We start from the raw sequence: 57,671 nt of genomic DNA, 5'->3' as shown, positions 1-57,671 counted from the left end.
TCGATCTGACTCCGTGACGAGGGATGTGTCACATCCGATTCGGGACCTTTGGCCGGGCTCTTGCCCAGGTCACGTGCCTAGGGTGGAAGTTGCCCCGGGCATCGAGGCGACCCGTCCGGGGTCGCCTGTCAGGAACCCAGCGACCAACGAGAGAAGGCGTGGCGAGGATCATGAAGGCAGCACGTTTCCACGGACGAGAAGACATCCGCATCGAGGACGTCCCGGCCCCCGAGCTGCGGCCGGGCGCGGTCGCGATCGACATCGCCTGGTGCGGGATCTGCGGTTCGGACCTGCACGAATACCTCGACGGCCCCATCTTCACGCCCGCCAAGGGCCGGCCGCACCCGCTGTCGCACGAGGAGATCCCCGTGACCATGGGCCACGAGTTCTCCGGGACCGTGACCGCGCTGGGCGAGGGCGTCGACGACCTGACGATCGGCGAGTCCGTCGTGGTCGAGCCCTACTTCGTGTGCGGCGAGTGCGCGCAGTGCGAGGCCGGCAACTACCACCTGTGCGTCAAGATGGGCTTCATCGGCCTGGCCGGTGGCGGCGGCGGACTCTCCGAGAAGGTCGTCGTCGACCGTCGTTGGGTTCACCCCGTGGGCGACATCCCCCTCGACCAGGCCGCGCTCATCGAGCCGCTCTCGGTCGGCCACCACGCGGTCGTCCGCTCGGGCGCCAAGGCCGGTGACGTCGCGCTCGTCGGCGGCGCGGGACCCATCGGGCTGCTCACGGCTGCGGTCCTCAAGGCCCAGGGCGTCACGGTCATCATGTCCGAGGTCTCCGAGGCCCGGAAGACCAAGGCCCGCGAGACGGGCGTCGCCGACCACGTGGTCGACCCCACGCAGGACAACCTCATCTCGCGCGTCCGCGAGATCACGGACGGCCGCGGCGTCGACGTGGCCTTCGAGTGCACGAGCGTCAACGCGGTCCTCGACCAGCTCTTCGACGCGGTCCGCCCCGCGGGCGTGATCGTGGTCGTGTCGATCTGGGGCAAGCCCGCCGCGGTCGACATGCAGAAGCTCGTCCTCAAGGAGATCGACCTCCGCGGGACCATCGCCTACGTGCGCGACCACGCCGAGACGATCAAGCTCGTCCAGGAGGGCAAGGTGAACCTGGCCCCGTTCATCACGGCGAAGATCCCGCTCGAGGACCTCGTGACCGAGGGCTTCGACACCCTGATCCACCGCAACGAGACCGCGGTGAAGATCCTCGTCCACCCGTGACGGGCTCCCGGCCCGACGGCGGAGCGCACCCTCGACGCGGAAGGTGCGCTCCGGCGTCGGGCCGGGTTCTTGTGCCGTCGAGTGCATGATCGCGCTGCGACACGCCCGGCGAGCCGCAGCCGAATCATGCACTCGACGGAAGCCGGGCGACCGGCTGCCGCTCAGCGGACCGTCGCGAAGAACTCCCGCACGTCCGCGACGAACGTCTCCGGCTCCTCCATCGCCGCGAAGTGGCCCCCGCGGCCCTCGACGTCGGTCCACCGCGTGATCCGGTGCTGGGCCTCGGCGTACCGGCGGATGCCGACGTCGTGCGCGAACACGACGACGGCCGTCGGGACCCCGGTCGGAGGCTTGGGGGCGTCCCACGCGCTCTCGCTCGCGTACGCCATGTACGCCGACGACCCGGCCGTGCCGGTCAGCCAGTAGATCATCACGTCGGTGAGCATCCGGTCCCAGCCGAGCACCTCGTGCGGCAGGGCGTCCGCGGGGAACGTCCACGCCTTGAGCTTGTCGAGGATCCACGCGAGCTGCCCGACGGGCGAGTCGGTGAGCGCCGCGCCGACCAGCCCGGGCCGCGTCCCCTGGATCGAGACGTAGCCGAGCTCCTCGGTCATGAAGCGCCCGATCCGGCCCAGGCGGTCGCGCTCGAGGTCCGTGAGGCTCGCGAGCTCGTCCTCCCCGATCTCGTGGAACGCCATGCCGATGTTGCCGTTGAGGTGCACGCCCACGACCGGCCCCGTGGTGCCGTCGCTCCCGGTCGCGCGCGCGACCTCGGGCGAGACCCCCGCGCCCACGTCGCCGCCCTGCACGCCGTAGCGCTCGTAGCCGAGCCGGCGCATGAGCTCGGCCCACGCGACCGCGATGCGTGCGCTGTTCCAGCCGGCCTCGGTGGGCCCCGAGAACCCGAAGCCCGGGAGCGAGGGGATCACGACGTGGAAGGCCTGTGCGGGATCGCCGCCGTGCGCGCGCGGGTCCGTGAGCGGCCCGATCACGTCGAGGAACTCGGCGAACGACCCCGGCCAGCCGTGCGTGAGGAGCAGCGGCAGGGCGTCGGCCTCGGGCGAGCGCACGTGCAGGAAGTGGACGCGCTGCCCGTCGATCTCGGTGAGGAACTGCGGGTGGGCGTTGATGGCTGCCTCCTGCGCGCGCCAGTCGTAGCGGGTGCGCCAGTGCTCGACGACCTCGCGCAGGTAGGAGACGGGCACGCCCGTGTCCCAACCGTCACCCGGCAGCGGGGCGGGGAACCGGGTGCGGTCGAGACGTGCGGCCAGGTCGTCCAGGTCGGCCTGCGGGATCTCGAGGCGGAAGGAGCGGATCGTGGAGCTCGTCGTCGTGTCCATGTCCTCGACGCTACGCGCGGTAGCGGTCAGCCTCTGTCCGCTATTGGGGACGGGGCCGGTCGTGCCGCCGGGGACGACCCGGGCGCTCCGTGACGTGACCACGACGGTGGGCTGCGCCGTCGGGCAGGTCAGCGACGGTCGCCCAGCGCGAAGCCGAGCGCGGCGACCGTGAGCCACAGCGGACCCACGAACCCTGCCATGTACTGCAGCGGCGAGACGCCCACGAGCAGCGTGAGCCCGCCCAGGAGCAGGCTCACGACCCCGATCCAGCGCGGTGCGGCGCCGTGCCGCAGCGAGGCCACGGCCACGGCGACCGCGGTCAGGCCCGCGCCGACCCACAGCCACGGGATGGTCGCGGTCCAGTCGGCGTAGAACGCGCCCGACTCGGGGACGATCTTGTCGAGCTCGGCGAACCCGAACATGAACTGGGTGTCGAGCCCCGAACCCATGAGCGCCGCGACCGACGTGAGCACGAGGCCCGAGCCTGCGACCGTCGGCAGGAGGCTGCCGGCCGGGGCCTGGACGTCGAGACGTCGCTTGAGCCCTGCCGCGAAGACCAGGAGGAGGATCGCGACGAGGACTGTCGCGGTGTGGAAGACGAGGAGCGTGGACGTCTTGCCCGCGAGGTCGGCGACGATCGCGTCGGCGTCCCCTGCGGTCTGCTCCCAGTTGGCGCCGAGTGCCATGGAGGCCTGGATCGAGACGATGCCCAGGACTCCGGCCGCGACGCCGGTCCACGCCCAGGCGCGGGACGTGCGGGCGGGATGCGCGTGGGCGAGGGCGGCGTCGGACGTGACGGGTGCTGTCGGTCGTGCGGTCATGGTGGACCCCTGCGTGTCGGAGGGCCGGCCCGGCGGGCGGCGGCCGTGGGTGGTTGACACGACGAGCGTGGGGCGGGAGGCGTCCCGGGCGGCAGGGGCGGACGTCCCGGGAGGCTGGGCGCTTCCGTGGTCGTCGAGTGCATGATTGCGCTGCGACACGCCGGGCGTGTCGCAGCGCAATCATGCACTCGACGAGAAAGGGGCCAGGCTCAGCCCGACGTGTGCTTCGCCAGGAACTCCAGGCTCCGGTCGAGCGCGACCTGCCCGGCCTCGGTCGAGAGGTCGAACTGGTACTCGTGGCCCAGGCCGGGCTCCTCGCCGTCGGGCTGGAAGATCGTGTCGACCTCGACGCCCACGTCCGCGAGCCGGGCCGCCATGGCCTTGCCCTGGGGCGTGAGCGGGTCGGCGTTCCCGCCCGTGAGGAACGCGGGCGGGAAGTCCGCGGTCACGTGCTGCGCGACCGACGCGGCGGCGAAGCGAGGATCGTCGGCGAAGTCCTTGGTGCCTGCGTACGCCCACAGGACCGTCTCGAGGAACCAGGCGCTCGCGCCTCCCGTCGAGGTGTCGACGAGCGACATGTCGTACGCCCCGCAGTGCAGCACAACGGCAGCGAGCTGGTCGGGCCCGATCGCGGGGTCGAGGCCCAGGTCCTGCGCGTAGGCGGGGCTCGTGACCGCGGCCGCGACCTGCGCGCTGATCTGGGACCCGGCCGAGTCGCCCGCGAGGACGATCCGCTCAGGGTCCACACCCAGCTCGTCGGCGTGCTCGGTCACGTACGCGAGCGCGTCGTTGAGCTCGAACAGGGGTGTGGGGTAGGTCGCGCCGGGCGCGATCGAGTAGTCGATCGCGACGACCGTGTACCCGTGGCTCGCGACGATCTTCGCGTAGCTCGCGACCTGCTCCTTGCTGCCCGAGACCCACCCGCCGCCGTGCGTCCACACGACCGTGGGCAGCGGCCCGGCGGCGTTCTCGGGGCGGTGCACGTCGAGCAGCGCGTCGGGGTCGTCGGCGCGGTAGGCGACGTCGGTGGTGCTCACGACTCCCGACGGGACGTACGCCGCGAGCTTCTTGTCGGTCTCGTGGCCGCCCTTGTCGAACGCGTACCGGATGAGGAGGGCCGAGGGCCAGGGGCTGACCTGGAACGCGACGAACGTCCCGACCGCGAGGAGCCCGAGCGAGGCCCCGACCCAGCCGAGGACCCGGGGCCAGCGGCGGCGCCCCACGGTCGGGAGGGAGGCGGGGGACGCCGGAGACGGGGAGACCATGCCCGGAGCCTAGCCAGGGGGACGCGCCGGAGCGCAGCAGCACGCGTGCTGCTCCGGGTGATCCGCGCGTCCGGCGCGGTGTGCAGCCGGGGCGGTCAGTCCTCGCTGCTGTCCGGTCCGTCCTGGCTGGGCGGTGGGAGCACGGGCAGCACGACCACGGGCCGGTGCTGCAGGTGCGAGAGCCGACCGGCGACCGAGCCGCCGAGCGCCTCGTTGCGCCACCCGTCGGCCCCCGCGCGATGCGCGCCGACCACGATGATCGCGGCGTCGTGCCCCACGGCGGCCTCGTCGAGCTGGCGGGCCACGTCGCCGTCGCCCGCGACCACGAGGCTCCAACCGACGCCGGTCCCGCGCAGCGCGCGGTCGAGCTCGGTCGTCAGCCGCCGCTCACCGGCCCCGTCGTCGGGAACGGGCCCGACGTCGACCCACACGCACACGAGCGTCGTCCCCAGGGCGTGGGCGAAGCCGGCGGCGCGCTGGACGATGTCCGGGTGCTGGCCCGGGTGTACTCCGACGAGCAGGGGTCGGATCATCTGTCCATCGTGCCACGGGCGCGCGTGCGGGGCGTGCCACGGGCGTGCGTGCCGGCGGGGCTGGGCGGTGCGGGGGTCGGCGGGCGCGAGCCCAGGCCCGACGGCGTCGCTCGCCTCGCGCAGGCAGGCGCCCCCGGAGGTTCAGCCGAGCGAGCGCTGGAGCAGCACGGTGTCGAGCCACCGGCCGTGCTTGAACCCGACCCGTTCGAGCCGTCCGACGTGGCGGAAGCCGAGCTTCTCGTGAAGGATCACCGACGCGGGGGAGTCGGCGTCGCTCACGACGGCGACGATCTCGCGGATCCCGGCCCGCTGGGCCTCGTCGAGCAGCGTGGTGAGCAGCGACCGGCCCAGGCCTTGCCCCTCGGCGCCCGGGGCGAGGTAGATCGTGTCCTCACCTGTGGCCGCGTAGGCGGGCCGCTCGCGCCAGGCACCCACGTACGCGAACCCGGCGACGTCGTCGGGCAGGCCGGGGCCGCTCGCGGCAGCGACGACCAGGAACGGGCGGCGTGCCGCGCGCAGCGACTCCCACCGTTCCTCCCAGCCGGTGAGCGGGAGCGGCTCGGTGTTGAACGTCGTGACCGTGTGCAGGACGTAGTGCGCCGCGATCTCCGTGATCGCGGGCAGGTCCTCACGTGTCGCGGGACGGACTGTCACGGCAGGTGCGTGGGTCATCCCGGCACGGTACAACGCCGGAATCGCCCGGGTGAACGTGCGACCAGAGGTCGCCGGACGCGTCGCCCGATGTCACTCTGAAGAGGGCCACGCCACAGACGTCGTGGCCCTCAGCGAGACATCTTGGCTTTCCGGCAAGGCTCTCTGCCACAAGGGGACGGCAATGCGACGTGCACTGACCACGAGCTCGACCACTTCCAGGACGCGACACGCGTTGTCAGGGATCACGGCCTCGGTGGCCGTCACGTCCTTGCTCGTGATCGGTGCCGTCGCTCCGGCGGTCGCGGAACCGGCGCCAGTGCCGGAGCCGAGCAGCGCGGCCACGGCAGCGGATCCCGCCCCGACATGGACGGAGTCGCCGACGGACCCGGTGGCCGACCTCGGTGCAGCCCCTGAGGGCGCCGACCCGGTCGCGACCGAGACTCCGTCGCCCGACGGTGGGACCGAGGCCCCGGCCGACCCCGGTCAGGACGGGACCACGGGCGAGTCCTCGGGCGACACCGGGGCGGGCACGCCGGAGGAAGCCGAGGTGCAGGGCCCGCCCATGCCGGCCGCGGCGGACGACGAGGCCGAGGTCGAGGGTCCCGGCGTGACGCCCTTCCTGGTCCCGCCGGCCACGGGGAACAACGCGGTCATCACGGTCAAGGTGGGCGGCGACCGCACAAGCCTCGTGGGTGTTGGGCCGCTCGCGGGAGTCACGCTCCAGCTCTACGACGGGACGGGCGCTGCTCCCACGGCACCGGTCGCCGACGCGTGGGCCACGTGCGTGTCGGACGCCGACGGCGACTGCTCGTTCGTCGTGCCGAACACCCAGGTCGGGGGAGCGAACCGCGACCGCCGGTTCTGGGTCGTCCAGACCGGGGTCCCGGCGGCCTGGTACACGAATCCGACCCTCGGGACAGGCAGCAGCGGGTCGACGATCACGGCGTACCAGTTCCGCACCGGGACACAGCTCCGCAACGGCACGACCTACACCTCCGAGGGCTCGTTCATGCTCGGTACCGGCAACACGAACAACGTGGCGTCCGGTGGTATCTGGCAGACCTCACGGGTGAACCCGACCTTCCCCGCGCAGTGCGGGATCGACGTGGCGCTCGTGCTCGACCTGTCGGGCTCGGTCGCGGGCGACCTGCCGGAGCTCAAGGCGGCCGCGAACCAGTTCGTCACCTCCCTGACCGGGACCCCGTCGAACGTCGGGCTCTTCACGTTCAGCTCGCTGGCGCCGGCAGCGAACAACCCGAACCTCGCTCTGACGCCGGTCTCGACCGCGGCGAGCGCTCAGCTGATCAAGGACCGCATCGACTCGTACACCGCGGTCGGTGGCACCAACTGGGACCGCGGCATCTACCAGGTCGCGACCGACTCGACCGACTACGACGTCGCGGTCGTCATCACCGACGGCAACCCGACCTTCTACGGCAACCAGGAGGGCCCCGGGAACTTCACCCGACTGCGCGAGGTCGAGAACGGCGTGTTCAGCGCCAACGCGGTCAAGGATCAGGGCACGCACATGGTCGCGTTCGGCGTCGGCGCGGGGATCGGCAGTGCGGGGAGCGGTCTGAACCTTCGCGCGATCTCGGGCACCGCGAGCGGCACGGACTACTTCCAGACTCCGGACTACGAAGAGGCCGGCAACCAGCTGCGCGCGCTCGCGCTCGGGAACTGCGAGGGGTCGGTCTCGGTCATCAAGCAGGTGGTCCCGTCCACGGCACCCGTCGGATCGATCGCGGGGGCCGAGCCCTCGGGCGGCTGGGAGCTCACTGCGGAGTCGCAGACCGGCGGGGTCACGGTCGATGCTCCGGCCACCGCGACCACCGCTGTCGGTACTGGCGCGGCGAACTTCGGGCTGACGTTCGCGGGTGGGACGACGAGCGGGACGGTCGGCGTGCTGGAGACGCAGCAGCCGGGCTTCACGCTCCAGCAGGTCGACGGCGCCAACGCGGTCTGCACCAACATCCTCACGGGCGACCCCGTCACCGTGACCAACGACGGGGCGAACGGGTTCGACGTGCCTGTGACGGCCACCGCGGCCGTGACCTGCACGATCTACAACAGGGCGCCGAGCCCCGTGGCGTCGCTGGTCGTCAACAAGACCTGGGTCGTCAACGGCACGTCCTACGCGGACGGGCAGCAGCCTGGTGCGCTGACCGCCGTGGCCCAGGTCGCAGGAACTCCGCAGGCCTGGGGAGTGCCGCGGACCGGTCTGCAGCAGGGCCAGTCGATCGCGGTCGCGGAGACGACGACGAACGGTCTCCAGGGCTGCACGTTCGACAGCCAGCGGGTCACGAACGTGAACGGCACGACGGTCGACCAAGCCTTGCCGTCGTCGGTCACGCTCGTCGCCGGCGCCAACTCGGCCATGGTCACGAACACCGTGACGTGCGAGAGCACGCTGACGCTCGCCAAGACGGTCCAGGGTGGTCCGGCGTCGCCGACCGCGTGGACCCTCGACGCGGTCGCCCCCGGCAGCGCGCTCGCCGGACCGAACGGCGTCACAGGCTCACCCGGGGCGACCGCGCTCGTGACCCCCGGCGTGGTATACCCCCTGGCGGAGTCGGGCGGTGACCCCAACTACGCCCAGGTCAGAGGGCCCAACGCGGTCATCATCCCCGGCTCCACAGGGACCTGGCTGTGCGTCGAGCTCGACGCTGACGGCTCGGTCATCCCCGGCTTCTCCGACGGTCTGAACGGCGGCGTCACGGTGCCGCTGGGCCGGTGGATCCGCTGCACAGCCGTGAACCAGGCGGCGACGATCGACGTCCGGAAGATCGTCGAGAACCGGTTCGGCGGTTCCGCGGTGCCCAGTGACTGGAAGCTCAACGTGACCCCGGTCGGCGGTGTTCCGGACGGTGTCGTGGTGCCCGCTCAGGCGGTCGAGGGGGCCGATGTCGCCACACCGATCACGGTCCGCCCGGGCGTGACGTACACGGTCAGCGAGTCGAGCACGCTGACGGGGTACGAGCAGGAGAGTGCCCAGTGCTTGTCCACGTCCGGGGCGTCCCTCGGGCTGACCTTCTCGCTCCTTGCGCTCGACACCGCGTCCTGCACGTTCGTGAACGCCGACGTCCCGGGGCGTCTGACCCTGGTGAAGGAGGTCGACAACGGGTCCACGGGATCTACCGCGGTCCCCGCCGACTGGACGCTCACCGCGACACCGGACGACATCACGGATCAGCCGACGGTCTCCGGCAACGGTGACCCGACGAGCGAGGGCGGCGTGTCCGCGGTCGAGGTCTTCGCCGGGAACTACGTGCTCTCCGAGACGGAGACCGCCGGGTACGCCGCGAGCACGTGGTCGTGCACGGGCGGGGAGCTCGAGGGCGACACCGTGACCGTCGCGCTCGACGCCGACGTGACGTGCACCATCACGAACACGGCCCAGCAGCCCACGCTGACCCTCGTCAAGGAGGTCGACAACGGGACGACCGGCGGGACGTACGAGCCGTCCGACTGGACGCTGACCGCGGCTGGACCGACGACGGGCATCTCGGGTGCGTCGGGGTCGGACGCGGTGACCTCTGTCCCCGTCGCGATCGGCGACTACGAGCTCTCGGAGGAGGGCCCGGCGGGATACACGGCCGGCGCGTGGACCTGCACGGGGGGGACGTTCGAGGGGTCGACGGTGAGCGTCGCACTGGGCGACGACGTCACCTGCACGATCCTCAACACTGCCCAGCAGCCGTCACTGACCCTCGTCAAGGAGGTCGTCAACGACGACGGGGGCTCGGCGGAACCCACCGACTGGACGCTCGAGGCCGACGGACCGACGCCGCTCAGCGGCGTGAGCGGTGACTCCGCGGTCACGGGCGCGGACGTCGAGGTCGGTGACTATGCGCTCTCCGAGACGGGCGGCCCGGCCGGATACGAGGCGTCGGACTGGACGTGCGAGATCCCCGGCATCGACGGCGGAGCCGCCACGCCCGTGACCGTGACGGACGGGACGGTCCAGGTCGGCGTCGGGCAGACGATCGTCTGCACGATCGTCAACGACGACGTCCCGGCACCGTTCACGGTCGTGAAGTCGAGCGACCCGGGCAGCGGCGCGACCGTCCTGCCGGGCGACGTCATCACCTACACGGTGACCGCGACCAAGGTGGGCGAGGGCATCGACCCGCAGGTCGTCGTCACGGACGACCTCTCGCAGGTGCTGAACAACGCGACCTTCGTCGAGGGAAGCATCGACGCGTCGTCCGGGGCGGCGTCGCTCGCCGGCACGACGTTGACCTGGACCATCGGGGACCTGGAAGACACCGAGACGATCACCTACCAGGTCAAGGTCGCCGACGGCGCATACGGTGTCACGCTCACCAACGTCGTCACGGCCCCCGGGGCCGAGCCGTGCGTCGAGCCCGAGCCCGAGCCGGAGCCCGAGCCGGAGGTGGCGCCGTCGGCGTCGGCCCTCGTCACGGACGCCACCGCCCTCGCGGCCGACGTCACGGCAGCCGCCGTGGCGGCCTCACCTACGGCGCTCGCGGCCGTGGACCCCGAGGTCGAGTGCCGCACGACGTCGCACGTCACGCCCGCGTGGACGCTCGCCAAGACGAGCGACCCGGTGACGGGCTCGACCGTCGAGGCGGGCAGCGTCATCACCTACACGCTGACCGTGACGAGCACGACCGACGCGCTGGTGAGCGGGGCCGTGGTCAGGGACGACCTGTCGAAGGTCCTGGCGTACGGGACCCTGGTCTCGCCGCCGCCGGGGACCACCCTCTCCGGGACGACGCTCACCTGGGCGGTGCCGGACCTCGCGACCGCGGGAGCGACGGTCGCGATCTCCTACCAGGTCAAGCTCTCGTCGAGCGCTCACGGCGTGACGGTGACCAACGTCGCGACGCCGGGCCCAGGTGGCGGGTGCGTCACGTGCACGACGACGCACAAGACCCCGCCCGTCTCCGCGACGCCGCCGTCGAGCCTGCCGGCCACCGGAGCCGACGTCGCCGGGATCCTCACGGGGGCGCTGCTCCTGGTCCTCCTCGGCGGGACGCTCGTGACGGTCCGCAGGCGCCGGGCGAACTCCTAGCCTGACAGCAGGACGGGCCGCTCCCCTCGGGGGGAGCGGCCCATCCTGTGCGGTGCTACTCGATGCCGTCGGCGTGGCGCTCGTCGACCGTGCGCGCGGCGTCGCGTGCGGCTTTCTTGTTGGCCCGACGGCGTCGCGCGACTCCGCTGTCGCCCTCTCCTTCGTCGTCGGTCGGCTTGTCCTTCCCGTGACCCGGGTCGTGCAGCATGTGCGAGTCGACGAGCTCGTGGCGCTGGAGGTAGGTGTTGGCGACGGCCTGGATGGTCGCGGCGATCGGCAGCGAGAGGAACGCGCCCAGGGCGCCGAACACGGCCCCGAACGCCAGGACGACGACGAACGACACCGCGGGGTTCATCTCGAGGGCGCGGGCCGAGACCTTGGGCGAGAAGTAGAGGTTCTCGAGCTGCTGGTAGGCCACGATGAAGATCAGGACGGCCACGGCCTGAGGCAGACCCTGCGAGGTCAGTGCGACGATCACGGGCAGCGCGCCGCCGATGTACGTCCCGATCGTCGGGACGAACTGGGACACGACGCCCACGAACACCGAGAGCGGCAGGGCGTAGTCGGTGCCGAGGATCAGCAGGAAGACGAACGTGAAGACGCTCGACAGCGCAGCGAGGACGATGCGCGAATTGATGAAGTCGGAGACCTTGACCTGCGTGATCTCCCAGAGCCGCAGGACCTCCTGCTGCCGGTTCGGCGTCAGCCACCGGCAGATCGCGGCGCGGAACTTGGGCCCTGCGGCCAGGAGGTAGTACGTGACGAGCATGATCGTGAGGAATGCGAAGATGCCTCCGACGATCGTCGTCCCGACCACGAGCGCACCGGACGCGACGTCCTCGCCGAACTCGTTGAACCCTTGCTTGAGCAGGTCGTCCGAGCTGGGCATGTCGATGTCGAACCGCTCCTGGACGAACTCCTGGATGTCCGTGTAGAGCGCCGGGATCGACTGGACGAGCTGGACGAGCTGCTGGACGAACAGGTTGCCGAAGAGCGCGAAGATGCCGGTCACGACGACCAGGCCGCCCAGCAGCGCGGTGGCCGCGGCTCCGCCGCGCTTCCACCCGTGGCGCACCAGCCAGACCACGATCGGCTCGAGCGCGAGCGCGATGAAGAACGCGATGAGGATGTTGACGCCCAGGCTCTTGAGGGTGCCGAGCGCGTACCAGACGAAGATGCCGACGAAGACCGTGACCACGATCATGAGCAGGGCCCGGGGGAGCCAGCGAGGGGGCTTGCGCGGGTCGTCGGGGGCGAGCGCGACGAAGTCGCGCGGGGCGGTGGCCGAGGGCGGCGGGGAGGGCGGACCGGTGGGTGCCGCCGGGGTGGTCGCGTCGCTCGTCATGGGCCGAACGTAGCGAACGCAGGGTCGCGCGACGCGAGCCCACGCCGTCGGGCAGGAAGGTGCGCGAGCGGAGGCCGTGCGTACCCCGCCCGGTCAGGTCACCCGCGGGCCTGGACCTGGGCGATCGGTACCCCGTCGTCGTCCAGGTGCTCGGGCCCCTCGGACCGAACACCCAGGCGCGCGGCGACCCACGGCCCCGTGAGCCCGTAGATCACCGCGGTCAGGAGGATGACGCCGAACACGACCGGCACGAGCTGCTCGAACGGCTGACCGTCCTGCTCGAACCGCAGCGCGAAGACGGACGCGGTCGAGGCGGCGACGATCCCGCGCGGCGCCATCCAGCCGACCATGACGCGTTCTCGGCTCGATAGGACGCTTCCCGTGGTCGCGATCGACGCGACGAGCGGGCGCAGCACCAGGACGAGCAGCGCCACGATCGCGAGCGTCGAGAGCGCGTACGTGGCGAGCGCGTCGAGGTCCACCCGGGCCGTGAGCAGGATGAAGAGCGTGCCGATGAGAAGGAGGCCGACGTGGCTGCCGAACTCGTGCAGGGGCTCGATCCGGGCCCACCGCTGGTTGGCCAGGGCGATACCGAGCGTGGTCGTCGCGAACAGCCCGGCCTCCTCGTGGAACGCCTCGGCGATCGCGTACGTGGCCAGCGCCGTGGCGAACGCGAGCGAGACCTCGGCCGCGGCGGGCACCCTGCCCCAGCGCACGGCCATGACGTAGACGGCCGCGGCGACGGCTCCCGTGAGGATCCCGGAGAAAGCCGTCGCCCCCAGGTGCTCGGGTGCGGCGTGGAGCGCGACGTTCGCCATGGCGAGCGCGACCGTCGCGCCGATCGGGTCGATGAAGATCCCTTCGAACGCGAGCACCGACTCGAGCGGCTGCTTGGGACGGATGATCGCGAGCAACGGCCCGACGACGGTCGGGCCCGACACGATGAGGATCGCCCCGATCACGGCGGCCCGCGACAGCGGCAGGTCGAGGACCCACCAGCAGATGGCCGTGGCGCCGATGCCGGTCAGGACCGCGCCGACCGTCACCAGGAGCGCGACCGGGCGCCGCGCCCCGCCCTTGAGCCGGGCCATGTCGAGCTTGAGCGACTCCTCGAACAGCAGGATGCCCACGGCCATCGAGACCAGGGGGAACAGGTCCTTGCCCAGCAGCGCGTCCGGGTCGACCAGACCCGTCACGGGCCCGGCGATCAGCCCCAGCGCGAGCAGCAGGAGGATCGACGGCACCTTGAGCGCCTTGGCCGCGACCTGGCCGACGACACCGAGCAGAACGACCAGGGCGATCCCACCCGTGAATCCCAGTTCCATGGACCCATAGTGGTGCGGCGAGGCCCTTTGCGCAGCGGATGCCGTGAACGGCCGTCGGTGCCACGATCAGGGGGCAGGACTTCCCCTGGGGGCTCCCGTCCGACGTCGTCGTCGCGCGGCGCCACCAGCACTCGCGCGCAAAGGAGACGACATGGCACGGTCCTCGCAGGTCACGGCATGGGTCGGTTGGGTGTGGTTCGCAGGCATCGTCCTGCTGGTGCTCGGGCTGTTCAACGCGATCAGCGGACTGGTCGCGGCGTTCTCCCCGGAGAAGCTCGTCGGGCTGGGAGAGCAGGGGATCGTCGTCCTCGACGTGTCGACCTGGGGATGGGTCCACCTCGTGGTCGGGATCCTGCTCGTGATCGTGGGCTTCTCGGTGCTCTCCGGCCGAGGGTGGGCGCGCCTCGTCGCGATCGTGCTGGTCGTGCTCAACGTCCTGACCCAGTTCGTCGCCCTGCCCGCCAGCCCGTGGTGGTCGATCGTCACGATCATCCTCGGGCTGTTCGTGCTGTGGGCGCTCGTCGTCCACGGCGACGAGGCCGAGCGCGCGTCCGCCTCGGCGTCCCACCTGCCCTGACCTCACCCACCAGCAAGGAGCGCCACATGCCCTCAACCACCTTCGGTCCGGTCGAGTTCGTCGCGATCGCCTTCCCCGAGGAGCGCGTCCCCGACGCGGTCAAGATCGCGATCGCGGACCTCTTGGGGTCCGACGTCGTGACGCTCCTCGACCTCACGGTCGTCCGCAAGGGCGTGGGCGGGGAGATCGACGTCGTCGAGGTCGAGGATCTCGGAGACGAGCTCGACATCACCGAGACCCAGCTCGGCAGCTCCGGTCTCGCCGGGCAGGAGGACATCGACGACGTCGCCGCGAACCTCGAGCCCGGGACGTCGGCACTCGTGCTGATCGTCGAGCACACCTGGGCCCGCGAGTTCGTCGGTGCGGTGCGCGGCGCGGGCGCCGCGGTGATCGCCCAGGAGCGGATCCCGGCCGAGGTCGTCAACGAGATCGTCGAGCTCGCGGAGCTCGTCTGAGCCGACGCGAGCCACGTCGCACCGCACCTCTCAGCACAGCACCTTCACGGACCGCACGACGAACGGAGAGCACCATGCCACTACGACGCGTAGGACGCCCTGGACTCCTGGGGACGATGGCACGCACCGCGGTCATCGCCGGGACGGCCTCAGCCACAGCGGGTGCCGTCCAGCGGCACCAGCAGGGCAAGGCCGAGCAGCAGGCCGAGGCCCAGCAGTACCAGGCGCAGCAGCAGGCCGAGCAGCAGCAGATGTACGCGGCGCAGGCCGCGCAGGCGCAAGCCGCTCAGCAGGCCCCGGCCGCTCCGGCGCCCGCGGGCGGCGAGAACGACCTCCTGGCCCAGCTCGAGAAGCTCGGCCAGCTCAAGGCGGCCGGCGTCCTCGACGACGCCGAGTTCGCCGCCGCCAAGGCCAAGCTGCTCGCCTGAGAGGAGAAGATCATGGCAACCTTCACCGTCTGGTCGTTCGACACCCCCGGAGGCGCCGAGGTGGCGTCCGGTGTCCTGCGGGACGCGGCCTCCGAGGGCCTGATCAAGATCGTGGACCGCGCGATCGTGACCTGGCCCGAGGGCGCCAAGAAGCCCACCACGCGACACACGCACGAGGACGAGTGGCGCGGCACGGGCTGGGGCGCGTTCTGGGGGCTCCTGTTCGGGGCGCTCTTCTTCGTGCCGGTGATCGGGGTCGCTGCGGGCGCCGCGCTCGGCGCGATCCACAAGTCCATGGAGGCCGTGGGGCTCAACAAGGATCAGCTCGATCGCATCCGTGCGCAGGTCACCGAGGGCACCTCGGCGCTGTTCGCCGTGACCGAGGACGGCAACCTGGACCGCGTCGGTGAGCGGTTCCACGGTCTGCACGGCGAGCTCATCGCCACGAACCTGACCGACGCGGAGCGCCGGCTCCTCCTCGAGACGTTCGACTGACGACGGGTGCTCGACAGGTGCGGGAGGGGCGGCCGCCGGCCGGCCCTCCCGCGGTCCGTGCGGGCTACGCGTCGAGGTGGAGCGGCAGCCCGAACAGCGGGTACCACGCCTCGACGTCGAGGAACGCGTTGATGCCCGTGACCTTGCCGTCCACGGTGTCGATCACCTGCAGCGCCCACGCGTCGTACCCGCCCCCCGGTGACACCCGGTACTGTCCGAACCCGAACGTCCCGTTGACCTGTACGGGCACCATGCGCGAGCCGCGGCACTCCGCACCGGGACCGACCATCCACCTCTCGATCTCGACGGGTCCCTGCATCCACAGCGCGTAGGGCGGCATGGACAACGTGGCCTCGTCGTGGAGCAGCGCCACGAGCGCGGGCATGTCGTAGCGCTCGAACGCGTCGAGGTACTTCTCGAGGAGCTCGTTCTTCTCGTCGTCGACGGAGACGGACGGAAGGTTGGCGCCGTCGGCCCCGGGCCCCGAGCCGTAGTGGGCCTGCGCGGAGAGCGTCGCCCGTGCACGCTGGAGAGCGCTGTTGACCGACGGGACCGACGTCTCCAGGAGCTCGGCCACCTCGGACGCCTGCCAGCGCAGGACCTCACGGAGGATGAGGACCGCGCGCTGCTTGGGCGGCAGGTACTGCAGGGCCGCGACGAACGCGAGCCGGATGGACTCGCGCCCCACCGCGACGTCCGCCGGGTCGCCGTCGCGCGGCAGCACCCGGTCGTCCGGCATGGGCTCGACCCACGTCTCCTCCGAGAGCTGTCCGCCCAGGTTCCGCTCCTCGGCCGACTGCGCGGCGCCGAGCCCCATGGGCCGCTCGCGGCGCCTGCGCTGGGCGAGGTGGTCGAAGCAGACGTTGGTCGCGATCCGGTAGAGCCAGGAGCGCAGCGCGGAACGCCCCTCGAAACGGTCGTAGGAGCGCCAGGCGCGGACCATGGTGTCCTGGACCGCGTCGTCGGCCTCGAAGGACGAGCCGAGCAGTCGGTAGCAGTAGCCAGTGAGCTGCGACCGGTACTGGTCGAGCAGCTCCCCGAGGTCCTCGTCCGCGACGGTCGCTGTGCGTTCGGTCATGGTGTCCTCTCGTGGCACGCGGCTGTGCGCGCCGTGTTCCACGTTAGCGCGACCCGCCGACACGTTCAGGGGTGAGGGCGTCGTCGCGCGCGAGCTCGAACCAGACGGTCTTGCCCGGTCCGTCCGCCGCACGGTGCTCGACGAACCAGCGGTCCGCGAACCGGTCGAGGAACTGGACGCCCCGGCCGCCCGTCTCGTGCGGTGCGGGGTCGTGGAGCGTCGGCTCGTCGGGCGACCCGTCCCGGACCCCGACCCGGACGAGCGCGTTGCTGACCTCGACGATCGCCTCGAGCGGGCCCACCGCGTGCTGGACCGCGTTGGTGAGCGTCTCGCTCGCGAGCAGCATGATGGTCCGGCGCTGGTCGCGGCTGATGCCGCAGCTCTCGAGGATGTCGTCGACCCAGCGGCGGGTGGGCGAGATCGCCGCGGTCGTGTGCTCGACGCTCCGGGAGACCCGGGTGGGGCACGCGGGCGTGGGGTGCGAGTCCACCGCGGCGCGGACCCGCACCGCCAGGACCGCGATGTCGTCGCGCTGGTCGCTGCCGACCAGACGCTGGACCAGGGCGTTGGGCAGGGCGAGCGTCGACCCGTGCCGCAGCGAGACGAGCGCCTGGGCGAGGCCCGCGAGCCGCGTGCTCTGGGCGACGCCGTGACGCTCGATGAGACCGTCGGTGTAGAGCAGCAGGGTGTCGCCGGGCCCCAGGTGGGTCAGGTGGTCGCTGCGAGGAGCGTTCGGCACGAAGCCGAGCATCATGTCCGGCCTGGCGTCGAGCATCTCGACGCTCCCGTCTGACCGGAGGACCAGGGGCGGTGGGTGCCCGGCGTTCGACCAGGACAGGTCGAAGAAGTCCCCGCGGCGGTCGAGCCGGGCCACGACCGCGGTCCCGCTCGCGTGCAGCGCGAGCCCGGAGTTGGCGCGGTCGAGGAGGCGCAGCAGCGCGGACGGGGACTCGTCGTGGCTCCAGGCGAACGTGCGCAGCATCGAGCGGAGCTGGCCCATCTCGGCCGCTGCCCGCATGTCGTGACCGGTCACGTCGCCGATCATGAGGACCGAGGCGTCCTCGTCGTGCACCACGGCGTCGTACCAGTCCCCGCCGACCTGGTCCGTGAGCGTCGCGGGCGAGTAGGTCGAGGCCAGCTCGAGGTGCGGGATGTCGGGCAGCTCGGTGAGCATCGCGGCCTGGAGCGTGGTCGCCGCGTCGCGCCGTTCCTCGAGCAGCCGGACGCGTTCGAGCGCGTGCGCGACGAAGCCCGCGAGCCCGGCGCGGGACAACGACTCGTCGTCGGCGACCTTGCCCTGCTCCCACGCGAGGAAGACGACCGCGAGCAGCGAGGTGCCCGAGACCACGGGCAGGAGCGCTCGGGAGCCGACCGTGTCGTCGATCGCGTCCGAGACCGACGGGAAGGCCGCGAGGACCTCGGCCTGGTCGCGGAAGAAGAGCGCCTCCTGGGTGCGCGCCACGAACGACACGATCCGGTCCTGGTCGTCGATGCGCGCGTAGCGGTAGGAGGGGACGAGCCCGGGCTCGAGGTGGTCCATGCTCGTGTACGTCAGGCTCTTGCGCGACGGGTCGACGACCGCGAGCCCCGCGTACCGGGCACCGATCGCCGACGACGCGACGTAGGCGAGCGTCTCCCCGACGTCCTGGACCGACGTCGCGTCGGCGAACGCCTCGCTGAGCATGAGGAGCAGGCGGTTGCGGCGCGTCGCCTGGATGGCGAGGTTCTGCATCCGCGTCGCACGCTCGTGCGCGATGCGCAGCCTGAGCTCGGACGTGCACGCGGCCGTGAGGTCGGCGAGCGTCGCGAGGTCCGACTCGGTCCAGTCGTGCGGTTCGTCGTCCATGGCGCACAGCGTCCCGACGACGCGTCCGCGCTGGTCGAGGATGGGGAAGCCCGCGTAGGCCAGGACACCGAAGTCGGGGATCGCGGGGTTGTCCCAGACCCGGCTGTCCTTGCGGGTGTCGGGGACGACGAGCGGCTCGCGGTCGTTCGTCACGTGCTGGCAGAACGAGTGGGTCAGGGGCATCCGCCGGCTCGCCTGGATGTCCTCCGGGAGGCCGTGGGCGCCGGGGTAGACCTGCTCGTCGGCGAGGACGAGCGACACCGCGGCGGTCGGGACGCCGAGCTGGCGCATGGCGAGCCGGGCGAAGCGGTCGAAGGACTCGTCGGCGGTCGGGGAGCCGAGCCCTGCCTCGACCAGCTCGAAGATCGCCTGGGCCTCGGTCACGCCTCAGTATTACCCGCGACCGGCTCCGCGTCGCGGCCTGGATGGGGTGAATCGGGCACCGCGGGCAACTCGCCCAGGTCGCTGGGTGCGGGGCGGACCCCGCCTGGGGACGACGACGGCGCGCCGCCCGGGGTGGGTGGCGCGCCGTGGTCGGTGGGTGGGGTGGGTCAGCAGGTGGTGGTGGGGTGGTCGATCTGCTGGGTGTGGGTGGTGCCGTCGGTGCGGGTGGCGGTGATGGTGGTGGTGCCTGCGGTCAGGGTCTGGGTGCGGGCGGAGAAGGTCTGGCTGGCGGACTTTCCGGGGGCTACGTCGTGGAAGGTCTTGGTGCCGAGCGGGGTGGTGAGGACGATGTCGAGGGGGACGTCGCTGGTGTTGAGGGCTCGGACGGACAGGGTCGCGGTGCGTCCGGTGCACTGGGCGCGCACGCTCGCCTCGACCCCCAGGTCGACCTCGGGGGCGACCGGTTCCTGCGAGACCATGACCCAGCTGACCTGGATGTCAGGAGAGCGGGTCGGGGTGATGCGCAGCTCGGCACGGCCGTCCGCGCCGACCTCGACCGTGTACTGCCCCGCTGCGGGGTCCGCCGTGAACAGCCGCTCCTGCTCGACGACCGTGCCGTTCAGGCTGACCCGGGCGGCCCGGTTCGCGTGCGGCCACGGATCGTAGAAGCCCGCACGGACGGTTGCCGTGCCGGGCTCGAGGCCCTCGAACACGTACACCAGGTCCTGGTGGTTCTTGCCGTACCGCAGGCTCTGGTAGATGTCGCCGCCCGAGCGCAGAGCGCTGTCTGCGGGCGAGCTGCTGAGCCCCCACCGGACCCCGGTCGACGGGTCTGCGGCGAGCTGCTGCTCGGGGACCGACCCGAGGAGCGGGAGGCCGTGCTCGGCCTCGGCGACCGCCCGGATCGCGGTCCAGTCGGAGGTCGTCTCCCCGCCAGCGTTGACCACGTACCGCAGGTCGTGCGGCACGGCCAGGACGTCACGCGAGAAGGTCCTCCCGTCCGCCAGGGTGCCCCGGAGAGCGACCTGACCCGGACGAGAGATCGAGGCGGCGTCCCAGGTGACGGCGACCGCCGTCGTCGTCCCGGCCTGCGTGACCTCGACGGTCGAGGGGAGCGTGGTCGTGTCGCCCAGCCACACGTGGCCCGGGAGGTCGGCCCGGACGCTCCAGCTGCCCGAGGGAACCAGGTCGTCCAGCGTCCAGGTGCCCGGGTTCGTGAGCGAGAGGGTGCCGTTCTCGCCGAACGTGATCGGCAGCCACACGTAGGGGGCGTTCTTCAGGTCGCTGGGCGTCCAGCGGTCGCCCATGTAGACGAACTTCCCGTTCTCGGGGTCGACCGGGATGACCGAGGTGCTCTGCGAGCCGAACGTCGTCGACGCGCCGCTGCCCGAGACCGGGTTGCCGTGGTCCGTCCACTCCCCGAGGATGTCGGTCGCGGTGGCGTACTGGGCAGGGTTCGGGTCCCACCCGGTCGCACCCGAGGTGATCAGGTAGTACGTGCCGCCCTGCTTGAAGAGAGCGGGGGCCTCGCGGTGCGCGCCGATGTACGGGCGCGTGAAGTCGACACCCTTGACGGCCTCCGCCGGCGGCGTCGCGAGCTGCGTGTACGTCTCGTCGAGGCGTGAGATGAACAGCGAGTAGTTCTCCTCGGACGAGTAGATGATGTAGCCCGTGCCGTCGTCGTCGACGAAGAGATTCATGTCGCGCGCCATGCCGGGGCTCGACGGCATGTGGTTCGGCTCGCCCTCGGGAGCGACGTGCAGCCGGTAGGAGTCGATGTACCGGAAGGGGCCGGTGGGCGAGTCGGAGACCGCGACGCCCGCGTTGGCCTTGGCGTACTGGGCGTTCGACGTCTCGGACGGTCCGTCGGCGTGCACCCACAGGACCCACTGTCCGGTCGACTCGTTGTAGATCACCTTGGGGCGTTCCAGGATCGCGGCGTTGACCGCGGGATCGGTCTGGACCGTGCCGAGGTCGCGATACACCGCGGCGCGCTCCTCGGCGGTGTAGTCGGCGTAGAGCTCGGCGAAGTAGGGGTCGGACTCGAACTGGTCGGCCGAGGACATGGCCCGGAGCGCGAGGCCCCTGTCGGTCCAGTTGTAGAGGTCGTACGACGAGTAGACGTGCACGCCCGGGCTCGAGCCGTACCCGTTGCTGCGGTCCTCCCCGTACCAGTAGTAGATGCGCTCGCCCGCGTCGTCGGTGGCCGGGACGACCTGTCCGCCGTGCGCCTGGATGACGCGCCCCTGGTCGTCCGTCCAGGGTTCGCCCGGACGGAACGAGTCGTAGGTCTCGACCGGGCGCAGGGCGTCGTGCGCGGCCTCGATCGCCTCGAACGCCGCCCGGATCGCGGCCTCGTCCTGGCTCGCTGCGTCGACCAGGGCCTGCGCGGCGTCGAGTGCCGCGTCGAGTGCGACGACGGTCTCCGACGCGAAGCCGTGGGCCTCCTCGGGGGAGAGGGTGGACGCGGCGATCTTCGCCCCGAGCGTCTCGACCGTCCAGGACGGCAGTGCGCGGACCAGCAGGTAGCTGACCGCCGGGTCGGCCCAGGCGCCGTTCCGGTCGGCGGGGCTCGCGACCGAGGTGTTGAGCGTGCCGTCGGTGACGTGCACGGTGTAGCTCTTCTCGAGCGCGGAGGTGCCCGTGTCGAACGTCTCGAGCGCCGTCCCCTCGGCGCGGGTCACGACCTTGCGTCCTCCCCATCCGGACGGGATCTGGAAGCCGAACGTGAGCTCGTAGGTGCCGTCGGGGACGTCGAAGTCGTACGCGACCTCACGGCTGGGCAGGTGGGCGCCGGTGGGCTCGGCGTCGTAGCGCAGCGACGCGCTCCTGACGTTGCCCGTGCTGTCGTTGGCGACGGGGTTCGAGGTGGAGCTCACGACGTAGCCCCACGATCGGCCTGTCGCGACGTCCGGTCCCAGCTTCTGGTCGGTGCGGCTCTGGTAGAGACCCAGGTGGTCGCCCGCGGCGACCGTGTCGGTCACGGTCGAGCCGGCGTTGGCGAAGTACAGCGTGAAGTCGTTCTCGACGAGCTGCTGAACGGACGGCTGGGGCCAGCCGTCAGCCACGGTGGCCCGCGCAGGAGGCGCGGCGGCACCGGCTGCCGAGGCCGGGAGGACGAGCGCGCAGCTCGTCAGGAGGGCGGTCACCGTGGCGGCCGAGCGCCACGTTGCTCTCGGTTCGTGGGATCTCACTGGAGGGACCTTTCGGATGGTCGGGGGGTGTTCGAAGGTGCGCAGGTGCGCCCACGGCGCGCCGCCCGGGGTGGGTGGCGCGCCGTGGTCGGTGGGTGGGGTGGGTCAGCAGGTGGTGGTGGGGTGGTCGATCTGCTGGGTGTGGGTGGTGCCGTCGGTGCGGGTGGCGGTGATGGTGGTGGTGCCTGCGGTCAGGGTCTGGGTGCGGGCGGAGAAGGTCTGGCTGGCGGACTTTCCGGGGGCTACGTCGTGGAAGGTCTTGGTGCCGAGCGGGGTGGTGAGGACGATGTCGAGGGGGACGTCGCTGGTGTTGAGGGCTCGGACGGACAGGGTTGCGGTGCGTCCGGTGCACTGGGCGCGCACGCTCGCCTCGACCCCCAGGTCCACCTGGGTCACGAACGTGATCGTCGAGGTCGACGTCGTCCCGTCCTCGGCCGTCACGTCGACCGTGGCGGTCGCGGTCGATCCGGCCGCGACCTCGCCGGGCTGCCTCACGGCGACCGTGGCGTACGGGTCGGCCGCGACCGCGGCCACGACGGGCGTCGCGCCCGCCTCGGTCAGCACCTGGTAGGTCGTCGTCGCGGGGTCGAACCCGGCGACGGCCTCGCCGTCGACCGTGAGGCCGGCGAGCGCCGCGTCGGAGGACGTGCCCGGGGCCTTGGCGAGCACCTGCACCTCGCTCACGACCATGTGCGTGTTGGGGCGTGCGGTCATGACGACCCGCACGGCCGAGGTGCGCACGTCCACGGGGACGTCGACCACAGGGGCGCGGCTCGTGTCGTTGCTGACCGCGACCGACGCGCTCACGTCCTTCCACGCGCCGTCGACCAGGGCCTGGACCCGAAGGTTCTGGGCCCAGCTCGCGGTCGAGCCGTCACGGTAGAACGTCGTGACGACGTGCGTCACGTCGCGGGACGCGGGGAGCGTGACCGTGAGGGTGTCGGTGGCGTTCTTGTCGGAGGACTTCCAGTTGGACCATGCCTTGTCCGTGGTGTTGCCGTTGACGATCCCCGAGGCCGAGTAGCCCGGCTCGGTGAAGGTCGCCGAGGCGGTCGTCCCGGGAGCGGACGTCGCACCTTCGTCGACGGCTGCCGTGACCTGGACGCGGACCGTGGCGGGCAGGACCTCGCCCAGCCCGGAGTCGGCCGTCCCGGCGAGCTCGACGACGCCGACCTCGGCGAACGCACCCGCGGGGGCGGTCTCCCAGGTCACGGGGCGCTCGACCTGGCGGCCGCCCGCGGTGAGCGCGGGGACCGTGGCGGGCAGGACGGGCGTGCCGCCCGCGTAGGCCTTGGCACGAGCAGGCAGCGTCGTGGTCAGGGTGTCGACCACGACCTCGGCCGTGGCGCTCACGGGGCCACCGGGAGTCGTGACCGTGCCCTGGACCTCGACGGTCCCGGCTGCGGCCCAGGCCGACTCGGCCGGGAGGTCCCACGTCACGGGCAGGGTGCCGCGCGCGCCGTCACGGTAGACGGGGACGACCGTGGTCGGCAGCGTCGGGACGGTGCCGGGCACGGTGAACGCCTCGACCGGGGTCGTGCCGAGCACGGTCTCGTCGGTCAGGCGCCAGCGCTGGTTCTGGCCCGAGTTCGCGGTGTACGTGGACACGGGAGCGCCGTCGGTCGAGGACTGGCCGCCGACCTCGAGCACGCGCCCGCTCGCGGCGTTGACGAGCGTGTACGTCTGGTCGCCCGTCGTCGACAGGATCCACTGAGCGGTCGTGGCGGGCTGCTCCGATGCGTCGACCAGGACGGCCGTGCCGTCGGGGACGACCGCGAGCTGCTTGCCGTTCGCCGCGGACGTCACGGCGTAGCGCGTCGTGTGCGACCCGGAGCCCTCGGGGGCGCCGAGCGGCGTGAGCTCCCACACCTGTGCCGAGGCTGCCGCGTCGTTCGTGCGGATCACGACGCCCGAGCCGCTCGCCGCGGGGGCGAGGGACTTGCCGGACTGGACGCCCTGGAGGCGGTAGACGTGGCCCTCCTGGACCAGGGAGGCGTCCTGCGCGACCCCTGCGACGCCGTCGACCACGAACGTCGTGACCGACTCCGCCGGGACGGTGAGCGTGGCAGCGCCCGACGCCACCGCGACCGGGGTGCCCTCGACGAGGGTCCCCGCGGTGCTCGTGACGAACGGTGTGACGGTCGCGCCCGCCTCGATGCTGCCGAAGCCCGACAGGTCGAGCGTCACGGCGCGCTCCGCCGTCGTGCTGTTGACGTGGACCACGGTGGCCGCATCGCCCGAGGCAGCCACGGCCGCCGTGCTGTTGCTGTCGTCGACGCCGACCAGGTGGTCACCAGGGGCGATGAAGTGCGTGAAGTTCTGCGTCGTCTGGTACTTGGTGTTGGTGTAGATGGGGCACGTCTCGAGCGTGTCCTCGGCGGTGCAGTCGAAGGGGATCTGGATCTCGCCCCAGTTCGCGCCCTCGGCGCTCTCGCCGCCCGGTGCCATGTTGGTGTAGTCCTCGACGGGCTGCCAGAACACCCACGCCGAGGGCTCGAGCTCGCGCAGGTCGTCCGCGATGTGCTGGGCGCTGCCCAGGCCGGACTCCATGCTCACGAAGTCCTGCCCCGTGCTGCTCCAGGACCCGCCGACCTCGCTCATCCACAGGCGCTTGCCCTCGCCCTTGGCGATGTCGCGCACCGCGGTGCGCTGACCCGTGCCGTACGTGTGGACGTTGAGCTGGTCGACCTTGGCCTTGACGTCGGCAGGGTACGAGTTCCAGTTGGTCGTGAACGTCCCGGGGTTGGTCTCGTCCATGGCCGCGATGCCGGCCGAGGTGTCGGCGCCCTCGAGCGCGGCGTCGAGCGCGGTGATGACCTTCTGCTGGAGCGCGGGGCCCATGTGGGCGCCCTCCTGGCGCCCGCCCGTGGGCTCGCCCGCGGAGTTCAGCGTGGTCCGCCAGTAGTTGGTGTTGGGCTCGTTGAACGGGTCGATCGTGCCGACCTCGATGCCGTGCGCCTTCTCGAGGCGCTCGGTCACGCCCACCATGTACGCGGCGAAGTCGTCGATGCTCTCGGTCTTGAGCTGGTCGTCGGTCGCGTTGAAGCTGCCCGAGACGTAGCCGTTGGGCGTCATGAAGTAGGGCGGGGAGTTGCTGAACGTCTCCCACGTGTCGACGTCGTCCTTGATGCGGTCGACCCACCAGCGCTGGGTCGCGTCGGCGTCCTCGTTCCAGTCGGCCGGGTCCTCGGGGTCCCACCAGTCGACGTCGGTGCGGGTCGTGCCCTCGGGGGCGTTCCACCACCCCTCGACGGCGCCGCCCGCGCGCAGGTAGTCCGTGACGTCGGGTGCGTGCCCGCCGCCCACGTTGTAGCGCGCGATGTTGAGGTTGAGCCCCTCGTCACCGAACACCATGTCCGCGAGCTTGTCGCGCACCTCGTCGGGGTAGTCGCCCGTCGCGTTGGCGAACCAGACGAGGCTCGTCCCCCAGCCCTCGAACGCCTTGCCGGCATAGCTCGGGTCGGGGCGCACGGTCACGCCGGGTACGGCGCCTGTGTCCGCGGCCGCGGCCACGCCCGTGGCGAGCACACCGCCCGACGGCGCAGCCTGGGCCGTGGCGCTCAGCGCACCACAGCTCAGGGTCACGGCGGCGACGCTCAGTGCGGCGAGCCACCTCCTCGATGCTCCTGCGTTCATCCTTGAACTGCCTTTCTCTCGCTTCTCTGCGAACCTGGCGTCGTGCACGCCACGGGCCGGCGCCTGCCGTCGTGCGGCGGGCGCCGGTCCGTGGACGCTGGGGGTCGTGCTGGTCGTGCTGGTCGTGCTGGTCGTGCGGTCGTGCGGTCGTGCTGGTCGGTGAGGTGCCCTCAGTCCTTCGGACGGCGCAGGACGGCTACGCCGCGCGGGGCCAGGACGACGGTCGCGTCCGGTGCACCGCCCGAGCGCCGGCCGACGAGCACGTCCCCCGTGACGCCGTCGACGTCCACCTGCTCGGCCGTGCGGTTGATGAGGAACCAGAACTCGTGCTCGGCCGTGCCGCGCACCGCGAGCTCGACCTTGCCGCGGACCGTGGCCGGCAGGTCGCCCGGGAGGTGCGCGTCGTCGAGGAGCGAGCGCACGAGCGGCTCGAGGCCCGTGCCCAGGCGCGTCGAGACGTAGGTCGCCGAGCCCGAGCCCACGGGCCGGCGTGTGATGGCCGGGCGCCCGCCCTGTTCACCCGTCTTGTACCAGGCGAGGACCTCGACCGAGGAGTCCGTGACCGTGATCGGCTCGGACCACAGCGAGCCCTCGTTGCCGTCGTCGAGCAGGACCGTCTCGCCCTCGAGCAGCGGGGCGAACTCCTCGACCCGGATGCCCAGCAGGTCGGAGAACGCGCCCGGGTAGCCGCCCAGGTGGATGTGGTCGTTCTGGTCCACGATGCCCGAGAAGTAGGTCGTCACCAGGTGGCCGCCGGCCTCGACGAAGGCCTGGAGCCGCTCGGCGAGCGCGCCCGGGACCACGTGCAGGACGGGGGCGACGACGACGTCGTACCCGGAGAAGTCCGAGCGTGCCGGGACGACGTCGGCGCGCACGCCCGCCGCGAGGAACGCCGAGTACCAGTCGAGGGCTTCCTGGCGGTAGCGCAGCGAGTTGTTGGGGTGCGAGTCGAGCTCGCTCGTCCACCAGGACTCCCAGTCGAACAGGATCGCGGCACGCGCGGGGACCTGCTCCGAGCCCGCGATCTCGGCCAGCGCGCCGAGCGTCGCGCCGAGCTCGCGCACCGTGCGGTGCACCTCGCTGTCCTCGCCGGCGTGCGGGACCATGCCCGAGTGGTACTTCTCCGCGCCCGCGCGGGACTGGCGCCACTGGAAGAAGCAGACGGCGTCGGCGCCGTGGGCCACGTGGGTCAGCGAGTCACGGACCAGGTCGCCGGGCTTCTTGGCGACGTTGATCGGCTGCCAGTTCACGGCGCTCGTCGAGTGCTCCATGAGGAACCAGGGCAGACCGCCCGCGATGTGGCCCGTGAGGTTCGCGGAGAAGGACAGCTCGTCGTGGGCCTGGACACCCGGCAGGACGTAGTGGTCGTTGGACACGAAGTCGATCTCGTCGGCCCAGTCGACGTAGTCCATGCCCTTGGTCTCGCCCATGACCATGAAGTTCGTGGTGACCGGGACGTCGGGGGTCAGCTCGCGCAGGACGTCGCGCTCGGCGCGCAGGTACGACTTGAGGGCGTCGGACGAGAAGCGCTTGAAGTCGAGCTGCTGCGTGGGGTTGGGGTGCGAGGCCGCGAGGCGCGGCGGCAGGATCTGGTCCCACGCGCTGTAGCGCTGCGACCAGAACGCGGTACCCCAGGCGTGGTTGAGCTCGTCGAGCGTGCTGTAGCGCTCGCGCAGCCAGTCGCGGAACGCGCCGGCCGCGTCGTCGCTGAAGTCGTAGACGTTGTGGCAGCCGAGCTCGTTCGACACGTGCCACGCGGTGAGCGCCGGGTGGTCGGCGTAGCGCTCGGCCATGGTGCGCACGAGGCGCAGCGCGTGCTCGCGGAACACGGGCGACGTGGGGCGCCAGTGCTGGCGTGCACCGGGCCACAGGGTCTCGCCGTTCGCGGTCACGGGCAGGATCTCCGGGTGGGCCGTCGTGAGCCACGGGGGAGGGGACGCGGTCGCGGTCGCGAGGTCCACCGCGATGCCGTTCGCGTGCAGCAGGTCCATGATCTCGTCGAGCCAGGCGAAGTCCCAGGTGTCGGCCGTCGGCTGGAGCCGGGCCCACGAGAAGATCGCGACCGAGACGATGTTGACCCCGGCGGCCCGCATGAGCCGCACGTCCTCGGCCCACACCTCGCGGGGCCACTGCTCCGGGTTGTAGTCCGCTCCGAAGCCGAGGCGCGGCGTCGCGCGGTCCTCGGGCCACCGCAACCAACGGTGCGGTGTGGGGGTCGATGACATGGGATGCTCCTCGATCTCTCGTCGACCGGGGCGGCGTCTCTCGCGCCCCGGAAGGGGACGCCGGCGTGCGTCGTGCTGCGCACGCCGGCGTCGGGTCGGTGGGCCGGGCTGCCTGCCCGGCCCACCGGGCAGGTCAGTCGTTCGTGACCTTGAATCCCTGCCCGTTGCCGTACGTGGTGATCTGGTCCTGCCAGGCCGTCAGGCCGTCGGCGATGGGCGTCGCGTTGCTGAACGCCTGGCCCGCGGTGTCACCGAAGACCGAGTTCGCGTAGACCTGGAAGGGCAGGTACTGCCAGCCCGAGCTGACGTCCTTCGAGGCCTGGACGAAGACCTCGTTGACGGCCTGGCCGCCGAAGAAGTCGGACGTGGCGCCGAGGAAGTCGGTGTCGGCCATGATCGAGCTCGTCGAGGGGAACAGGCCTGCGTCGACCTGCGCCTGGACGGCCTCGGAGTCCGTGCTGAGCCAGCGGGCGAAGGCCAGGGCCGCAGCCTTGTTCTCGCTCTTGGCGAGCACGGCCGTGCCCGAGCCACCGTTCTCGGCGTTGGCCGGGGTGCCGGCCTCCCACACGGGCATGGTCGCGGCCTTCCAGCTGCCTGCCGTGGAGGGGATGTTCGTCTCGAGCGAGCCCGGAGCCCAGGCGCCCGTCATCCACATGGCGTAGCGGCCCGAGTCGAGCGAACGCCAGAACGCGTCGTTCCAGCCGCCCGCGACGTCGACGAGCTTCTCGGAGATCAGGGTGTCCCACAGCTCGGCGAACTTCTGCGTGCCCTCGTCGCCGAACGAGATGTTGACGTCCGTGCCCTCGACCGAGAACGGACGGCCCTCGGCCTGCCAGATCAGCGAGTCCACGCCGCCCGCGTCGCCCGGGTCGATCGACGCGATGAAGTTCTCGGGGTTGTCGGCCTTGATGGCGCGCGCGACCGTGAGGAACTCGTCCCACGTCGTCGGGGCCTCGACGCCCAGGCGCTCGAGGATGTCGGCGCGGTAGAACATGACCATGGGGCCCGTGTCCTGGGGGAAGGCGTAGTGCCCGTCGCCTGCGGCGACCTGCTCCCACGCCGAGGCCGTGAAGTCGGACTCGAGGTCGGACAGGCCGACGTCGTCGAGGCTCACGAGCGACTCGCCCAGCGCGAACTGGGGGAGGGCGAAGTACTCGATCTGCGCGAGGTCGGGCGCGCCCGACCCTGCCTTGATCGCGTTCTGGAGCTTGGTGTACTGGTCGGCCGACTGACCCGCGTTGGTCAGCTCGACCTGGATGTTCGGGTGGGCCTCGTTCCACAGGTCGACCGTGGGCTGGAGGTTCGGGACCCAGCTCCAGTACTGCAGGGTCGTGGTGCCCTCGGCGTCGAGCGCTGCGTCGATGTCGGCTGCCGTGACGTCGCCGCCACCACCACCGTCCGAGCTGCCGCCGTCGCTGCCGCCGGAGCACGCAGCGAGGGTCAGGGTGAGGGTGAGTGCTGCAGCGGTGACCGCGGCTCCGCGGGCGCGGGTGATCCTCATGGGGTGACTACCTTTCACTTCGGTGTGGAGAGGGGTCCGTCGGGGAGCCGACGTGGGGTGGTGCTACTGCTTGACCGCACCGGCCGCGAGGCCGGACTGCCAGTACCTCTGGAGGAAGAGGAAGACGATGATCAGCGGGACGATCGCGACGAGCGACCCGGTGAGCACGAGGTTGTAAACCGGCTCGCTCGCCCCGGAGGAGCCCGCCTGCGCGCTCCACTGGTTCAGGCCGACCGTGAGCGGGTAGAGCTTGGGGTCGGTGAGCATGATGAGCGGCAGGAAGTAGTTGTTCCAGGTTGCGACGACCGTGAAGAGCAGGACCGTGATGAAGCCCGGGGTCAGGAGCCGCAGCGAGACCGAGAGGAAGGTCCGCAGCTCGCTCGCGCCGTCGAGGCGAGCTGCCTCGAGCAGCGACTCGGGCACGGAGTCCTGCGAGTACACGTACATCAGGTACAGGCCGAACGGGCTCGCGAGGGCGGGGATGATCACGGCCCAGGCCGTGTTGACCAGCCCGAGGCGCGAGAACATGAGGAACGTGGGGACCGCGAGGGCGGTGAGAGGGACCGTCATGGCCCCGATCACGCCCGCGAGGACCCACTTGCGACCGGGGAACGAGAACTTCGCGAGCCCGTAGCCGCCGAGCGTGGCGAGGATCGTGGCACCGATCCCGCCGACGCCCGCGTAGAGCACGGTGTTGAGGAGCCAGTTCGAGTAGATGCCGCCCTGGTAGGAGAACAGCTTGGTCAGGTTCTCGCCGAGCGCGAAGTCGTCCGCGAACCACAGGCCGAACGAGTTGAACAGCCCGCCGTTGGTCTTGGTGCTGTTGATGACGAGCCAGAGCAGCGGCACCACGGCGTAGAGCAGCATGAGCGTCATGAGGATGGACAGGGTGGGCGAGGTGCGTGCCCGGGACGAGGAGGCGGGGCGGCGGCGCCCGGTGCGTGCCTTCTTGACCGGGGCCTCCGGCGAGGCCTGCACGGTGCTGGTCTGCGTCATCACTTCTCTCCTGCTCGGCTCAGTCGTTGCGCGAGGGCTGCGACGACGACGGTGACCGCGCCGACGATGATCGCCACGGCGGCCGAGTAGTTGTACTGCTGGCCGTTGAACGCCAGGTTGTACGCGTACATGTTGGGCGTGAAGTAGCTGCTGATGGTCGTGGGGGCCAGGGCGCGCAGCACGTTGGGCTCGTTGAAGAGCTGGAACGAGCCGATGACCGAGAAGATCGTGGTCAGCAGGAGCGCGGGGCGCAGCGCGGGGAGCTTGATCGAGAACGCGGTGCGGATCGCGCCGGCGCCGTCGATCTCCGCGGCCTCGTAGAGCTCGGTCGGGATCGAGCGCAGCGACGAGTAGAGGATCAGCATGTTGTAGCCCACGAACGACCACGTGACGATGTTGCCGATCGCGACCAGGACCCACGACGCGGACAGCAGGTCCGGGGTCGCGACGCCGATCGCGTCGCCGATCTGGCGGATGAGCCCGAACTCGTTGCCGTACATGTAGCCCCACATGAGGGCCGCGACGACCGAGGGGACCGCGTAGGGGAGGAAGAGCGTGATGCGGAAGGCGCCCTTGGCCCGGAGGCGGCCCGAGTCGATCGCGAGGGCCGCGAAGAGCCCGAGGCCGAGCATGATCGGGACCTGGACCGCGAAGAACAGGAGCACGCGACCGAGGCCCACGTGCAGCAGCGGGTCGGTCAGCGCCTGGGCGTAGTTCGCGAAGCCGGCGAAGAACGAGCCGCCCACGAGCCGGTCCTGGAAGAACGAGAGGTAGACCGCGTAGAAGAGCGGGGCGACGATCGCGAAGACGAACACCGCGAGGAAGGGGAGGACGAACGCGAGCCCGGTCCACTCTCGTCGTTCGGGTGGAGCCTTGGCGCGCCGGGTCTTGCGGGGCGGAGCGCTCGTCGTCACGGACGTCATCGTCATCTTCCTCGATTCGGGCAAGCATGTTTGCGCAACCATGCGCTTGGCGTTCAGCATCACACGTGATTTCCGAGTGGTCAAGCCGCTTCTGGGGCGTGCACAGAAGATGAGTGGGTGCCAGACAACCCGTCGAATGGTTGCGCAACCGTGATCTCGGCTACAGTTCTGCCCACAGGTCCGGAACGAAGGAGTGCGACCCCCATGACCGATTCACCCGCGACACGGCACGGCAAGGTGCCGACCATGGTCGACGTCGCAGCGGTCGCGGGCGTCTCGCCCCAGACGGTCTCCCGCGTCTCGAACGGCTCGCCGAACGTCGAGGCCTCCACGCGCACCAAGGTCCTCGAGGCCATGCGATCGGTCGGCTACCGACCGAACGCCGCAGCGCGCGCGCTGACGACCGGGCGCTTCGGCGCGATCGGCGTCGTGGCCTTCTCGCTCTCGCGCTTCGGCGACGTCAAGACGGTCGAGGCGCTCGCGCTCGCGGCCAAGGCGCACGGGTTCTCGACCAACCTCATCTCGCTCGACAGCCCGACGGCGGGCGGCGTGAGCGCGGCCATGGCCCAGCTCGCCGCGCAGAACGTCGACGGGCTCATCGTGGTCGAGAGCGAGATCCTCGAGCGCTCGTCCGTGATGTTCGCGCCGGGCATCCCCGTGGTCGTGACCGACGACCTCGCCGAGACGTCGTACCCGCTCGTCATGACCGACCAGGCGAGCGGCGTGACCAAGGCCGTCGAGCACCTGCTGCGGCTGGGCCACAAGACCGTGTGGCACATCGCCGGGCCGCCGAGCGGCAACGCGACCCGCGTCCGTCGCGAGGCGTGGGAGGCCGCGCTCGTCGCGAACGGCGCACCCGTGCCTCCCGTCTACCACGGCGACTGGACTCCGGCCTCGGGCTACCGGCTGGGGGCGGTCCTCGCCGACCGGATCCCCGAGGAGATCACGGCGATCCTGTGCGCCAACGACCAGATGGCCCTGGGTCTCATGCGGGCCTTCCAGGAGCGGGGCATCTCGATCCCGGGCGACGTGTCGGTGGCCGGGTTCGACGACATCGACGTGGCCGAGTATGTCTGGCCGCCGCTGACGACGGTCCGGCAGCACTTCGACCAGGTCGGCCAGCTCTGCATGGACCTGCTCCTCGAGCAGATCGCAGGGCGTCGTCCGACCCCCGGCAAGGTCCACGACGTCCCGGTCGAGCTCGTGATCCGCGCGAGCACGTCGGTGCCACCGACGCACCGTTCCTGACCCGCTGACCCGCTGACCCGCTGACCCGCTGGCCGCAGGGCCGCAGAGGCCGCACCGCCCCCGCGGACCGGCGGCGACCCTCTTCTCGACATCACCACACCGCCCTCGTCCCGAACGGAGCCCCACCTATGCTCGCCGGCCGTCTGGTCCTCAACCCCGACTTCCGGGTCGCCCCCGTCTCGCGCCGTACGTTCGGCTCGTTCGTGGAGCACCTGGGGCGCTGCGTCTACACCGGCATCTACGAGCCGGGGCACGCGACCGCCGACGCGGACGGCTTCCGCGGGGACGTCCTGGACCTGGTCCGTGAGCTCGGCGTCTCGACCGTGCGGTACCCGGGGGGCAACTTCGTCTCGGGCTACCGGTGGGAGGACGGCGTCGGCCCGGTCGAGGACCGCCCCGCCCGGCTCGACCTGGCATGGCACACGCTCGAGCCCAACACGTTCGGGCTCCACGAGTTCCTCAGGTGGGCCGACAAGGCCGAGATCGAGCCCATGATGGCCGTGAACCTCGGGACGCGGGGCGTCCAGGAGGCCCTCGACCTGCTCGAGTACACCAACATCGCGGGCGGTACGGCGTTCTCCGAGCAGCGTCGCGCGAACGGTGCGGACGAGCCGTTCGCGATCAGGATGTGGTGCCTGGGCAACGAGATGGACGGTCCGTGGCAGGTCGGGCACAAGACGGCCTACGAGTACGGGCGGCTCGCGTCCGAGACGGCCCGCGCGATGCGTCTCGTGGACGACCGCCTCGAGCTCGTGGCGTGCGGGTCCTCGGCCCCCGACCTCCCGACGTTCGGCGAGTGGGAGCGGGTCGTCCTGACCGAGACCTACGACGAGGTCGACTACATCTCGGTGCACCGCTACTACGAGATCAAGGGTGACGACCTGCACTCGTTCCTGGGCTCGGTGGTGGACATGGACAGGTTCGTCGACTCGGTCGTCGCGACCGCGGACCACGTCAGGGCCGTCAAGAAGTCCGACAAGCAGATCGACCTCTCGTTCGACGAGTGGAACGTCTGGTACCAGTCCCGTGCGGCCTCGGTCCCGCCCCAGGGCGCGGACTGGCCCGTCGGGCCGGTCCTCCTCGAGGACCAGTACTCGGCGGCCGACGCGGTCGTGGTCGGCAACATGCTCATCTCGCTGCTGCGCCACAGCGACCGTGTGACCTCGGCGAGCCAGGCCCAGCTGGTCAACGTGATCGCGCCGATCATGACCGAGCCGGGCGGGCGCGCCTGGCGCCAGACGATCTTCTACCCGTTCGCGCAGGCGTCGGCGCTCGCGCAGGGCACGGTCCTGCGGGTCGAGCCCGTCTCGCCGACGTTCCCGACCGCGCAGCACGGCGACGTCCCGTCGGTCGACGCGGTCGCGACCTGGGACGAGGAGACCGGGCGTCTCGCCGTGTTCCTCGTCAACCGCAACCCCTCGGAGCCCGTCACGGTCGACGTGGACCTCGCCGCGTTCGGTGCGCTCGCGCTGTCCGAGGCCTCGACGCTCACGAGCGACGACCCGTACGACCACAACACGGCCGACGAGCCCGACCGCGTGGTGCCCGTGGCCCGCGAGGACGTGACCGTGGAGGGCGGCGTCCTGACGATCGAGCTGCCCGCGGTCTCGTGGTCCACGGTGCTCCTCGCTGCCGTCGAGACGCAGGGCTGAGGTACCGCGCCCCGTCCGTCGACGGGAGGCGTCGAGCATGCGGTGGGCGTCGTGATTCGTCGGATTCTTGACGACGACCGCATGCTCGTCCCCGGCTGACCCGGGGAAGGGCGTCTCGTGGCCCGGCCGGTCGTGGCGCGAAAGTCCCGCATGCGACGGAGTCTGACGGTCTGCGCGAGTTCACCCGGAATCGGCCTCTCTTCACCGTGCGCACACAACGCCTCCTCAGTAGCCTGACGTCAGCGTCCTCGCGCGCCGCGAGCGCTGACGGCACTCCGAACGGGGCTTCACATGGATTTCTGGGACTTCTTCTGGCTCCTCATCTGGTCCTTCGTCTTCATCGCCTACCTGATGGTTCTGTTCCAGATCCTCAGCGACCTCTTCCGTGACCACACGCTCAACGGGTGGTGGAAGGCGCTGTGGATCATCGCGCTCGTGATCTTCCCGTTCCTCACGGCCCTGATCTACGTCATCGCCCGGGGCAAGGGCATGACCGAGCGGCAGATCGCCGCGGCCAACGCCGCCAAGGCGCAGGCCGACTCCTACATCCGTACGGTCGCGACAGGTGGTCAGTCGCCGGCCGACCAGATCGCCACGGCCAAGTCCCTCCTCGACGCGGGCACCATCACGCCCGAGGAGTTCGCGTCGCTCAAGGCCAAGGCTCTCGCCTGACCTTCGCACCACGAGCTCGTCCGCCACGGCGCGGGCAGCCTCACCACGGACCGGTCGTCACGGGCTGCCCGGGGTTCCGCCCGGGTCGGCCCTGACGACCGGTCCGTGCCGTGTCCGGGGGACCGCAGGGCGCTCGCGTACCCTCGACGCGTGGACGAGGAGCTGACGACGGGTACCGCGGGCGAGCTCCCGACCGCCGACCCGAACCGCACCCCGACCCGCGACCAGGGCGACCGCTCGACGCGCTCGGTGCGTGACGCCGTCGGGCAGGACGCCGCGCGACACGGCTTCTCCCTCGATCCCGGCCAGGCTCCCGCGGTCGAGGCCCTCGACGCCCTCGCGGCCCGGCTCGCCGAGCCCGCCCCCGACGGGCTGAGCGGGCTCTACCTCTGGGGTCCCGTGGGCCGGGGCAAGACCTGGCTCATGGACGTGTTCCACGCGGCCGTGGGCCGGCCCGACCCCGGCAGCGCTCGCGCCCCCGGCATCCGGGCGGTGCGCGTGCACTTCCACGACTTCCTGCGCCGTCTGCACGGCGAGCGGTTCCACCGCGGGTCGATCGACGCCGCGCTCGACGTGATCCTCGGGGACGCCGAGCTGGTCTGCTTCGACGAGTTCCACGTGCACGACGCGGGCGACGCCATGCTCGTCGCGCGCGCCGTGCGGACGCTCGACGCGCGCGGGGTGCGCGTGGTCCTGACGTCGAACTACCCGCCGTCGGGGCTCATGCCCAGCCCCGCGTACCACCACCTCTTCGTCCCGACGATCGACCTCCTCACGCAGAGGCTCGACGTCGTCGAGGTCGGCGGGCACCGCGACCACCGGCGGGCGCCCAGCCAGGACGTGGCCGGGTTCCGGGGCGGCTCGTTCGCGTGGCCCGCGACGGATGCCCGGCTCGCGGCCGCGGGGCTCGACCGCCCGTCCTCCGAGGAGGCCACCTCGGTGCGCATCGGCTCGCGCGAGCACCCGGTGCTCGCGGTCCGGGAGGACACGGTGTGGCTCGGGTTCGGGCACTGGTGCGCGGGGCGCACCGCGGTCTCGGACGTCCTGCACCTCGCCGAGCGCTTCAGGTCCGTGGTGCTCGACGGCGTCCCCGCCCTGGGTGCGCAGGCCCCCGACACCGGGCAGCGGTTCGCGAACCTCGTCGACGTGCTGTGCGACCGCGACGTGGCGCTGCACGTCCTGGCCCACCAGGACCCCGACGAGACGCTGCGCCGCCGCGGCGAGGAGGGCGTGGCGCTCGACGTCGAGCGCACCGCGAGCCGCCTCGCGCTGCTGCGGCGGCTGGGACCGGTGGCTCCCGGTCGCTGACGGGACCGCGGGACCGGCGGTGCACGACACCCGGCACGTGTGGGTGTCCTGCGCGATGATCGGGGAGGCGGCGCCGCCCCGGCGCCAGCGACCGGAGGGAACCCGCACATGGCCGAGGTACTGCTCTTCCACCACTCGCTCGGACTGACGCCCGGGGTCGAGGCGTTCGCCGAGACCCTCCGCGAGGCGGGCAACACCGTCTACCTGCCGGACCTCTACGAGGGCAGGACGTTCCCCGACATCGACAGCGGCATGGCGTACGTGAGGGAGATCGGGTTCGACACGATCCGCAAGCGCGGCGTGGCCGTGGCCGACGGGCTGCCCGAGGAGCTGGTGTTCGCAGGGTTCTCGCTCGGCGTGGTGCCCGCGCAGATGCTCGCCCAGACCCGCGAGGGCGCCCGGGGCGCGCTGCTCTTCTCGTCGTGCGTGCCCACGTCCGAGTTCAGCGACGACGGGTGGCCGCTCGGCGTGCCGGTGCAGGTCCACGGCATGGACGCCGACCCGTTCTTCGCGGACGAGGGAGACCTCGATGCGGCCCGCGCCCTGGTCGAGGCAGCACCGGGCGAGGCCGAGCTCTTCCTCTACCCGGGGGACCAGCACCTGTTCGCCGACGCGAGCCTGCCGTCCTACGACGAGCACGCGGCGCGCCTGCTCACCGAGCGGGTCATCAGGTTCCTCGACGGGATCGGGGCCTGACGAGCCACGGGCGGCGACGCCCCGCCGGTCCGCCGCGGCCATGAGCCGCGCGTGCCTCGAAGAGCACGGCCGAGCGCACCGCAGGCAGGGTCGCACCTCGCTCCCTATGGTTGATCGATGAGCGCACCCGTCTCCCGCACGCCCGTCCTCGACGTCGTCCGCCGCGCGGTCGAGGCCGGGACGTCCGTCACCGTGGTCGGGCTCCCGGGGTCGGGACGCTCCACGCTCCTCGCGCAGGTGCGGGACGCGGCGGACGACGACGGGTGGAGCGTGGTGTCGGTCCCCGGACTCGGCGGAGGCGCAGAGCGACCTCTCGAGTCGCTCGTCCTCGCAGGCTTCGTCACCGGTCCCACGGGCTCGCTGGGCGCGATGGCGGCCGCGGTCGACGGGGTGACCCGGGCGGCCTCGGGCGGGCGGACGCTCTTCCTGCTCGACGACGTCGAGGCGCTCGACGACGCGTCGGCGGCGGTGATCGGCGCCGTCGTCGCCCGTCGTGGTGCGAGCGTCGTGGCGACCGTGCGCCCGCCGTTCCCTGGGACCGGACCGGTCGAGCGCGTGCTGGCCGGGCGCGAGGCCACGGTGCTGGGGATCCCCGTGCTGCCGTTCGAGGAGGTGCACCGCCTGATGTCCGAGCTGCTCGGAGGGCAGGTGGACTCCGACGTGGCGGGCCGCGTCTACGCGTTGTCCGGGGGCCTGCCCGGCATCGCCCGGTCGATCGTGCTCGAGGCCCGACGGGCCGGGCACCTGACGAAGCAGTCGGGAGGATGGGTCTCGCGGCGTGACCTGTGGACCCCTGCCCTCGCCGTGACCGTCGAGCGCCTGCTCGACGGTCTGGGGGACGACGAGCGCGACGGGCTGCGGATCCTCTCGGTCCTCGGCCCGTCGGAGGTCAGGTCGGTCCGGCGGCTGCTCCCGTGGTCCGTCGTGGTCGCCCTCGACGACCACGGTCTGGTGCGCTTCGTCGAGGAGGAGGACAGGTCGCTCGTCGTGCTGTTCCCTCCGCTGCTGGCGGAGCACCTTCGTCACATCGGGCACGACGCGCGAGGGGTCCGTGCTCTGGACGCGATCGGGGCCACGCTGGACCCGGGGGGCGACGTCGAGGCGACGTTCCGGCGCCCCGTCCTCGGGTCGCCGATGCGCTGGTCGTCGTCGCCCGAGTCCTCGGCGATCCTCGGCCGGATCCTGCGCGAGCGGTCTGCTACCCGCCTCCTCGTCAGCCGCGACGCGTGGCGGCGCGAGCCGACGAGCCGGAACACCGTGCTGTACCTCGACGCGCTCCTGACCGACGGCGCCCAGCCGGGCATCATCCGTGAGGTCCTCGACGAGTCGCGGCGGGACGACGGGACCGAGCCCCACCGGTACGTCGCGTTCGTGCGGGCCTGGGAAGCGGGGTACCAGGCACTCGTGCTCCACGACCCGGAACGGGCGCTGGCGGATCTCGCCCGGCTCGCCGCGTCCGCCGAGGAGCGCGAGGTCTCGCTCTTCGACGCGATCGCCCTGCACGTCCGGCTCGTCGTCGCCATGGACGGGCAGCCGGGCGACGCGGGAGCGGAGGTGCCGGGTCATGGCAGCTCTCCGACGGGGTACGAGGCCGCTCCTGCGCCGTACCTGGTCGACGACGAGTCCTTGGCGGCACCGGGTGGGATCCTGACCCAGGTCGCCGACGTGGTCCGGCTCGTCCGGGGCGAGTCGCTCCTCGCACAGGGACGCCCCGTCGACGCCTGGCAGGAGTTCTCCGCAGTGTCTCTGCCCGAGACGTCTCCGCGGCAGGACACCGCGTCGCTCGTGCCGCAGGCTCAGCTCGTCTCGGGCGAGATCGTGGCGGCGACCGACCGGTCCATGCGCCTCCTCGACGAGGCGCGCGGGACGCTCGAGCCGGGACAGATCGAGCCGCAGGGTTACGTGGTAGCGCTCGGTCTCTTCCTGCAGGGACGGCTCACGGCCCTGCGTGAGCACCTGACGAGCATCTTCGCGATCGGCGCTCCCGCGCCGCTGCGACCGACGACCCGGGCCGGTCTGCTGGCCCTCGCGTCCGCCCTGTCGCTCCTCGAGAGGAACGGCCCCAGCGCGCGGTCCCTCGTCTCCCAGCTCGAGGCCATGCGGCTCGAGGCGGCGTTCTCCCCGCTGGCCCGCCCCGCACCGTTCCTCGTCGCCCTGGCCCTGGAGTCCGGTCGCGACGCGCGAGAGGCCGGGCGATCGGCATGGGATCACGTCTCGTCGCTCGCCGATCGCGGCTACGTCCTGGCGGCGACGTTCGACGCCGCGATCCTCGTGGACCTCTGGCCGGACGCCGGTCGTGCCGAGCGGGTCGCCGGGCTCGCGGTCGATGCGCAGGGGAGCCTCCTGCCCGCGCTCGGACGCTATCTGCGGGCCGCTGCCGCCCGGTCCGTCGAGAAGCTCCTGCTCTCGGTCGACGAGCTCTTCGACCGAGACATGGTCACCTTCGCCGTCCGCGCCCACGTCGTCGCCATCGGGATCCTGCGCGAGGACGGAGCGACGGCGCGGGTGACGGAGGAGTCGTCCCGGCTGCGTGCCCGGGTGGCGAGCGCCGGTGAGGAGCTGGGCCTGCTGATCTCCGCGCTCACGCCCACCGAGGAGCTCACGGCGCGCGAGCTCGAGGTGGCTCGGCTCGTCGCGCAGGGGCTGAGCAACCGCGAGGTGGCCGAGCGGCTCGTGGTCAGCGAGAGGACGGTCGACAACCACGTCTACCGGATCTTCCGCAAGCTCGGTGTCGGCTCGCGCGAGGAGATCGGCAGGCTGCTCTAGCCGCTCGGCCGGGGAGCGTGCTCTGCCCGGGTGCGACGCGTCCCGGGCGTATTGTCCTGGGCTGGTCCCTACGCCCTGCGTCGCGCGTGCTCCACGGATCGAGGCAGCGTGCTCACCCTGCGGGCCCGGCCCGCTCAGACCGCGCCCGGACCGCCCTGAGTGCCGCCGCCGTCGAGCGACCGTGGTCCCACCAGCGAATCGACGGAGGTGGAGCCGTGTACCAGCTCGTTACGACGCAGGCGGGGACGGCGCTCGCTGCCACAGGCGCGATGGCGACCGCATACCTGGCGGCCACCTCGCGTGACGTCGGGCGGAGCCGTGTGCAGCACATCGACAGCGCGCCCGTCGGCGCCTGACCGGGAGATCCAGGTCCGGGCGAGAGCCCGGGACTCACTCGGCAGCACGGCACTGCTCAGGATCCGGGCGGCGACGTGCTGCTCGGCCGCCCGCCCGGTGCTCGGAAGCCGCTCTGAGAGGTCTGAGCACGGGCCTCGGAGCGCTGTGATCGACCTGCACCTCGACCCATGGACCTCGAGGTCCTCGGCGACACCCTGGGCCCACCCATCGGCCGCCGCGCCGTGCGGCGCGCTCACCCGGACAGCCCAACCAGTGGACCAGCTCTCACCCAGAAGAGAGGAGAAACGATGACCAGCTCGACCATCCCGGCAGCAGCCCTGGCGCTGCTGCTCACCACCGTGCCTGTCGCTGCGCAGGCCGTCCCGCAGGACACGACCGGATCCACGCCTGTCGTCACCGAGGCCCCCTCGGGGGCCGACGAGGGGTCGGACGACGCGCAGCTCCCGGCGGACGGCCCGACGGCGGAGGCCGCACCCGGCGTCGACGCCGACGACGAGGTGCCCGACGCCGCGGGTGGCGGGACGTCCGCCGGTGACGCCGCAGACTCTGCCGCGGAGCCCGACGACGTCGATGGTGCGGCCACCGACGTCGTCACGACCGACGGGACGGTCGGCGCCGAGGAGTCGGTCGCCACGGAGGAGACCGTCGCGCCCGACGAGGCCGCCGACGTCGCGGCCGACGGCTGCGATACGTGCGTGGCTGCCGGCGACCGGACCGTCGTGACCCCGGGCTACCAGGACGACGGCGTCTACCGCCCGTTCTGGTGGGAGGCCGACGGCCTGCACTTCGACGAGCAGATCCCAGCGAACGGCTACGTCAACATCAACGTCCCCGGTGCGCAGAACGTCAGCATCGACAGCCACCGCGAGCTGATCGGGAAGACCTTCATCCCCTGGTCGTACTTCGGGCTCGAGCCCGGCATGTGCATCACCTGGACCGAGTCCAACGGGTACGACTACCACTTCGGTGAGGACAACTCGGGCCGGGGCGGGGTCGACGAGAAGGACTGGCAGTTCTGCGTGCCGGGGGAGCCGACGCCTGACCCGACGCCGACGCCTGACCCGACGCCGACGCCTGACCCGACGCCGACGCCTGACCCGACGCCGACGCCTGACCCGACGCCGACGCCTGACCCGACGCCCGTGCCCGAGGTCGGGACTCTGGCCGTCGTGGCTGAGCCGAGCGCAGAGCGAGCGCAGCCCGTGCGTCCGACCAAGGAGGCAGGGGCCTCGGTCGACGATTCCCTCGCCGTGACGGGCACCGGAGCGGCCGCCACCGCGGTGGCGGCACTGGCCACGCTCGGTGCCGGTGCGGGTCTCCTGGGTGCCTCGCGGCGGCGCAGGACGCGCTAGGCGCCGACGGGCCACGAGCGGGGCCCGGCACAGGCCGGGCCCCGCCGAGCACGAGAAGGAGGGACACCCCGGGGGAGGTTGCGGGCCGGACGCCCGCCTCACGCCGCCCCTCCGGAGCAGCAGGCCTGCGATGCCAGGCACGAACGAACTACACCCGGCATGGGCATTCCCGCCGGAGAAGGAGTGAAGGTTGGACGTCCAGCCCGTCGTCGTCGGGATCGACGGTTCGAGCACGAGCCGAGACGCCTTGATCTGGGCGGTGCACGAGGCCCGCCTGCGCGGGGCGCCGCTGCACGTGATCCACGCCTGCCCGCACCCCGCCTACGACCCGGTCTTCGCGGGCGGCTTCTGCCTGCCGCCGATCGTCCTCGAGGAGGAGGAGACCGACGTCGCGCTCGACTGCGCGGGTGACCTCGCACGAGAGACGGCACCCGAGGTGCCGGTCGAGACCTGGGCCTGCCGGGGACCTGCGGCCTCCGTGCTCCTGGACCAGGCGCAGGACGGGGCCGGGCTCGTCGTCGTGGGCTCACGGGGCCTCGGGGCGTCGGGTGCGCTGTTCCTGGGGTCGGTCAGCACCCGGGTGGCCGCTCGGTCGACGGTGCCCGTGGTCGTGGTCCCGCCGGGGACGGAGCACTCCTCCGCGGGGCCTGTCGTCGTCGGGGTCGACGGCACCCCGCACTCGACGGCCGCGGTGCGCGCAGGAGCGCGCGAGGCAGCGGTTCGGGGCGTGCCCCTCGAGCTCGTCTCGGCGCACCTCGTCCCGGCGGACCTGCTGGTCAGTCCCCTCACGCCACCGGTCGACCTCCGGTCGGCGTACATGGAGCGCGCCGAGCGCGTCGTCGGGGAGGCGGCTCGGACGGCCCGTGCCCTGGGGCCGCACCTGGAGGTGCGCACCCACGTCGTCGAGGGGGTGCCCACCGACGCGATCGCTCAGGTCGCCGGGTCGACGGCGTCCCTCGTCGTGCTCGGCTCGCGGGGCCACGGCCTGCTGGCGGGACCGGTCCTGGGGTCGGTCAGCCAGTCGGTGCTGCACCACGCGAACGGGCCCGTCATGGTGGTGCACGCCCAGGACTGATGGTCGTCCCGCGGCTCACCACGACAGGATCCCGTGGACCGCGTCCTCCAGGCGCGAGGACAACGTGGTGTCGGCGACGACGGCGTCCCGCTCGTGCGCGGCCCGCGTCGGCAGGTCGGTGATGATCCCGTCGACCCCTTCGCGCACGTAGCCGCGCATCGCGGCGGGCTCGTCGACCGTCCAGACGAAGACCTGCTTGCCCGCCGCGTGCGCCTCGGCGAGCAGCGAGGGCGTGAAGGACGATTCCTCGACCGCGACGAAGTCCGCGGTCGTCGCGGGCAGCCGCCCCAGGTTCACGGGGAGCACGTAGCCCGTCCCGATCTCCGGTGCCAGGGCCTCGACCTGCTCGACGACGTCCTTGTCGAGCGACTGCACGAGGTACGTGTCGGCGACGCCCTTGGCCTGGAGCAGCGCGACGACGTCCTCGACGTACCCGGGGGACTCGTGGCCGTGGGGCTTGATCTCGACGAGCAGGGGGACGCCGAGCTCCTGCGCACGGTCGACGAACGCGTCGAGCGTCGGGACGGTGGCCTCGTGCCCCCGCGCGCGCACGGTCGTCGCGGTGAGCTCGGCGGTCGTCAGGTCGTAGACGTCCTGGTCGGTCCCGGCGAGGCGCTCGAGGTTGGTGTCGTGGACGACGACGATCCCGCCGTCACCCGCCTGCTGCACGTCGATCTCGACGTAGGCCGGGCGGGCCGCGGCGGCGGCCTCGAGCGAGGGGATCGTGTTCTCGACCCCCCGCGACGGGTACCCGCGATGGGCGATCACGCCCGTCTCGCTGCGGTTGCCGATGTCCGTCATGACCGAGGTGTTGTAGACCGACAGGACCGCGAGGGCGACGACGCCCGCGATCCCGACGACGACGCGCACCCATCGCGGTCCGTGCAGCCGGGCCGCGACCGGCTCGGCGGGCGCGGAGTGGATCGCTCCGCCGTCGGGCCCCTCGCCCTGGCGCACACCCAGCGCGACCACCACGACCTGGGCGAGCATCGCCGCGACGAACCCCGTGACGACGAACACCGCGATCTGGACCGCGGCGAGCGAGAAGCCCGCGACGAGCGGCGAGGCGTCGGGCACGACGCGGTCCGTGAAGCGCGTCGGTGCGAGACCCACGTTCACGACCCCCACCAGGAACGTCGCCGCGACCGCGAGCACGACACCGAACAGCACGACGAAGCGCCACGTGTGCCAGCGCGTCAGGCGCCAGCTCGTCGCCATCGAGGCTGCGACCGACGCGTCGCTCGTGACGAACACCGCGAGCGTGAGGACCAGGCGCAGGTTGAGGTAGAGCACCGCGGCGAGGAAGCCGTAGTAGAGCCAGGTGCCCGCGTCGGTCTCGAGCAGCGACCCCACGACGAACCGCGGGATGCGGATCCCGCGCACGACCGTCGCCACGACCCCCACGTTGCCGAGCGGCAGGACCACGAAGAAGTACGGCACGAACAGCAGCACCTGCGGGCTGAGGAGCTTGCGCGCCGCCCCGAGCAGGTCGCGGGCGACCGTGCGGACCGTGACCTGCTCGCGGTGGGCGAGCCGGTGAGCGATCACGAGCAGCGCCCCCACCTGGACGAGCACCACGAGGCACGCGAGGGCTCCGATGAGGAGGATCAGCAGGTCCGCCACGGGCGAGCGCAGGACCTCGCCGAGGGTCCGCTGCGTGAGGGCCTCGACGCCGGCCTGGTCGAGCGCGAGCTCGAAGAGCCACGCGAGGCCCGGGAAGACGACGAGCACGCTCACGCCCTGGAGCAGCAGGATCGCCTTGAGATACGTGCCGAACGAGGTGCCGAGGTAGGTCAGGGCGGCGCCCAGCGTCGGCCAGGTGCGCGCGGTCCTCACCCCGCGAGCCTAGGTCACGGGAGGCGGGAGACCGGCCGGCGGCCTCCTCGCGCCTCGCTCACGAGGCCGTGGGGAAGGAACTTCACGGAGCCGGGCTTCGTTGTGCAGTACCACGTGCTCATCACCTGCCCACGAGCTGAGAGAGACGGCTGATGGACTCCGGAACCTGGCTCAACGTCGGGCTGGTCCTCGTGTTCGTGCTGGTCGGCGGCGTCTTCGCCGGGACCGAGTTCGCCCTGGTCTCGTTGCGGGACTCGCAGATCAAGCAGCTCGAGCAGCAGGGGCCGCGGGGCGAGCGGGTCGCCGGGGTGGCGCGCGACCCCAACAGGTTCCTCGCCGCCGTCCAGATCGGTGTGACCGTGGCCGGCTTCCTGTCCGCGGCCTACGGTGCGTCGACTCTCGCCCCCGACTTCGTCCCGGCGCTCGAGTCGCTCGGGCTGCCGACCGGGCTCGCGTCGACCGTCTCGCTCGTCGCGCTGACGCTCGTGATCTCCTACCTGTCGCTGGTGCTGGGCGAGCTGGTCCCCAAGCGCATCGCGCTCCAGCGGTCCGCCCAGGTCGCGCTCGTCGTCGGGCCGCCGCTCGACCGGTTCGCGACCGCGATGCGGCCCGTCATCTGGCTCCTGTCGCGGTCCACCGACCTGGTGGTGCGCCTGCTGGGCGGCAACCCGACCGCGCGGAGCGAGGAGATGACCGAGGAGGAGCTGCGCGACCTCGTGATCGCGCACGAGGCCTTGCCCGAGGACGAGCGGAAGATCCTCACCGACGTGTTCTCGGCGGCCGGACGGTCGGTCGTCGAGACCATGCGGCCACGCGGCGAGGTCGTCTTCCTGTCCGCCGACCTCCCGCTCGTCGAGGCGGCCGCGGTCGTGCGGACGCAGCCCTACTCGCGCTACCCGGTCACGGGAGAGGACTTCGACGACGTCGTCGGGTTCCTGCACGTCCGCGACCTCCTCGACGCTCACGACGACGCCCCGACGGGCGTGCCGCGGACCGTGCGCGACGTGACACGTACCGTGCTCGAGCTGCCCGGCACGAACCAGCTGCTGCCCTCGCTCTCGCTCATGCGGCGGACCGGGGTCCACCTCGCGATCGTCGTCGACGAGTACGGGGGAACGGACGGGATCGTCACGCTCGAGGACCTGGTCGAGGAGCTCGTCGGGGACATCCGCGACGAGTACGACCTCGCCCACGAGCCCCTGGCCCGGGGGAGCTTCGACGCGGGCCTCACGCTCGAGGCGTTCGCCGACCAGACCGGCATCCGGCTCGCCGACGGCCCGTACGAGACCGTCGCCGGGTACGTCATCTCTCGCCTGGGTCGGCTGGGGGTGGTCGGAGACGCCGTCGATCTGCCCGGGCACCGGTTGACCGTGAGCGCGGTCGAGGACCGGCGCATCCGTCAGGTCACGGTCACGGCGTTCCCCGAGGGGGCCCCGGAGAATTGACGTGAGCGCGGACCGGGGCGCAGGTACCGTGCGGACGGGCCGCGGACCGCGGGCCCGTCCGCGACCCCCGAGGAGCCCAACGTGTTCTCCCAGATCATCACCGACTTCTGGCGTGCTCCGCTCGTGGACGGCGAGGTCCTGCACCAGGACGGGTCGCTCGTCGTGGTCCGCGACGCGGCGCTCCCCGAGGACCGCCGCGTCACGGTGCTGACCACCACCGCCGGGGCCGAGGGGGCGGCGAGCACGATCCTGGTCGCGTTGACCCCCGTGGTGGCCGACGCCCTGAGGCTGACCGGGCGCGACGACCTGACCGAGGCCGCCGTCCGGCAGGCGCTGCGCGACGCGCAGATCACGCTGCACGAGGCCGACTGCGTCTTCCACTGGTCCGAGGAGGCTCGGGCCGAGCTGCTCGCCGAGGCCGACGAGCCCGGCGTGCGTCGCCTGACCGCGAAGGACGCCGACGCCTTCGCCGCGTTCGAGGCGAGCGCGTCCGAGCGGGACCTCGACGACGCGTACGTCGAGCTCGACCACTGGGCGGTGTTCGGCGCGTTCGCGGGCGGACGGCTCGTGAGCGCGGCCAGCATGTACCCCTGGGCAGGCTCGCGCCTCGCCGACACGGGCGTCCTGACGCTGCCGGAGCTCCGCGGGCAGGGGCACGCGCGACGCGTGGTGCGGGCGATCAGCCGGTACGCGTACTCCCAGGGGCACGAGCCCCAGTACCGCTGCCAGGTCGGCAACACGGCGTCCCGGACGCTCGCGGTCCGGGCCGGTCTCACACAGCTCGGGACGTGGGAGGTCGTCTCGCCCGACCCGGCCGGCTGAGGGCCGGGCCGGGCGAGACCGGACCTAGGGCGCTTCGGCGATCCTGCGGATCGTGTCGAGACGCCGCTCCCACGTGGCGCCGATCGCGTCGAGGGCGCGGGCCGTCTCGGTGAGACGTGACCCGACGGCCCGGTAGCGGACCTCCCGCCCGACCCGCACGGGCTCGACGAGCCCGGCCTCGGCGAGGACCGCGAGGTGCTTGGCGATCGCCTGCCGGGTGATGGGCAGGCGGGACGCCAGGGCGGAGGCCGAGAGGTCTGCTGCCCCCAGCTCTTGGAGCAGGCGCCAGCGGGTGTCGTCGGCGAGCGCGGCGAACACGGGGGCGAGGGTCGGGGTCGTCATGCCGTCCGGCCGTCGGGGACGGGACGGTCGGAGCCCTCGAGGAACGCGACGAGCTCGTCGAGCTCGCCCGTCCACCCGGACCGGTTGCTCTCCATGGCGTGGGCAGACCCCTCGCCGAGGTGGTCGAACCCGGACTCGACGACGCTGAGCAGCGTCCCCGGCCCGTCGGGGGCGAGCGTGAACCGGACCTGGGTCGAGTTGTCGTCGCGCAGGGGCGCGCCGGGCTGGTTGGTCCACGTGAAGGCGAACGTGACGGGCTCGTCGTACTCGTCGATGCGGACGGCGAACTCGCCGTACCCGTCGAAGCCGAACACTCCTTCGCCGCCGACGCGCAGGTCCGGCAGCGAGGCCTTCTGGCCGAACCACCGGGCGATGAGGTCGTCACGGGTGAGTGCCGCCCAGACCCGGTCGGGGGTCGCACGGACGAGGACGGTGCGGGTGACCTGGAACTTCTCGGAGTCGATGACAGCCTGCTGGTCGGTGGACGTCATGGTCGTTCCTCTCGAGGGGATCATGTGCAACTTCAGAGTTGCACATGACGGGGCCCGGTGCAACTCTCTGGTTGCAGATGGAGGCCGAGCGTCGCGAGCGGCGGTCCCGAGGACGACGCGAGGCCCCTCCCGATCCGGGAGGGGCCTCGCGTCGTCCAGCGGTGAGTGCGTCAGGCCGTCGGGGCCGCACCGCCCGTGGGGTGGGAGCCGTCGTTGTCGGTGGGCTTGCCCAGGACGTTCTCGCGGACGACGCGGCGCAGCACCTTGCCGATCTGCGAGCGCGGCAGGTCCGGCACGACGAACAGGTGCTTGGGCAGCGCGTAGCGCGCCAGCTTCTGCTCGCCCCAGGCGCGCACGGCCGCGAGGTCGACCGGCAGGCCGCTCGCGGTCGTCTCCGACTCGTCGAGCACGATCGCCGCCGCGACGCGCTCGTCCGAGCCCTCACCCGGAAGGCCCACGACCGCGACGTCCCGGATGCCGGGCATGAGGCGCAGGTGGTCCTCGACCTGGGACGGGTAGATCTTGAAGCCGCCCGTGATGATCATCTCCTTGATGCGGTCGACGAGCGTGACCACGCCGTCCGCGTCCACGGTCACGACGTCGCCCGTGCGGAGCCAGCCGCCCTCGAGCAGCTGGTGGGCCGTCTCCTCGGGGCGGTTCCAGTAGCCCTGGAAGACCTGCGGCCCGTGGATGAGCAGCTCGCCGCGCACCGTGCCGTGCTCGTCGGGGACGACGTCCTGCGTGGGGTCGTCCTGGTCCACGACACGGATGTCGGTGCTCGGGAAGGGCAGCCCCAGGGTGCCGGGACGCCGGTCGGACGAGACGGGGTTGCCGAGCGCCACGGGAGACGTCTCGGTCATGCCATAGCCCTCGATGAGCAGACCGCCGGTCGCCTCCTCCCAGGTGCGTGCCGTCGTCGGGCTGATGGGCATGGCCCCCGCGAACGCGAGCCGGATCGAGTGCAGGTCCACGGGCTTGCCCGCCGCGCGGGCCTTCGCGGCGGCGGCCGCGACGCGGTCGAACATGGGGGCGACGCCCGGGAGGAACGTCGCGGGGCGGCGCTTCTGCGCGGCCAGGACCGAGTCGGCGTCGAACTTGGGGAAGGCGACGAGCGTCGCGCCGATCCGCGCCGGGAGTGTCAGGCAGAACATGAGGCCGAACGCGTGGAAGAACGGCAGGACGCCGTAGACGGTCTCCTCGCCCTCGCGGAACGAGGCCCACGCCTGACCCTGCACGGTGTTCGCGACGAGGTTCCGGTGCGTGAGGACCGCGCCCTTGGGCGTGCCCGTGGTGCCACCGGTGTACTGGAGGAGGGCGACGTCGTCGGCCGTGGGCTGCGGGGTGGACGGGTCGAGCGGGCCGGCCGCGGCGACGAGCCGGTGCCAGTCCTGGAGTCCCGGCGATGCCGGGCCGCGCAGCGCGGCCTTCTGGGTGCGTGCCGCCTTCACGGGCAGGTGCAGGGCGAGGCGCTTGAGGAGCGGCAGGTCACGTGCGACGTCGACCGAGACGACCGTCCGGAGGTCTGTGTGCGGCTGGGCGGCCAGGACCGCGGGGACGGCCTTCTGCCACACGAGCGCGACCGTGGCGCCCGAGTCCGCGAGCTGGTGGGCCAGCTCGTCGGACGAGTAGGTGGGGTTGTGCTCGACGACCGTCGCCCCCAGGCGCAGCGCGCCGTAGAACGCGACGAGGTGCGACGTGCAGTTCGGCATGACGAGCGCGACGCGGTCTCCGCGACCCACGCCCAGCGTGGACAGGGCGCTCGCGGCGCGGTCCACCTTCTGGGCGAGCTGCGCGTACGTGATCGTGGCGCCGAAGAAGTCGACCGCGACCCGTTCCGGCCAGCGCGCAGCGGCTCGGGCGAGCGCCGCGGTCACGGGCTCGTCGGGGACGTCGACGGTTGCGGGAACCCCTGGGGAGTACCGACTCAGCCAGGGCTGCTTTGCCAAGGTGTTCACTACTACACCGTAACTTACGGATGCGTAGGTTATGTGTACGGGCCGTGGGAAGTACCTCGGTGGAACCTGTGAGTACCCGGGACGAGAGCTGGTGCCCACCCAGATGGAACCTTCGGGGGAGGCGCTGCGTGTTCTGTTCGTGAGGACAACGTACCGACCCCCGCCGAGCAGGTCCGGCGCACGGGTCGCAGGGGGCAGCAGCACGTCGTCCGGACCCGCGACCGCGAGGTCTCGAGCCGTCAGGGGGCGGCTGCGGGACCTCGTGGACAGCGGGCCGGCGGGGTCGGTCGGGGTCGTGGTCGGCAGCGTCGGGGCCTCGCTCCTCGCGGTCGGCCTGGCCTGGTCCTCACCTCAACCGATGGTCGGCATGGTCCTGCTCGCGGTCGCGCTGCCCGTGTGCGCCATCATCGTCCGGTGGTCGATCGTGCCGCGCCACGTCACGGTACGTGGCGCCCGCGTCGTGACGACCGGGGACGACAGGGGGTGGCTGGTCGTGCGCAGGCCCCTGGGCACGGTCGTGCTGGACGGGTCGCGCTTCGGCGCGCTCGACGCCCAGCGGGTGCTCGCGGACCGGGTCGTGGCCGCGCACGTGTCGGGGCGCGCGGGACGGGTCGAGATCCTGAGGCTCCTCGACCGCGTCCTGGCACTGGACCGCCTGGAGCACGGGACCCCGGCGGCCGGGGCGCGCGGCAGGTCAGGTCTGACCCCCGAGCAGCGGGCGCTCCTGACCCGGCACGTGCGGGACGCCTTGGCACGGGATGTCGAGCTGCTCGAGTCCCGGTCCGCAGGTCTTCCCGGCGGGGGCGCGTACCCGGTGCGCACCGCGCCTGCGGGGGCCGCAGGAGCAGTGCCATGACGGCGGTCCTGCCGCTCGTGGGCGGCGGCGGCACGGCCGACGGTCCACGACGAGCGCCCGACGGCGACGCACCGGAGCCGCTCGACCCGGACTTCGACGGTGGCCACGCCACGCAGGACGTGGTGCTGCACGCGACCCGGAACGCCGAGTTCACGGTCTTCATGGAACAGGCCGTGGGCCCGCTGCACCGCATGGCGTACCTGCTGTGCGGAGACCAGCACCGTGCCGAGGAGCTCACGCAGCAGACGTTCGAACGCACCTACCGGGCCTGGTCCAGGGCCCGCGACGGAGACCCGCTCGTCTACGCGCGTCGCATCCTCGCGAACCTGCGGGTCGACACCTGGCGCCGGACCCGGCGCGAGGTGCTGTCCGGGCCCGAGGACCTCCAGGGGCACGTCGAGGAGCTCGCGGTCGCCCCGAGAGGGGCCGGCCCGGTGAGAACGGCTCCCGCCGGCGTGGACGACCGGGACCTCGTCGTCCGAGCCCTGCTCCAGCTCCCGCTCAAGCAGCGCCGCGTCGTGGTCATGCGGCACCTGCTCGACCTCTCGGAGACCGAGGTCTCGACCGAGCTCGGCCTGCCGGTCGGCACCGTGAAGTCGACCGCATCCCGGGCCCTGGCCCGCCTCCGCACGATCCTCGACGACTCGCCCGGAAAGGGTGGCACCTCATGAACGTCCCGACCGACGACTTCTTCGACCGGCTGCACGCCGCGGCGGACGCGGTCCCCCCGTCCACGCTCGAACTGCCCGTGGTCCTGGTCGCGAGCCGGCGCAAGGCCACGGCCCGCCGGGCCCTGACCGGTGTCGCAGCCTTCACGGCGGTCGCCGTGGTGGGTGTCGGGGTCGCGGCCGGCGTCCCGGGCGAGGTCGCGCACGAGCTGGCCCCCGCCGCAGGGTACGAGACGCTGAGCACCGAGGTGGTGCACCAGGAGGTGGCGCCCGGGATCACGGCCGTGGCCGAGGCCGCGACCTACGAGCTCCCGGACGGGACCGTCGTGCTCGACACGGGGATCGAGACCGGCGCGCACGGGGACCGGTTCCTGGTCGTCTCGACCGTCGAGGTCGGCGCGGCCGGGTACGACATCCAGGTCGACCCGGAGACCGGCGAGGTCCTCGAGACGCAGGAGAGCAACGACCCGGCACACATCCAGAAGATGATCGACCTCGGGTACGCGCCCGCCGAGGTGCAGCACGTCCAGCTGGTGGTGGGGGACGACGGCGAGCTCGGACGTCTCCGTGAAGGGGCCGTGCCGGCCCACGTCGTCCTCGACGAGGTGGGCTCTGCCGTGCTCACCTCGCCCTCCGGCAGTGACCTTCTGGTGGGCCTCACCGAACCGAGCGGAGGGTGGGCCGAGACGACGACCTACCTGGCGACCTGGGAGCCCATCGCCGGACCGGAGAACCGCGAGGTCACCTCGGTTGCCGTGCCGACGCTCCCGGTGGCCGGTGACGGGTTCGAGCTCTACGTGGTCCAGGCCGACCCGCCGGGCGACCGGCTGTCCTTCCGTGGCGCGCTCGCGGTCACGAACCACGACGAGCTCGTCACGACCTGCGGACCCCAGGCCTCCGCGTGCGAGCTGACGTTCGACCCGAAGACTCGTGAGGTCGGAGCCGGCTCGACCGACCCGAGGACCGAGACCCCCGAGGACCCCGTGGCGACCGCACTGGACGAGCTCGCGCCGGGCGCAGACCTGATGTCGGTGTGCCTCGAGCTCCGGGGGCAGGGCGCCGTCGCCGTCACCGAGATGGGCGCCAAGGCGCCCGAGAAGCTCGGTGTCGAACCTGACACCTGGAGGCGCTGTGTCGTCGACCGGTCGTACGCCTGGGGCTGAGCAGCCCGACGGCCACGGCTCACGTCCCGCCGCGCTGCTCCAGGTCGGCCAGAGCCGCCTCGGCCCGGTCCGCGTCGAGGTAGCGGCCGCCGCGATGCACCGGGACCAGGGACGCACCCGGGCGGGCCTCCCCGCCCGGGTGCGCAGCGTCGTCGGGCACCTGGCGCTCGAAGCGGTGGACGAGCGGGATCCCCGTGGGGATGTTGAGCACCTGGACCTCGGGGGCCGTGAGGCGGTCGACGAGCATGACGAACGCGCGCAGCGAGTTGCCGTGGCCCACGACCAGCAGGTTCTCGCCGCGGTCCAGCGACTCCTGGACCGCGTTCCACAGGGGCTCGAGCCGGTGGACCACGTCCGCGAGCGACTCGGTGTCGCGGCGCATGCCCGAGCGGGCGGCGTCGGGCAGCCGCCCGAACGTGTCCGCGACGCGGGCCGCGGCCTCGCTGCCCTCCTCGACGGGCGGGGGCCGGTGGTCGAACGACCGGCGGTACTCCCAGTAGGCCGTCTCGCCGTACTCGGCCCGGACGGACTCGCGCAGGTCGTCGGTGAACGCCCCGTAGTGGCGCTCGACCAGGCGCCACTCGGGGACGAGCGGCGGTGGGCCCGGCAGCGCCGCGGCGACGATCGCCGCGGTCGCCGAGGCGCGTACGAGCGGCGACGTGAGGACGCGGTGCGGCACGAGCGACGGGTCCTGCGCGCATGCCGCGGCGAGCTGGGCGCCCGCGAGCTCGGCCTCGTGGACGCCCCGGTCCGAGAGGTCGACGTCGAGCAGCCCCGTGAACCGGTTCTCGGCGTTGTAGACGCTCTCGCCGTGGCGCAGCAGGACGAGGGTTCCGGGTGCTGGGGCGCTCATGGCGTCCAGCGAACCACACCCGCGGTCAGACCTCGATCAGCCCCCGCTGGTGCGCGATCGAGACGGCCTCGGTGCGCCCCGACGCCCCGAGCTTGGCGAGCACGTTCGAGACGTGGACGCTCACGGTCTTGCCGCTGATGAACAGGCGCTCGCCGATCTGCCGGTTCGTGAGCCCCTGGGCGACCAGCAGCAGGACCTCCTCCTCGCGGTCGGTCAGCACCGTCACCGCGCCGCGACGCAGCCCCGGCAGGTCCAGTCGACCGCGGCGTGCCAGGTCGCGCAGGGCGCTCGTGAGCGGCCCGGCGCCCATGTCCTCGGCGTCCTCGAGCGCCTGACCGGCCTGGGTCGCGGCCCCCTCGCGGTCGCCGACGCCGAGCAGCGCCTGCGCCCACCGCCAGCGGGACCGGGTGACCTCGTAGCGGTAGCCGTAGTCGAACGCACTGGTCGCGTCGGCCCAGAGCGCCGGGTCGTCGGTCCCCGTGAGCCGGCTGTGCTCGGCCCGGGCCCGCACGAGCCAGGCGACGCCCTCGGGGCCCAGCCGGCCACCTCGCGGCCGGCCGCGCAGCGCGGTGGTCTCTGCCTCCGCGAGCAGCGCGTCGCCGTGCGACTGCAGGTCCGCCGTGCCGGCCCCGCCGAGGCGGCGCGCCTCGGCGGCGTCCGCGAGCGCGGCCAGGGCGAGGGCCGAGATCCAGATCCGGCCCAGGAAGTAGTCGCTCCAGGTGCGCCCCAGGTAGACGATGAGCTCCTGCGCGAGCGTCAGGGCCTCGTCGCGGTGCGCCGACCAGACGAGCGCGTCGATCATGCAGCCGCCCGCGATGAGCGCGATCTGCCCGTCGCGCTGCCACTCGGGGCGCAGCGCGCGGGCCCGGTCGATCACGTCCTCGTCGCCGCGGGCGACGGCCGCGTAGAGCTGGACCGCCGAGAGCGCGGCGACCGCGCTGGGCGGCGGAGGCTCGGGCGACGAGGGCGGTGGGCGCAGGTCGCCCGTCGCGTACCGGACGAGCTCGCCGAACAGGCGCAGCTCGACCCCGTACCCGTTCCAGCCGAGGCCTGCGGCGACAGCGTGCTCGAGGCCCGTGTGCGCCTCGATGAGGGCCTGGTCGAGGTCCCCCGAGTAGTACCGGTTGGCCGCGATGTTGTACCAGCACCGCATCTCGGTCAGCAGGTCGCCCGCGGCCTGTGCACGCTCGCGGGCCGTCGCGAGGAGCGAGGCAGCGCGGTCCGCGTCGTCGACCTCGAGGACCGCGAGCGTCGTCAGCGCGTCGGCCTCGACGTCGGGGGCGTCGATCGCCCGGGCGACCGCGATGGCCTCCTCGGCCGTCTCCTGCGCGACGACGTCCATGTCGGCCCGGTCCAGGTTCATCGCGGCGCGGGCGCGCGTGGCGAGGGTCCAGGCCCGGTCGCGCGACGGGGGCTCGGTCGGCAGGACCTCGAGCGCGGCGGCCGTGTGCTCGATGACCTCCTCGACGCGCTCGATGCCCAGCAGGTGCAGCGAGAGCACGTGGCGCAGCGAGGCCTGGCGCAACGGGTCGCCTGCGGTCGACTCGACGACCTTGCGGGCGATCGCGACCGCGCGGTCGGGCTCTCCGGCGCGGCTCGCCGCGGCGGCCGCCGCGACGGCCACGTCGACACGGTCCTCGCCCAGCAGCTCCGCGGCGTCGGGGACGGCGTCCCACAGACGCAGCACCTGCTCGAGGTGCCTCAGCTCCTCGGCGGGGGCCAGGACGCGCGCCGCGCGGCGGGCGGCCTCGCGCGAGGCGACCAGCGCGGTCGTGGTCTCGTGCGCCGAGAGGGCGTGGTGGGCCCGCTGCGCGGGCGAGCCCAGCGACGGGTCCTCGGTCAGGGCGGCGAGATAGGCGCGGTGCAGCGCGGCGAGCTCTCCGGGCAGGAGGTCGGCCGAGATGGCCTCGGCCAGCAGGGCGTGCCGGAACGCGATGCGGCCCGACTCGATCGTCAGCACGTGGTGGGCCACGGCCTCGCGGAGCGTCGCGTCGAACGCCTGGTCGCAGGCCGCCCGCGTGGCGGGAGCGCCCGGGGCGCGCAGCCCGCCGAGCGAGAACACCCCCAGGTCCTGCCCGACGACGGCACGCAGCAGCGGCTCGGCGACCACACGTCCCGACAGCGACGCGATGCGGGCGAGCTGCTGGACGTCGGGCTCGAGCTGTTCGAGGCGCGCGTGCAGGACGTCGGCGAGCGACCAGGGCAGGGCGTCGGCCTGGGGGCCCGCCTCGACGAGCTCCTCGGCGAAGTAGGCGTTGCCCTCGGACCGGTTCATGACCCGCTCGAAGTCGTGCTTGGGCAGTGCCCGGCCCGCGACCGCGGTCGTGAACTGCTTGAGCTCGACGGGCGTGAACGGGGCCAGGTCGAGGTGCTCGACGCGCGGGTGGCGACGCAGCTCGGCGAGCACGGGGCGCAGGGGATGGCGGCGATGGAGGTCGTCGGCGCGGTAGCTCGCGACGACCAGCAGGTGCTCGGCGCGCAGCCGTGCGAGGACGAAGCGCAGGACGTCACGCGTCGACGGGTCGGCCCAGTGCAGGTCCTCGATCACGAGCACGAGGGGTGCCCCGGGGCGCCCGGGGGCCGTGATCGCCGCGGTGATGGCTTCGAAGAGCTGGAGACGCCCTGCCTGGTCCTCGCCGTTGCCCTCGAGGGCCGAGGGGCCCGCGTCGAGGAGCCGGCCCAGCGCGGGGCGGCCGTCGATGGTCCGGTCGACGACCTCGTGGGCCGCGCGGAGCTCGGACAGCGCCTCGGTGAACGGCAGGTAGGGGAGCCCGACGTCGCCCAGGTCCACGCAGTGGCTCACGACCACGGTCGCGCCGGCGTCGCGTGCGAGCTCTGCGGCTCGGACGAGGAGGCGTGACTTGCCGACTCCCGCGTCGGCTCCGAGCAGGATGGCTCCTGGGTCACCCGCGGCAGCGCGGCTCACGGCTGCGGCGATCACGTCGAGCTGGTGCTGTCTTGCGACGAAGTGAGCCTGGGAGGGGCGCGGCATACCGCCCATCCTTGCAGTGGCCACAGACGGCTGCCACGAAGTTTCCTGATACTCCGCTCCCGGTGTGACCAAGTCCTCCTCCGGACCGTCCGTGAACGGTGTGCTGGGTGGTGCCGAGGGCGGTCGTCGTCCCCGGCTCACCCGTCCGGAGGAGGGCTCCGTCATCCGCCCTGACCTGTGGTGCTCGCGTGCTGACTGCCGACGTGGCTGCGGAGCCACCGCAGGAGGACGTTCTCCCCGGGCGCGAAGTCCGCATGGACCAGCTGCTGGTGGTAGCGGAAGTCCGTCTCCAGGGACGGGCCGTTGAACTCGTTCATGATGCTCCCCGTTCCGGCGGACCTGGTGCCCGCCTGACCCTCACTCTGGTGCTGAGGCGAGCGGTGGCGTATCGGTCGACCGGGCAGGTTCTGGGCACGCACCACCTCAGGCCCGACGGCGCATCTCACCTGAGGTGGTCTGAGGTGCCTTAGGAGGGTTCGGGACGATGTGCCCGGACCCCGTGGGGGGCGAGCCGAGCCGCCCGACGGGCGTGCCGCCGTCGGGCCGTCCGCGAGGAGGTTCCCACCCGTTGCCAACTCCGGGAGGCGGTCGCAGACTGGAATGGACCGGACCCCTTGATGGAGGTGCCCTCGTGACATCGACGTACGACGTGCTACCGATGCTAGGACGCGGCAAGCACCGCAACCCGAAGAAGGGCGCGTGCTTCATGGAGCTCGCGTCGTACCTGGCCGGCGAACGCTGGAGCGACCATCCCCAGTGCACGCACCCGCTCGTCGCGATGCTCGCGCGAGCGGTCAACGACCTCACGAGCGACACGGCCCGGCCCCGCCTGGCCCTGCTCATCCCGGACGTGATCGGGCTGCGCAGCGACGACCCGCGCTGGAGCGTGTGGATCGCCCTGCGTGCCGCGCAGACCGCGCTGCCCGTCGCCCCGAGCGACCGCCAGGACGTCCTCGCGGTCGCGATCATCGCGGGCGAGCGCATGCTCGACCAGCTCGAGGACCGTGAGCCGGGTACCCGGACGCAGGCCTCGGTCGACGCGCTGGCCATGGTCCCCCGCACCGCGGCGTGGGCCGAGTCGTTCTGCAAGGGGTCGCGTCTGCGGCCCGCGCGGTTCGCCCGTGACGCTGCGCCGAGCATCGTGGCGGCAGCGGTCCAGGGCCTCGCCGAGGCAGGTTCCCGGGACGCCGACGACGCGCTCTACGACCTGCTCTCCACGACGATCGAGGCCGCACGCGGATGGGCGGCCGCCGAGCCCGCCGCGCCGCTCGAGCCCAAGGACTGGGAGCCGATCGTCCGGAGCGTCGGGGCGCAGGTGTGACGGCGGCCGAGAGCGCCGGACCACCCAGCCTCGAGGAGTCCTTCGACCTGACCGTGCCGCCGAGCGGCCCGGGCTGCGTGGAGTGCGAGCAGGCGGCCGGCTGGTGGGTGCACCTGCGCCGGTGCGCCGAGTGCGGCCACGTCGGGTGCTGCGACACGTCCCCGTCGCAGCATGCGACCGCGCACTTCGCCCAGACCGGGCACCGGCTCATGCGCAGCTACGAGCCAGGCGAGGACTGGTACTGGGACTACGTGACCGCGCAGGCGTTCGACGGGCCCGAGCCGGTGCCCCCGCTCGCGCACCCCGAGGACCAGACGACCCCGGGGCCCGCGAGCCGCGTGCCCGCGAACTGGCGAGACCTGATCCATTGAGCGGTGAGCGCGCCGGCTGGACCGGCTCTGCCGAGAAGTGGGTTTTTTTGGCCCAGCCGGCCCGGGTGTGGGGCGCCAAAAAAATAAAAGCGCGCGGGGGTGGCAGAACCGGCGGCGTAAAGCGCCACCCCCCCCCCGCCGGGGC

The 57,671-nt window shown here is 72.2% G+C and carries 44 protein-coding genes; 22 read left to right on the top strand and 22 right to left on the bottom strand.

The features are described from left to right. The first annotated feature begins 170 nt into the window (after positions 1-170). Positions 171-1,226, top strand: a complete 1,056-nt coding sequence (locus tag ACFWGN_RS01935) for a 2,3-butanediol dehydrogenase (protein ID WP_191805820.1) — start codon at positions 171-173, stop codon at positions 1,224-1,226. A 161-nt stretch (positions 1,227-1,387) separates the two neighbouring features. Here ACFWGN_RS01935 and ACFWGN_RS01930 read toward each other — a convergent pair whose 3' ends face one another. From ACFWGN_RS01930 to ACFWGN_RS01910, 5 genes are all read right to left on the bottom strand, one after another. After that, complete coding sequence (locus tag ACFWGN_RS01930; protein ID WP_377615431.1) at positions 1,388-2,566, bottom strand: epoxide hydrolase family protein; 1,179 nt, start codon at positions 2,564-2,566, stop codon at positions 1,388-1,390. Between the two features lie 128 nt (positions 2,567-2,694). Further along, entirely contained in the window at positions 2,695-3,387 is a 693-nt protein-coding gene (locus ACFWGN_RS01925; RefSeq protein WP_377615430.1) for a hypothetical protein, read from the bottom strand. A gap of 209 nt (positions 3,388-3,596) precedes the next feature. After that, a complete protein-coding gene (locus ACFWGN_RS01920) occupies positions 3,597-4,652 on the bottom strand; it encodes an alpha/beta hydrolase (RefSeq protein WP_377615429.1) in 1,056 nt (351 codons plus the stop codon). A gap of 95 nt (positions 4,653-4,747) precedes the next feature. Continuing rightward, positions 4,748-5,185: a universal stress protein gene (locus ACFWGN_RS01915; RefSeq protein WP_377615428.1), complete on the bottom strand. Its 438-nt coding sequence runs from the start codon at positions 5,183-5,185 to the stop codon at positions 4,748-4,750. Between the two features lie 141 nt (positions 5,186-5,326). Then, on the bottom strand, positions 5,327-5,857 hold the full coding sequence (locus tag ACFWGN_RS01910; protein WP_377615427.1) for a GNAT family N-acetyltransferase: 531 nt from the start codon (positions 5,855-5,857) through the stop codon (positions 5,327-5,329). Positions 5,858-6,020: 163 nt separating this feature from the next. On the opposite strand from ACFWGN_RS01910, the gene ACFWGN_RS01905 reads away from it, so the two are divergent. Continuing rightward, positions 6,021-10,877 (top strand): VWA domain-containing protein, encoded by a 4,857-nt coding sequence (locus ACFWGN_RS01905; RefSeq protein WP_377615425.1) that lies wholly within the window; start codon positions 6,021-6,023, stop codon positions 10,875-10,877. Between the two features lie 55 nt (positions 10,878-10,932). Here ACFWGN_RS01905 and ACFWGN_RS01900 read toward each other — a convergent pair whose 3' ends face one another. Both ACFWGN_RS01900 and ACFWGN_RS01895 read right to left on the bottom strand, forming a co-directional pair. After that, positions 10,933-12,222 (bottom strand): AI-2E family transporter, encoded by a 1,290-nt coding sequence (locus tag ACFWGN_RS01900; protein ID WP_377615424.1) that lies wholly within the window; start codon positions 12,220-12,222, stop codon positions 10,933-10,935. Between the two features lie 98 nt (positions 12,223-12,320). Then, entirely contained in the window at positions 12,321-13,547 is a 1,227-nt protein-coding gene (locus tag ACFWGN_RS01895; RefSeq protein WP_377615423.1) for a cation:proton antiporter, read from the bottom strand. Between the two features lie 151 nt (positions 13,548-13,698). On the opposite strand from ACFWGN_RS01895, the gene ACFWGN_RS01890 reads away from it, so the two are divergent. From ACFWGN_RS01890 to ACFWGN_RS01875, 4 genes are all read left to right on the top strand, one after another. Then, positions 13,699-14,124: a hypothetical protein gene (locus tag ACFWGN_RS01890; RefSeq protein ID WP_191805810.1), complete on the top strand. Its 426-nt coding sequence runs from the start codon at positions 13,699-13,701 to the stop codon at positions 14,122-14,124. Between the two features lie 26 nt (positions 14,125-14,150). Next, positions 14,151-14,579, top strand: coding sequence for a DUF6325 family protein (locus tag ACFWGN_RS01885; RefSeq protein ID WP_354511073.1), 429 nt, complete (start codon positions 14,151-14,153; stop codon positions 14,577-14,579). A gap of 74 nt (positions 14,580-14,653) precedes the next feature. Next, the gene (locus ACFWGN_RS01880; RefSeq protein ID WP_377615422.1) at positions 14,654-15,007 is read left to right on the top strand and encodes an SHOCT domain-containing protein; all 354 of its coding nucleotides are present in this window, start codon (positions 14,654-14,656) and stop codon (positions 15,005-15,007) included. A 12-nt stretch (positions 15,008-15,019) separates the two neighbouring features. Then, positions 15,020-15,502, top strand: a complete 483-nt coding sequence (locus ACFWGN_RS01875) for a DUF1269 domain-containing protein (protein WP_377615421.1) — start codon at positions 15,020-15,022, stop codon at positions 15,500-15,502. A gap of 64 nt (positions 15,503-15,566) precedes the next feature. Here the strand turns inward: ACFWGN_RS01875 and ACFWGN_RS01870 are convergent, their stop codons facing one another. The 8 genes from ACFWGN_RS01870 to ACFWGN_RS01835 form a co-directional block, all read right to left on the bottom strand. Then, positions 15,567-16,580, bottom strand: a complete 1,014-nt coding sequence (locus tag ACFWGN_RS01870; protein WP_377615420.1) for a sigma-70 family RNA polymerase sigma factor — start codon at positions 16,578-16,580, stop codon at positions 15,567-15,569. Positions 16,581-16,623: 43 nt separating this feature from the next. Next, the gene (locus ACFWGN_RS01865; protein WP_377615419.1) at positions 16,624-18,810 is read right to left on the bottom strand and encodes a SpoIIE family protein phosphatase; all 2,187 of its coding nucleotides are present in this window, start codon (positions 18,808-18,810) and stop codon (positions 16,624-16,626) included. A 167-nt stretch (positions 18,811-18,977) separates the two neighbouring features. Then, positions 18,978-22,004 carry a family 43 glycosylhydrolase gene (locus ACFWGN_RS01860; protein WP_377615418.1) on the bottom strand — a complete coding sequence of 1,009 codons (3,027 nt, stop codon included), beginning with the start codon at positions 22,002-22,004 and terminating at the stop codon, positions 18,978-18,980. 105 nt (positions 22,005-22,109) lie between these two features. Next, positions 22,110-25,640 carry an RICIN domain-containing protein gene (locus ACFWGN_RS01855; RefSeq protein ID WP_377615417.1) on the bottom strand — a complete coding sequence of 1,177 codons (3,531 nt, stop codon included), beginning with the start codon at positions 25,638-25,640 and terminating at the stop codon, positions 22,110-22,112. 170 nt (positions 25,641-25,810) lie between these two features. Continuing rightward, entirely contained in the window at positions 25,811-27,865 is a 2,055-nt protein-coding gene (locus ACFWGN_RS01850; RefSeq protein ID WP_377615416.1) for a beta-galactosidase, read from the bottom strand. A gap of 133 nt (positions 27,866-27,998) precedes the next feature. Further along, entirely contained in the window at positions 27,999-29,366 is a 1,368-nt protein-coding gene (locus tag ACFWGN_RS01845) for an ABC transporter substrate-binding protein (RefSeq protein WP_377615415.1), read from the bottom strand. Between the two features lie 63 nt (positions 29,367-29,429). Further along, positions 29,430-30,362, bottom strand: coding sequence for a carbohydrate ABC transporter permease (locus tag ACFWGN_RS01840; RefSeq protein ID WP_191805802.1), 933 nt, complete (start codon positions 30,360-30,362; stop codon positions 29,430-29,432). Then, positions 30,362-31,285, bottom strand: coding sequence for a carbohydrate ABC transporter permease (locus ACFWGN_RS01835; RefSeq protein WP_191805801.1), 924 nt, complete (start codon positions 31,283-31,285; stop codon positions 30,362-30,364). Before ACFWGN_RS01835 ends, ACFWGN_RS01840 begins: the two co-directional genes overlap by 1 nt. A 204-nt stretch (positions 31,286-31,489) precedes the next feature. Here ACFWGN_RS01835 and ACFWGN_RS01830 point away from each other — a divergent pair, with 204 nt between their 5' ends. The 9 genes from ACFWGN_RS01830 to ACFWGN_RS01790 all read left to right on the top strand — a co-directional run bounded on the left by ACFWGN_RS01830 (position 31,490) and on the right by ACFWGN_RS01790 (position 42,411). Then, positions 31,490-32,533: a LacI family DNA-binding transcriptional regulator gene (locus ACFWGN_RS01830; protein WP_377615414.1), complete on the top strand. Its 1,044-nt coding sequence runs from the start codon at positions 31,490-31,492 to the stop codon at positions 32,531-32,533. Between the two features lie 128 nt (positions 32,534-32,661). Further along, the gene (locus ACFWGN_RS01825; RefSeq protein ID WP_377615413.1) at positions 32,662-34,185 is read left to right on the top strand and encodes an alpha-N-arabinofuranosidase; all 1,524 of its coding nucleotides are present in this window, start codon (positions 32,662-32,664) and stop codon (positions 34,183-34,185) included. A gap of 291 nt (positions 34,186-34,476) precedes the next feature. After that, positions 34,477-34,857, top strand: a complete 381-nt coding sequence (locus ACFWGN_RS01820) for an SHOCT domain-containing protein (RefSeq protein ID WP_377615412.1) — start codon at positions 34,477-34,479, stop codon at positions 34,855-34,857. Between the two features lie 150 nt (positions 34,858-35,007). After that, on the top strand, positions 35,008-36,165 hold the full coding sequence (gene zapE, locus ACFWGN_RS01815) for a cell division protein ZapE (protein WP_377615411.1): 1,158 nt from the start codon (positions 35,008-35,010) through the stop codon (positions 36,163-36,165). Positions 36,166-36,273: 108 nt separating this feature from the next. Then, entirely contained in the window at positions 36,274-36,861 is a 588-nt protein-coding gene (locus ACFWGN_RS01810; protein ID WP_377615410.1) for a dienelactone hydrolase family protein, read from the top strand. Between the two features lie 117 nt (positions 36,862-36,978). Further along, positions 36,979-39,627: a LuxR C-terminal-related transcriptional regulator gene (locus ACFWGN_RS01805; RefSeq protein ID WP_377615409.1), complete on the top strand. Its 2,649-nt coding sequence runs from the start codon at positions 36,979-36,981 to the stop codon at positions 39,625-39,627. Between the two features lie 215 nt (positions 39,628-39,842). Beyond that, complete coding sequence (locus ACFWGN_RS01800) at positions 39,843-39,983, top strand: hypothetical protein (RefSeq protein WP_377615408.1); 141 nt, start codon at positions 39,843-39,845, stop codon at positions 39,981-39,983. Positions 39,984-40,271: 288 nt separating this feature from the next. Then, entirely contained in the window at positions 40,272-41,336 is a 1,065-nt protein-coding gene (locus ACFWGN_RS01795; RefSeq protein WP_377615407.1) for a hypothetical protein, read from the top strand. A gap of 190 nt (positions 41,337-41,526) precedes the next feature. After that, positions 41,527-42,411, top strand: coding sequence for a universal stress protein (locus ACFWGN_RS01790; protein ID WP_377615406.1), 885 nt, complete (start codon positions 41,527-41,529; stop codon positions 42,409-42,411). A 15-nt stretch (positions 42,412-42,426) separates the two neighbouring features. On the opposite strand, the gene ACFWGN_RS01785 is transcribed toward ACFWGN_RS01790, so the two are convergent. Then, positions 42,427-44,247, bottom strand: coding sequence for a glycerophosphoryl diester phosphodiesterase membrane domain-containing protein (locus ACFWGN_RS01785; protein ID WP_377615405.1), 1,821 nt, complete (start codon positions 44,245-44,247; stop codon positions 42,427-42,429). A 152-nt stretch (positions 44,248-44,399) separates the two neighbouring features. Between ACFWGN_RS01785 and ACFWGN_RS01780 the strand changes: the two genes are divergently transcribed. Continuing rightward, complete coding sequence (locus ACFWGN_RS01780; RefSeq protein ID WP_377615404.1) at positions 44,400-45,692, top strand: hemolysin family protein; 1,293 nt, start codon at positions 44,400-44,402, stop codon at positions 45,690-45,692. Between the two features lie 81 nt (positions 45,693-45,773). Further along, positions 45,774-46,514, top strand: a complete 741-nt coding sequence (locus ACFWGN_RS01775; RefSeq protein WP_377615403.1) for a GNAT family N-acetyltransferase — start codon at positions 45,774-45,776, stop codon at positions 46,512-46,514. Between the two features lie 24 nt (positions 46,515-46,538). Here the strand turns inward: ACFWGN_RS01775 and ACFWGN_RS01770 are convergent, their stop codons facing one another. The 3 genes from ACFWGN_RS01770 to ACFWGN_RS01760 all read right to left on the bottom strand — a co-directional run bounded on the left by ACFWGN_RS01770 (position 46,539) and on the right by ACFWGN_RS01760 (position 49,302). Then, positions 46,539-46,856, bottom strand: a complete 318-nt coding sequence (locus ACFWGN_RS01770) for a helix-turn-helix transcriptional regulator (RefSeq protein WP_191805425.1) — start codon at positions 46,854-46,856, stop codon at positions 46,539-46,541. Beyond that, positions 46,853-47,347, bottom strand: a complete 495-nt coding sequence (locus ACFWGN_RS01765) for an SRPBCC family protein (protein ID WP_377615402.1) — start codon at positions 47,345-47,347, stop codon at positions 46,853-46,855. Before ACFWGN_RS01765 ends, ACFWGN_RS01770 begins: the two co-directional genes overlap by 4 nt. 170 nt (positions 47,348-47,517) lie before the next feature. Further along, positions 47,518-49,302: an AMP-binding protein gene (locus ACFWGN_RS01760; RefSeq protein ID WP_377615401.1), complete on the bottom strand. Its 1,785-nt coding sequence runs from the start codon at positions 49,300-49,302 to the stop codon at positions 47,518-47,520. Between the two features lie 262 nt (positions 49,303-49,564). Here ACFWGN_RS01760 and ACFWGN_RS01755 point away from each other — a divergent pair, with 262 nt between their 5' ends. From ACFWGN_RS01755 to ACFWGN_RS01745, 3 genes are read left to right on the top strand one after another with little or no spacing between them, the layout of a single operon-like run. Beyond that, complete coding sequence (locus ACFWGN_RS01755; protein ID WP_377615400.1) at positions 49,565-50,158, top strand: hypothetical protein; 594 nt, start codon at positions 49,565-49,567, stop codon at positions 50,156-50,158. Further along, positions 50,155-50,829: a SigE family RNA polymerase sigma factor gene (locus tag ACFWGN_RS01750; RefSeq protein ID WP_225220579.1), complete on the top strand. Its 675-nt coding sequence runs from the start codon at positions 50,155-50,157 to the stop codon at positions 50,827-50,829. The genes ACFWGN_RS01755 and ACFWGN_RS01750 overlap by 4 nt, the downstream gene beginning before the upstream one ends. Then, positions 50,826-51,989 (top strand): hypothetical protein, encoded by a 1,164-nt coding sequence (locus ACFWGN_RS01745; protein WP_377615399.1) that lies wholly within the window; start codon positions 50,826-50,828, stop codon positions 51,987-51,989. The genes ACFWGN_RS01750 and ACFWGN_RS01745 overlap by 4 nt, the downstream gene beginning before the upstream one ends. Positions 51,990-52,008: 19 nt before the next feature. Here ACFWGN_RS01745 and ACFWGN_RS01740 read toward each other — a convergent pair whose 3' ends face one another. The 3 genes from ACFWGN_RS01740 to ACFWGN_RS01730 form a co-directional block, all read right to left on the bottom strand. Continuing rightward, positions 52,009-52,842 (bottom strand): 2,3-bisphosphoglycerate-dependent phosphoglycerate mutase, encoded by an 834-nt coding sequence (locus ACFWGN_RS01740; RefSeq protein WP_377615398.1) that lies wholly within the window; start codon positions 52,840-52,842, stop codon positions 52,009-52,011. A 25-nt stretch (positions 52,843-52,867) separates the two neighbouring features. Beyond that, positions 52,868-55,834, bottom strand: coding sequence for an AAA family ATPase (locus ACFWGN_RS01735; protein ID WP_377615397.1), 2,967 nt, complete (start codon positions 55,832-55,834; stop codon positions 52,868-52,870). Between the two features lie 161 nt (positions 55,835-55,995). Further along, the gene (locus ACFWGN_RS01730; RefSeq protein ID WP_377615396.1) at positions 55,996-56,151 is read right to left on the bottom strand and encodes a hypothetical protein; all 156 of its coding nucleotides are present in this window, start codon (positions 56,149-56,151) and stop codon (positions 55,996-55,998) included. 341 nt (positions 56,152-56,492) lie between these two features. On the opposite strand from ACFWGN_RS01730, the gene ACFWGN_RS01725 reads away from it, so the two are divergent. Together ACFWGN_RS01725 and ACFWGN_RS01720 are read left to right on the top strand one after the other, a co-directional pair. Further along, the gene (locus ACFWGN_RS01725) at positions 56,493-57,155 is read left to right on the top strand and encodes a hypothetical protein (protein ID WP_377615395.1); all 663 of its coding nucleotides are present in this window, start codon (positions 56,493-56,495) and stop codon (positions 57,153-57,155) included. Continuing rightward, positions 57,152-57,526 (top strand): UBP-type zinc finger domain-containing protein, encoded by a 375-nt coding sequence (locus tag ACFWGN_RS01720; protein ID WP_377615394.1) that lies wholly within the window; start codon positions 57,152-57,154, stop codon positions 57,524-57,526. Before ACFWGN_RS01725 ends, ACFWGN_RS01720 begins: the two co-directional genes overlap by 4 nt. Positions 57,527-57,671 lie beyond the last annotated feature (145 nt).

This window comes from Oerskovia sp. NPDC060338, assembly GCF_042726295.1.
Classification (GTDB): domain Bacteria; phylum Actinomycetota; class Actinomycetes; order Actinomycetales; family Cellulomonadaceae; genus Oerskovia; species Oerskovia merdavium.
This window is presented reverse-complemented; position numbering and strand designations above follow the sequence as displayed.

What these genes read in the sequence shown, in the direction of transcription:
- ACFWGN_RS01730 (WP_377615396.1), bottom strand. Translation starts at nt 56,151, where the DNA reads ATGAACGAGTTCAACGGCCCGTCCCTGGAGACGGACTTCCGCTACCAC.
- ACFWGN_RS01935 (WP_191805820.1), top strand. Translation starts at nt 171, where the DNA reads ATGAAGGCAGCACGTTTCCACGGACGAGAAGACATCCGCATCGAGGAC.
- ACFWGN_RS01925 (WP_377615430.1), bottom strand. Translation starts at nt 3,387, where the DNA reads ATGACCGCACGACCGACAGCACCCGTCACGTCCGACGCCGCCCTCGCC.
- ACFWGN_RS01735 (WP_377615397.1), bottom strand. Translation starts at nt 55,834, where the DNA reads ATGCCGCGCCCCTCCCAGGCTCACTTCGTCGCAAGACAGCACCAGCTC.
- ACFWGN_RS01900 (WP_377615424.1), bottom strand. Translation starts at nt 12,222, where the DNA reads ATGACGAGCGACGCGACCACCCCGGCGGCACCCACCGGTCCGCCCTCC.
- ACFWGN_RS01870 (WP_377615420.1), bottom strand. Translation starts at nt 16,580, where the DNA reads ATGACCGAACGCACAGCGACCGTCGCGGACGAGGACCTCGGGGAGCTG.
- ACFWGN_RS01765 (WP_377615402.1), bottom strand. Translation starts at nt 47,347, where the DNA reads ATGACGTCCACCGACCAGCAGGCTGTCATCGACTCCGAGAAGTTCCAG.
- ACFWGN_RS01825 (WP_377615413.1), top strand. Translation starts at nt 32,662, where the DNA reads ATGCTCGCCGGCCGTCTGGTCCTCAACCCCGACTTCCGGGTCGCCCCC.
- ACFWGN_RS01845 (WP_377615415.1), bottom strand. Translation starts at nt 29,366, where the DNA reads ATGAGGATCACCCGCGCCCGCGGAGCCGCGGTCACCGCTGCAGCACTC.
- ACFWGN_RS01895 (WP_377615423.1), bottom strand. Translation starts at nt 13,547, where the DNA reads ATGGAACTGGGATTCACGGGTGGGATCGCCCTGGTCGTTCTGCTCGGT.
- ACFWGN_RS01745 (WP_377615399.1), top strand. Translation starts at nt 50,826, where the DNA reads ATGAACGTCCCGACCGACGACTTCTTCGACCGGCTGCACGCCGCGGCG.
- ACFWGN_RS01805 (WP_377615409.1), top strand. Translation starts at nt 36,979, where the DNA reads ATGAGCGCACCCGTCTCCCGCACGCCCGTCCTCGACGTCGTCCGCCGC.
- ACFWGN_RS01855 (WP_377615417.1), bottom strand. Translation starts at nt 25,640, where the DNA reads ATGAACGCAGGAGCATCGAGGAGGTGGCTCGCCGCACTGAGCGTCGCC.
- ACFWGN_RS01840 (WP_191805802.1), bottom strand. Translation starts at nt 30,362, where the DNA reads ATGACGCAGACCAGCACCGTGCAGGCCTCGCCGGAGGCCCCGGTCAAG.
- ACFWGN_RS01810 (WP_377615410.1), top strand. Translation starts at nt 36,274, where the DNA reads ATGGCCGAGGTACTGCTCTTCCACCACTCGCTCGGACTGACGCCCGGG.
- ACFWGN_RS01890 (WP_191805810.1), top strand. Translation starts at nt 13,699, where the DNA reads ATGGCACGGTCCTCGCAGGTCACGGCATGGGTCGGTTGGGTGTGGTTC.
- ACFWGN_RS01915 (WP_377615428.1), bottom strand. Translation starts at nt 5,185, where the DNA reads ATGATCCGACCCCTGCTCGTCGGAGTACACCCGGGCCAGCACCCGGAC.
- ACFWGN_RS01850 (WP_377615416.1), bottom strand. Translation starts at nt 27,865, where the DNA reads ATGTCATCGACCCCCACACCGCACCGTTGGTTGCGGTGGCCCGAGGAC.
- ACFWGN_RS01920 (WP_377615429.1), bottom strand. Translation starts at nt 4,652, where the DNA reads ATGGTCTCCCCGTCTCCGGCGTCCCCCGCCTCCCTCCCGACCGTGGGG.
- ACFWGN_RS01780 (WP_377615404.1), top strand. Translation starts at nt 44,400, where the DNA reads ATGGACTCCGGAACCTGGCTCAACGTCGGGCTGGTCCTCGTGTTCGTG.
- ACFWGN_RS01830 (WP_377615414.1), top strand. Translation starts at nt 31,490, where the DNA reads ATGACCGATTCACCCGCGACACGGCACGGCAAGGTGCCGACCATGGTC.
- ACFWGN_RS01835 (WP_191805801.1), bottom strand. Translation starts at nt 31,285, where the DNA reads ATGACGTCCGTGACGACGAGCGCTCCGCCCCGCAAGACCCGGCGCGCC.
- ACFWGN_RS01795 (WP_377615407.1), top strand. Translation starts at nt 40,272, where the DNA reads ATGACCAGCTCGACCATCCCGGCAGCAGCCCTGGCGCTGCTGCTCACC.
- ACFWGN_RS01930 (WP_377615431.1), bottom strand. Translation starts at nt 2,566, where the DNA reads ATGGACACGACGACGAGCTCCACGATCCGCTCCTTCCGCCTCGAGATC.
- ACFWGN_RS01885 (WP_354511073.1), top strand. Translation starts at nt 14,151, where the DNA reads ATGCCCTCAACCACCTTCGGTCCGGTCGAGTTCGTCGCGATCGCCTTC.
- ACFWGN_RS01910 (WP_377615427.1), bottom strand. Translation starts at nt 5,857, where the DNA reads ATGACCCACGCACCTGCCGTGACAGTCCGTCCCGCGACACGTGAGGAC.
- ACFWGN_RS01820 (WP_377615412.1), top strand. Translation starts at nt 34,477, where the DNA reads ATGGATTTCTGGGACTTCTTCTGGCTCCTCATCTGGTCCTTCGTCTTC.
- ACFWGN_RS01740 (WP_377615398.1), bottom strand. Translation starts at nt 52,842, where the DNA reads ATGAGCGCCCCAGCACCCGGAACCCTCGTCCTGCTGCGCCACGGCGAG.
- ACFWGN_RS01770 (WP_191805425.1), bottom strand. Translation starts at nt 46,856, where the DNA reads ATGACGACCCCGACCCTCGCCCCCGTGTTCGCCGCGCTCGCCGACGAC.
- ACFWGN_RS01725 (WP_377615395.1), top strand. Translation starts at nt 56,493, where the DNA reads ATGCTAGGACGCGGCAAGCACCGCAACCCGAAGAAGGGCGCGTGCTTC.
- ACFWGN_RS01905 (WP_377615425.1), top strand. Translation starts at nt 6,021, where the DNA reads ATGCGACGTGCACTGACCACGAGCTCGACCACTTCCAGGACGCGACAC.
- ACFWGN_RS01875 (WP_377615421.1), top strand. Translation starts at nt 15,020, where the DNA reads ATGGCAACCTTCACCGTCTGGTCGTTCGACACCCCCGGAGGCGCCGAG.
- ACFWGN_RS01750 (WP_225220579.1), top strand. Translation starts at nt 50,155, where the DNA reads ATGACGGCGGTCCTGCCGCTCGTGGGCGGCGGCGGCACGGCCGACGGT.
- ACFWGN_RS01880 (WP_377615422.1), top strand. Translation starts at nt 14,654, where the DNA reads ATGCCACTACGACGCGTAGGACGCCCTGGACTCCTGGGGACGATGGCA.